Below are 47,484 nucleotides of genomic sequence, written 5' to 3' on the forward strand. Positions count from 1 at the left end.
ATCAACTCTCGATTCCAAAACTGAGTAATTATTTCTAGCAACTACTATAATATCCTTCCTAAGCGGCGCTAAGGCAAGCAGGACAGCACCAAATGTGCCGGGGAGGTTGACTATAGCCACCTGAATTTGAATCGTACTCACTGCCGATACAAACAAAGCCATACTCAGAAGCCCAATTAACATCACAACCCATAGATAGATTCGCCAGAGCACCATCTTCCTCACTTCGCCTTCGTCCACGTATCCGGTCTTCTGTTCAATATAATACACCGTATCTTTCCAGGATTCAGCCAAGTCACACAACATGGTTTTTGTTCAAATCCGGAGTTTGTAGACTTCCTGACGATACTGATCCTCTATGTCCTCATACCATGCGTGGATGTAGGAATCGATAGCGTCCCGGGTCGACCGAATCTTCCCACCGCTCTGTCGGTCGCCACGAAGGTACTTAATCAGGTCGCGCGGCCACTCCCGTTCGATCCTGAACCACGTCGTGAAGTAGTGTCGCCCGTAGTGGGACGACACGCCCCGGTAGCGTTTGTTCGGGCCGTATTCCGGCCTAAAGTACTTCTTCCAGACGTCGTTGATATTGTCCTGGTCCAATTTCTTCCCGCCCGACTTCGACAGGAACAGCCACGGACGCCCGTTGTCCGGGCGACACAAGAGGTACTGAAGCAGGACACGGCGTAGTTCGTCGTCTAGTGGTAGGACCCGCGGGCGCTTCGACTTGTTTCGCTTCCGGTCGTGTGGGATGTAGACGGCGTTTGGTCTACCTTTTATGACTGGGTGAGTCCCTAGGTCGTTATAGTGGTCTTGAACTTCGGAGTTGGTGATGTGGATTTCACTGAGTTTGATGTTCGACGCTTCTGATGCCCGTATTCCCAGCTTGATTTGGGTGACTATCAGCGCTCGGTCGCGAATATGCTTGACATCATCGCGGATGATATCCCGAAGCCCATCGACTGGGATTGGGCGTGGGTCCTTTGGGTCGTCACCGTTCAGATCAATTTTCCCCTTCGCGGCATCGAACGGGTTGAAATCTGTAGGATGGGGGAAGGCAGGCTCGTTTTGGAAATACTGAAACACTTGGCTGAGCGTTCTCAGTTTTGCTGAAACCGTGTCTTTTGCGTTGTTTCGGTCATCCAAGTAATGGGTAGCGAAGTCGATAACGTGGCGCGTCGTCGGGGCTGCTGGATGGCGATCATATTGTTCATTCATAAACTCGATCCACTGGTCGATCCGTCGTTTCTTCGTTTCTACTGTCCCGTCGGAGTAGTTTTGACTGTAGACCTGTTCTTCTAACCACAGATCAAACGGGTCTACCTCTAGATGCTTGAATTGGGTGTCGTACTCTGCTAATGGATCCGTTGTCCGTCCGAACGCTTCGGCAATGGTTTCATGCGTTCTCTGATTGTCTTTCATTTTCGATCTTCGTAACCAGGTTTATAATCAGTCTGCCAGTACCACGTTTCTCGGGTAACACCCTCAGCGTGTGCCGCTAATAAGACTGGATTGTAGACGTGAGGGTAATCGACATGATGTACCAGCCAGTTGAAGAACGTCTTCAGAGGCGACAGATGCTGGTAGTAAACCGTATTTAAAGTCCGCTCTGTGACCTTTACCGAGTATCCGCCATCTCTGATATGTGTTAAATATGCTTCAATATTGTCTGGATGTGGGAGAGCATGATGCCGTCCAATTTCCTCCCGCATGAATTTCTTGAAGCGATCACCACACGGGTACCACGAGTTCTTCTTTGTTGACTCAGCTAAATCGCCACGGGTCGCTAAATAGCGCTCCCATGTGTCGTTACCTTGGAATTCGGCCTCATAGCTCTTGAGCCGATAACGATCTGGGACATTATCAATTGAACTGTAGACTCCGAGCCAATACTCCACGTCCCGTTCTCCGGGCGCATCGTCAGATCGTTCCGGCCAGTCAGGGTAGCTATCCTTCCGTGGCATTATTCACGCTCTGTTTCAATCGGGTAATAGCCATTCTCGGTACGCTGAATCGTATCTCCTTCTAGGTCGTCTAAGTGGGATGTAACCCGCTGAGGTACCGTGTCAATGAGATGTTGGATAATTTCGTCGTACGTCGCTCCAGGATTGTTTTGGACATACCTCTTGATTATCTGCCGCTCTCCCTGATACACGATATCTTCTAGCTCCTGTATCCTTCCCCTAGTACGATCAAGTTCCGCTTTCAGCTCGTTACGCTGTTCTCGAACTTCCTGCTTCGTCGTGTCCGGATTAACCGTTGGCTCAAACTTTTTCAATCCAGCTTCAACCATTGACTCGATGAACTCTGACATCGACATCCCCAAATCGTCAGCTCGGTTCTGCCACCGTTGATATTGGTCTTCGGTGGGATATGTCGCAGTGTGACGGCTGTCACTCATTATTGGCCACCTGACGCAGTACTGTCATCATCTTACCTCCGTGTTCTGACCGCTATTGATGACAGGAACCGTTTCTTTCAGCGACTCCCCTTCATCATCAGCTGACGGTGAATTACTGTGGAGCCTGCTGGAGGCTGCCTCCAATACAGATCTGTCTGTTACTTTCTCTATATCAACCCGAAGTCGTAGTTTTCCCTCTCGGTTTGCGAGGTTGAACCCTCTCGCTTCATCAGCTAGTCGGATTAGTTCTCGAGAATGCGAATCCGATGGTTCGCGATCGAATATCTCTCGCTTCACCTTCTGAACGTTTGCCTGGTATTTCCCGTTGCTCGCCAAGGATCGACTTGCCAATACGACCTGAAGGCCATGGACCTTCTCTCCCCGTGTCAGATCATCGTACGGTTTTCGATCAATAGCAGGTGCATTAGGGTCAACTCCAAGTTTTCGTACAGTTGCCTCAGGGATGTATAGCTCCGAATTGTTTGGATGCTTGACAGCGTTTCGACGAGCCAGAACCTTCTCGGTATAGTCACGTATCGTTGGAGGGCTATCTCCAACGACACTGCGAATAGCATCTTCTAACTCAGATCTAGTGAACTGGTCACCGAGATGATTACAGATCGCGATCGTACGCTTCTGCCGAGTGTTCAGTTTGTCATCCTCTGACATCTCAGCTAGTAGAGACTCTGCGTCGTCAACAACACGGTTTAATTTATTTAGTAGCCGTTGAGGGCGATCCGCCATCCGATGTTGTCGGAGTGCTCGGGCTAAGACGAGCCCCAGTCGATCCTCAGTTGTTTGGTTCACGAACTCTGCGAAGTCATTTTTCACCTGAGCATCAACTCGATGAGATACTCTAGTTGTATCCTCATCCTCAGGACTGGTTGAGGCAATTTTTTTCTCGGGGCTGTCTTCAACTGTCCGACCCGCTGCACGGACAAGCCGATTAACCCTCTTCTCGATGGGTGCTAGCCCGTCAAGATCAGCCCACTCCCGCATGGCTTGTTCGACTTCTCGAGAGACGTACCGCTCATTATCCCCGTACTCACAGTAAACAAACTCAACAAATGACTCCCACTCTGCTGATGGGACGCGCCAATCAATTTTCGCACGGGACATCACGCCCACCACTCCAGACGATTATAGTCCCACCAGATTGGTGTGACTCGTTTCTCTATACTATGACTACTTACACCGATCTGGGGGCAGACAAGGGGAAGAAGTCGATCCTCCTTGATTGTCCACAGCTGGCTAGGTCGTCGGTATTCCCAATTAAACGCTCTAACTCGACTTATCTTCGAAATTTTGGTTTGGGTACCCCTCTGTTGCTCCCCATCCTTACAACAAAAACGAATCCAACTCTTCGCCAGAAGCATTACTTTCTCGCCTCCTCAGAAGAGCAAATCTGAAGATCTCCATCTTTGACGAAGATCTCTACGGCTTCAGCATTGCCAATTCCAACTCCAATCGCGTCTAATTCATCCGCGTTCAACCAGATGGCTACACCCAATGGATTTCCAGACGAGTCTTGAGTAACATTCGCAGTACGCTTTTGCGACGTTGAACACGTCAACTGGAGTCCATCGTTCTTATCGCTAATTCTTTGACTTTGCGAGTCTTTCGTCCGTTGGGGATTCAATTCCCCGCAGGTGGCGTCGTTCATGAGGTGGTCTCTGACGCCGCCGTATGGGAATCCGCTGCAACGGATTCCCTTCATCACTAACCAAGACTCTCAGTACTGACCGGCACCCGGCGGCGACTGTATATATACAGGCAAGCACTATAAATACAACGATCGGAATACATTACAGCGCTGATTCTATAGTACAGGATATGTTACCACGGAGATCTGGATCTTGGATGGTAATCTGGGATGATAGAATACTTGAGGTTTTGGCTAGAGAAGGCCCAAAAGCCCCAAAAGAACTATCAGAACGCGATTATATCCACAGTAGTCCATCAAATATCTCCCGACGACTTTCTCTTATGAGTGATCATGATCTTGTTGATCCAGTCGGGAACGGGGTCTACCAGATTACACGTGAAGGAAGGTTATATCTCGTTGGCGGATACGATACGGAAATCGATGAAAAAACGCGTGAGATAGAGGGTGAGGGGATCTACGGTAAAGATCTGGTAAAAATATACGTGGATGAATTGCAAGAGTCTCTTTTTTCGTTTCTTTGATAAATATTCAATATATGCGTAGAATATAGTTCTCAACACAGTTTCTTGACAGAGGTTCTATCTTGTTAACTCCACAGAAACCATGGAATAGACTCCCATCTCTGAGGCTACGACTCTCCAGGTAAGTAGTAGAAAGCAGCAGGATTGTAATCTTCACTCTGACTGTCTTCCTTGCTATCAAGGCGAGAAGATAGCAAGGCTCCAACACCGATTTTGCCCGACTTACCACGATCTTTAGTAAATGTCTAGGCCGAGCGAATAGCCTCCTGTGTTACAGCAAATTCGCGCTGGGGAACAAAGCCCAAATTAGCTGTTCGCTGTCTATCCTCAGAGAATCTCACAAAATGCTCTCGATTCTTATTCCCGCTAAATAGGTGCCCACTTTGACTCTGTTCTGTCGCGACAAGGACTCCTGATGGTAAGTCTTTGGAGAAACCTTTGTCATAGTCCGGAGGATCGGATTTCATTCGTTCCCAGATATTAACGGCCTTGCGAAAGGTCTCACGTATCTTCTCGCTGTTCCCCTTTCCGTGGACCACACATAGCGCATAGAGTTCTTCCGTATCGTCGATCAGCATATCTGGAGCAGGCTGCCCTACCGGGGTAAATGAGGGATATCTATCAGTATTCTGTCGCCAGTAGATATCTACTTGATCATCAGAAACCCAGCGGCTAATATCTGCCATGACCCTTTCTTTGCCCTGTAACTCATCAACGCCATCACAGAAATTGGCCAGTTCCTTTATATTGTCCATGATAACTGGTTGTATGTGGTCAAATTAAAATCTTTGTCTAATTTATAATCATATGCCAATTTCCTTGTTAGTGCTCATCGTATTCTAAGTTTCAGTAAATATATAGCTATCTGGCAAAAGAATTAAAATGTTTTAGACGCTTATGCCGTCTAAGATCATATGGAGACAAAGTTCATCGTCGTAGTGGATCTGGAGGGAACCGCATGACAAATAGTGAAGAAAATTCAGATCAGTTTATCGACCAATTCTCATCTGGTGTTTCTGTTGAGTCACACAATACAGATGGGAATAGCGAGAAACAGACTGATAATACGCCTACTAGCAGAAAAGAAACCGAAGATACCGATACGAATAGCCAAGATCAGGACAGAGATTTAGATAAATCCGATTCTATTGGCTCTGAAGAATCTATCAAGAACCGTGAGAGCGTTTTAATGTATCTTCCAAGTGACATCCGACGCGAACTCGACATCCAGTTTGACGAATTAAATGTAAAACACAAGCGCCAGCACGGTGAGGGACTTGAGAAGAATCGCGATTACTATCCAGCTGTGATTCAGGCAGGATTAACCGGCAAAGATCTAGAAGACATCTTGGACGTCTAGGATACAGTTCTATCGCCTACAACTGAATTTTGTCGTCACAGCTTGGATCCATTGTGACTGGATATGATCGATTTATTACTTAAACAGTGTAAAATATTTCTGGAAGGTCTGTAATCTGCTTTCTGAACCTCTGTAAATCAGCTGTTCAACTACGAAAACCGCCGAAATTCTGAGTAAAGGCTGTACGGACATCTATGGGGGTTATTTCGCTGTTTGAGGCCTAAAATCCGTAGATATCGGCAGATTAGACAACTCCGTAAAATCCAGAGTAAGTAATATAATAGAATAGAACAGGGAGTCTGAACGTCTGCGGGGAATTCCAAGCGGAGCGTATGATAATATCTTGATATACGATGGTATCTCGATTGCTGGTAAGGATCAGAACAAAGCATGGAGCGGGAACAGTCAGCGGTATCGGAGTTCTCTAACTCACGGCGAGTTTGCTTAGAGTGGTTTGGATTGGGTAGGTCGGCTCCAAGTCTCTTCAACATCTTATCTTGTTTTGCTGTCGCAGAACTCGATGGTCTTGGGAGGTGATGTCAAACGGGTCGCTTCAGTATGGCGTCGTGGCTCTGTCCAGTGTGGAAGTACATCTGTAGAACACATCACTCTCACCGATTCGAGAGTTGATGAGTGCCGGAGTCGTTTGCTAGTGGTGGTTGTGAGTTCAAGCCCAACTAGGGGGACTCAGAGTCGGTCTTATACCGTTCGATAACCCGTTCATACTCAGCCTCTCCTTGTTGGAAGAACTGTTCTGCAACCCGGAGAGCTCGTTCATCACCGTCTGCTGCTGCTTTAGTAACAACAGTCCAGCGCTCGTCAGAGGCAGTAAATCGGTAGGGTTGCTCGGTATGATCCACTAGTGCGTTTAAAACTATCATCGCCTCACAGGCTGACTCTTTGCCTCCATCTTCCACTTCAGTAGCTAGGAACTCCAAAACACGGCGAGAATGGAGTGTATCTGTCATTGCGGGTGCGGTCTCAACGAGTAGTTCAACTACGTCATCAAATGACGCAGTTGGTGGTGTATTCGCCAAAACGTCCGCGTACTGTCCAAGAGCGGTCGGAGGAGTATCTTCTATCGCTTCTAAGCGTCCAGTCCAGAATGCCATTATCCGTTCCCAGTACTGGTGTTCAGTCTCAGGCGACTTCGCGTTCGATAGTATATCAGAGAACGTATCAGCGAATACACGATCCGCGGAAGCTGGATCCTCTGCTGACAAGTCAGAAGGGTCAACAGCCAAAACAGACTGGATGAGATTATCGGTCAAATCGAGGCAGGATTCAGCGTAGGCACAGGCCAGGTGTGAACAAAGGGGTTCGAAGGCTCGCGCATCGTATGTTGCTTGGGTCGGGATCGATCCCGGAGCCCCGTAGAGCTTAGTCGATGACGATTCTGATTCATCGTCGGATTCCACATCAGCATTCGTATCCTGATTTTTGAGATCGTCTGTAACGGACCGCTTGTGGATATCTATGGCATGGTCATACTTCGATCGAAGCATTTCAAACAAGCTGGGACGGAGTTGCCGGGTTGTAAGGTATCCTTCCCAAACCGCGGTGAATCTCGAAAGCTCTTCTCTGCTCTCTCCCTCTGGAAGCAGCGTATCGAGGTTGGATGTGACGAACGACTCGTTCAACGCATACAGGGTCGTGAGTTGTTTTCCGATAGCAAACCGAACCGGACGAGCAGGATCCGTTCGAAGATCCACGAGGCGGTCCCAGAGATCTTGATGATTTTGGCTGTCTTCTTCTCCATGAAGGACTCGAAGAAAGTGTGAGGTAGCGACAACAGTCGTCGCTCGAACCCCATCAACGTACACAGCGCGTTCGTTTCCGATGGAACGGTTCCAAGATTCGGTTGATTCTTCGGGGTCTGGATCAGCAAGTAGCGCTGTAAGTACAGTCGCTAAGTCGGTTTGAAACTCAGCAACCGGTAGTGTACTGCGTTTGTGACCAACGATTGTTTGGAGGAGTTCTGCTACACTTTGGCGACTGTCTCGTGGCCATGTAGTTTCAAGCGAGTCGGAATCGCAAAACGCTACTAGGCCTTCAACGACTGGTTCCCAATTATGGATCGTCGTGTCTTCGTAATCTCTGTTGATAATGAGTGATTGAAGTGCTGCGACAAATCTGTCGACGAAGACTTCGTCTCCCGTCTCGACCAGTTTTGGGAATAACGGAAGGTGCGTGTTTGGAGAGTCACAAACCCGGTCGTAAACCTCCTCTTCAAGTCTATCCCGAGTCCCGGCGGTGAATGAATCTGGTTCTGTCTCAGGCTGGTATTGTCTGGCGTACTCAATACAGGCTGTAACGAACTCCTCAGCGTCAAGTTCGACAACGTCATGCGTCGCTTCGTCTTGCTCGTCTCCAATTGACACCGGGAGACGATAGCCAGAGCCTGGACTGTACTCGATGTGGCCGTGGCGATCAATCAGCTGTTCGACCGTAGATCGATAGGGGTCCTCGATTTGGTCTCGAACTTGGTAGAGTCGGCGGAGCTGCCAGCGCTCAACACGGGTGCGGACCTCGCGATCCAGTTCATCACCGGGTTCGATATCGGGGTGATCACTAATTCTCTCTCGGATCGCATCCTCGTCTGGGCCGTCCATAATTCGCTTCAGTAGTGTTGCCTGTTCGTCAGCAGATAATACTTCGAACCCTTCGCGGAGGAGCGTGATGAACTCGGTCGTAATTGTATCGTCATCGATGTTCGACGGTTCTGTCAAAACTTCACGGACTTCATGTTTGGACTCCTGAGGTACAGATGCGAGTACAGCCAGCGCGGTTCGCCTGAATACACCACCCTCCGTTCGGTACGCCTGAAGATATTCGCGTGCAGGTATCGGATCCGTTGTGAGGAGATGTGCGAGCGATGATTCTAATGCCCTGAGCAGAGCGACCTCAACACGGGTCGGATTTGCCACGATTAGTGCTGTCTGTCTCCGCATTGCCTGCTCGGGAGCTACATCACCAACGTAGTCTGTCGCTAAATAATCCAAACAGGTCCGTAAGTTCTCGTCTAAGATAGACACGAGAGACGAACCGCAGGTCTCGACCAGTTCCTCACCTCGCTCGTCGAATAGCGAATGTAGTGTCTGTGGCCTTATGCGGCTCCCAATAGTTACGCTGATACTAGTGTTGCCTGCGAGTTCCCGTTCCTCTGCTTCCTTCCCTGTCGGTTCAGTCAAAATCGTTATCAATTCTCGCGCAGCGTCGGCACAACCCATGGACAACAGTTCTTCGATCAAATTGCGTAGGTCTCGTCCTAGCCGGTGAACCGTATCAGATTCTACGGACGGAAGTTGCTCAACTAGGTAGTCTGTAAATTCAACGAGGTGTTGCTCGTTGAGTACTTCAGTCACCGAAAGGTATGCTCGAAGATGGCTTCGAGATGGTGGTTTGTCAACATTGACTGCCTCAATGAAGAGATCAGGGTTTTCATCAGCAAGCTCCGCGACGTAGTTAGCGGCGAACTGTCCGGAACTACTCAGTCGCTGTTTATCGACAAGATAGCGCACCCAGTCCGGTGAGGTAAGATCGCGGTAGAATTCACGGGCAAGTGCCCTATCTGTTTGGAGGGTATCGACAATGGCCGTGACTGTTTCTCTAGGTAAGCGGCTCGGGCCGAGATCGCGGGCTGACGCGGCAAGGACGTAGCGAGCGTAGAACCCGAGCGGTGAGTCTGATCCAAGGCCGTTGCGGATGAACGATGTACACCTAGCAGAGTCTTCGCTGTAAAACTGTAACAGCCAGTCGAAGACATCGGCAGCAATGCGTTCATCAACACCGTCTGCAAGGATATCCTCGACGCTCCAGCCCCGTTCATTGGCGTCCCGCGCATAGAAGTATGACTGGAGTTGGTCGTGTCGGAACTGATAGGTTCGTTTCCAATCTTCGGTAATCGTTCCACGGCTGATTAATCGTTGGTCACCTCGGTTTCGATCGTCGATCGTGAAGGTACTAGTACCATCTCGGAGCGAGGTTCTTGCGTGGGAAACTGCGCGCTCGACAGGACTGTCCTCCCAAGTTTGGGGGACAGCCCCATTTGTACGACTTCCCTCTCGATCTAGTGAGTCATGATAAGCGTTCCAAAGTGCGACTTGCGAGGAAATCGTATTTGTATCGAAATCATCCGCTGAGACATACACGTCTGCCAAGAGCGAGAGGTTCAGTAAGCTCTGGGATAACTCTATGACCTCCTGTGTCTGTTCACCTTCATCGATTCCGATGTTCGTGAGGAGTGACTGTACCTGTGACTCTGAAAGGGGCTCTAGCGTAACCTTCTGGAAGGTGTCAGCTTCTGCTAACCGTTCGTAAACTGGTTGCTCGAGGTCCCAGTGACGACAGGCACAAATGACTGTGAGCCCATCAACCTCAGCCAGATCCAGCAGGAGATTTCGAAAAACGGTCGCAACTGGCTCAGTTCGAACATTGTCAAGTTGATCAACTAGGAGCGTACACTGGTCGTACTGAGTGGCGAGTTCGCCGAATACGTCACGGAGACTTGTCTGTATGCCCATCGCCCCTTCTACAGCGGTGATCGAGTCGAATTGACCGAACTCCCGCGCATCAAGAAAGTAGACCGGGTTCTGTTCCGTACTTTCGTGGTAGCGTTCTGCCAAAACACCAGATTTCCCGACACCCGCAGGGCCCGTGACTAAGACGTTTTCTCCGGTATCAACAGCTGAGTTGATAGCGTCGACTCCTGGAAGATCAACCCGGGTTTCAGTCCCAGGAAGTTGATAGCTGGATGGTTCAGGAGCCAGCCGTTCACTCCACCGAGTAAGTGATTTTAGATCTTGGTGGTAGCGGTCGTGACGGTGCTGTATTTCTGCTGTGATAGTTTCTGCCAACGCGTTCGTCTCTTTCGTATACTCATAGAGAATACGCGACACGGCCTCTGGCTGTCCAGTCTCGATCAAATTTGACTCGACAGCTTGGAGAAACGAATCGAGTACAGCCCCGTAAGAGATATTTCTAGGTGTGTTGGCTTGTACTTTCAGGGCGTGTGTGAGTTCCGAACGAGCATCTGAAACGTCGATAGTGGCAAGGGCCTCTCCGTCAAGTTCGGCCCTAAATATATCAAGTAAATCTGCTTCGGTGATCCCGTCTATCTCAGAGGCTGTTGACTCAGCTGCATCCTCTACCGCTTGCCGGCAAGCACGCTCATCACGAAGTTGCTTCACGACTCCAGTCCCGGTATCATACGCTAGGGAAATGAGAACTTGCTCCGAGATCATTTGTATAAGTTTCCGGAGCATCGAACAAATAAGTTTGTTCGGTGTAGTTCACGATAGGCACAGCGATTTTAATTCTGTACTATAGTATAACAAATATTTAATAATACAATTATTGGAAAGTATCTACCTTATACATATGGAACTTGAAAATTGGGCAGTAGAGAAGCAAAAAGAAATGTGGGAATTTTGGAACGAAAATGAATCTGTTCGGAAAGCTTTCCCACTAGGTTTTGAAATGACAACCAGCCCAATTCCTGAGGATCCTAAGATCATAATTCTGGGAAGAAATCCTGGCTCGGGAGAAGAACCGCCACACTCACACATGAAGCGATTCTCCAAACCAGATGAACCCAACTTTGGATTCCCTGAGAAACATGACTACCTACCAGGAAACGCAAGTTACTCCGTTGCTACAGCAATTAGAAATTTTATTTTTAAGGGAAATGAAGATATGCTTAACAAGACAATAGAGACAAACAGAAACTTCCTGAGAACAAATGGAAGATCCGAGCATGAAAACGGTCTAAAAAAATTGACGGATGATTTGCGTGAAGAGTACAGAGATCTCTGCGTGGAGATTATCAAGGGTTTTATTGATAAAGGAGATCCTGACATAGTAGTATCTTTTACTGGCCACAAAGATAATCATACGTATCCCGTTAAGGAGATGAAAAAATTATACGGATACAATCTTGATATTGAACATCAGTATATCATTGAGCGTAAAAGTAACAATAAGAACGGTATCATACAAACCACAGAACACCGAATTACGCACGCCCGAATGGATTCGATGGATTTCCTCGGTTTGACTCCTCATCTAAACAATCCAGATATCCCGTCACCTGTAAGAGATCTAATAACATCTTTGATGCAGGAGCGAATACTCAATAGTTAGTTTTCATGTCAGTATTGTATACTAAATACGTCTCAATAAAAAGTACCAGTTACGGATAATCTAAACGGATAGATCGTTATATTTAGATCCAAATCTCTAAACGAGATCTCAATTATTGGCGTTGAAACCAATCAATCAGGCCTTTCGTCTGTTGTCGTCTAATTCGATATTCCTCACAGAACATATTCTGTGTATCCTTCTTTTACATCCGTAGTTTAGTTCCGGCATTTAGTTCTTCAAGAGTTATACTGGAGATTCGATCCGACGGTCTAAGAATTTTGATCTCGTCCGTATTTGTATCCCAAATGGTGACTGGACGTCGTATGGGATCGAAACTACGACTTTCATGAATTCCCGTGATTGTCTGGACGTAGTCCATTCCAGGACACGTGTATTGTGGTTTATTTCGGCTCTGCTCAAGATACCTATTTAGTGTCTCAATTGCGTAATTCTCCGGGTTCTGTAGGTGGGCATTATCAATATTACAGGGGGGATTTCTGTCTTCTAAATAACTTTGCATAGGACCCTTTGAGAGCTTGTTAATAGTCTTTCCAGCCGCCTCTCTGTTTTCGAATATCCACGTCGAATCTCCGGGACGTTCCGTGAACATCGCGTATTTTTTGGCGTACATCTCCAGATTATTGTGATCAGAGATGACTTCAATTTCTGCATCCATTTTTGTGTCATGATGAATTGGATGTTTTGCTATTCCGTGGATATCTGCTCGTGGATGGCCCGGCTGTCCTGGGTAGAGTTTCCACCGACATCCCGCTGCCTCAAGCCATGATAATGCCTGTTCAGTAGCGGTACGGTGGGGCAACGATTCGAGCGGGTCACCAATATGGCCTTTATTTGGATTAAAGGCAGAATTTGGAACGACGATTTGTTCAAGATAGTCACTAAAGAGTTCAGAACTGAGCCTGAGGAGGTATTTTGTTGGTGCCCAAGAGACTTTGCGCCTGAGAATGGTCTTTTCAGTAACACCATCGTCCTCCGAAATGTACTCAAGTGCAGGTGCGTAGTCTTCCTTCCACTCTTCGTCAGAGCAACCGAGTAACGACTGGAGAGATGGTGGTTTACTAGCACTTATGTGATAGTAGTCAGTCCCATGCTGGATTCCAATACCATTGTACCAAAGTGTGATTGCCCAGAGAATCGTAAGGCGCTCTTTCGTAATTGCATCAGAATTTACCCTTGGTGACGAAAACGAGGTATCCGGTGGTTTGATCTTTCCCATATTTCCCCTTCAACGCTAATACGCAATATATTTTGTGTGAATGTGGGATATAACGCAGATATATGCCATTTTGTTCTCTGATAATTATATACCTTACCAAGTCTTTCAAATTCTCGTTGGAATGACTTGGTAAGGTTAGGCACTGTTAGCTTCCAGGCTCAGGCGTAAATTCTGAAGCTAGATTTTATTTTGAGACAAGTGTGCTGAGAGGGACTCATTTTTATCTACCGAAGGTAGTGATGTGTGATTTAATAAGAAATTAAAATACAAGCCAATCCTGCCTGTACAGTCGCTCTAAACCGACAAAAAGCGGGGATAGATTTGTGACACGAATATAAAAGCTACAATCTATCCTACACAGAAATGGCACGGTTCTGGAGGAATCCCCCGGCGCTAGGACGCCGGAGGAACCGTGCTGCCAAGTCAATGACAGCAAGCCTAATTACCAGGGTCAGGAGTCATAACTCTGTCTCACAGAGTGGAGCTCCGAACAACGACCCACTGACTCACCATACCGTACAGTTCGTACACCTGCGTAGGGTCAACGATGCTCGATTCGACGACAGCTGGACGAAGACGCGACAATCACGTCGAAGAACGACGCCAGCAATGGGGGCGATCTGAATGGTCGCTTCGAGCGACGAGACGGCATCACTCGCCATCCCGATGGATCCTGAGATCGCGTTCAACGCGATTACAAATAGTCGACGTCGTCGCGTATTGTTGTCGCTGTCGCGCTCTCACGGTGAGGTCACTGCAAACGAACTCGCCGTCGAAATTGCGGCCATCGAGAACGCAATCGACCCTAGTCAAGTCGGTAGTGACGAACGAACCTCGATCTACATTGCGCTGACGCAAACACATCTTGAAACACTCGACGACGGCGGGGCTATCGATTACGATGACCGATCTAAGACGGTTACCGCGACAGAAGCTACCGAACCACTCGCCGAATACATCCGGCGGCTACAGACAGCCTGCTACAAACCCGAGCCGGAGGAAACCGCATGACTAGCAGCCAACAACGCGCGCTGGCGACGCTTCGAGACATCGACGCCAGCTTCCATCGATTGCTTGAGAGGGTCGCCAAGGACGACGCGACTGCGTCCCCTCCAGAGCCGATTGCCACGCTGCGGAGAGCCCGGTCACAGATTGACGCTACACTGTTCGCTCACCAGCGTCGAACAGAGGACACCACACTTCCGGCGTCTGGGTCGTGTGTTCTCCAGTGGGACCCACCCCAGACACCACCCCGCCGACTCGTTCTCGATCCCGACAGCGAGGGCGACAGCTGGACCCGGCGGGAACTCGAGTGGACTGGCTCTGGCTGGCGTGTCTGTGGTCGCGACACCATCGACGACGTCGCGATAAGTGCCCCAGCGGAACGACGCTACCCGAACCCGGTGAATCCACCGACGATCGACACGCTACTGGAATGGATTCGTGGCGGCTGGACGAATCCGGATCCAGAGGTACTCGTGTTCGATGCGACATCGCCGACCGAACAAGGTGTCCTCGTTGCCGTTGACGACGAACTGCGGTACCACGAGCGCGATGGCCACCGATGGTATACCGTTACTGAAGACGAACTGTATCATCACCTCCAACAGCAGGGTCAGCCGACGCTTCAGCCGCTCTCAGAGACGGCCCTTACTCGGCAGCACTTCACCCCTAGCCCGCTCAACAATGACGACTGGTGAGTCATCCCGCCCCGACGAGTACTACGAACAACTTCTTCCGCTCACGGCCACGGTCGAATCGGTGCGTGAGGCACTTGAGTCCGAGCAGGCACTCACCACCGAACAGCAGGTGACCGCTCAGCGGCTCCTGTTTGTGAGTCTCCGTCCGATCAAAGAGGCTCGCCGGATCCTCCCGGAGCCGGAATCAGAAATAGACACGCAGTATATTCGTACGGCTGATCCGTGGGATGAGTACGAAGATGCACTTGTCCACATCGAACGGCGTCTCGATCAGCTGCTACAATATAGCTACCACGGACACTCAGGGTCGTACCCTTCCAGCAACTCGCCGAAAGCGAAGTTCCAAACAGCACTCAAAGGAATCATGGCGCTCCGAGAGACCCTTCCATTAGTCTTACCTGAAGGGTCGATTTCCGTCGACATTCCTGACCACAGGCCCGACGTTGATACTGTAGCTGTCGACGGACGCGGCCATGGTGACGGACGATGGCTTGAATATCAGCTCCAACGCGCACTCACACGCTGGGGATATCAGGCTGAAACTCGCCAGACGCTCTTTGGGCTTGAAGTCGACGTCGTCGCTAGACGAAAATCAAAACAAGGCGAGCCAACAGACTGGATCGTTGGTCAGTGTAAAGACTGGACGAGTGATCCCGTGACACCGGCGACACTCTTCCGGCTCTGTACGGTTGCATTTGCCTGTCGCGCGATGCCAGTTCTGTGTCACACAACCGAGATGACATCTCGTACTGAAGATCTGGCTCGCCAATTTGAGGTTCGCGTGCTTGAGCTCAAAGATCTCGACCGTGGCGAACTCCCTGCTCCCCACGTAGCAAAACCAACGACTGAACTACAGGAGTGGGGGGCACAGTACCGTGCCCGTGACGATCGCGGGACGTTCCCACTAATGTTTCGTGGAGAGCCAGGTAAACACTTCAGCTATGTCCCCGGCTTCGCTCCCGTGGGAAGAGATGCTGACTACGAACCAATTGAGAACGAACGAGACGACGATTCGCATCCTGCTGCTGGGCACTAAATTCACAGGCGGCATTTATTCAAATGAATGATGTATTACTTGTTGAGGCTCTTGAAGCCTGACGTTTCTTAGTTGGAGTTGGTCAGTACAGGGAGATCGACTATCGACGTAGCTTCCAACTTCTCCAACCCTTATCAAAAGCGTCGTGTAGGGTGTAGAGGCTGAATCAGTCTTCCCTGTCTTTGATAATACCAAATATTTCTTCCGCGACCTCAGGGATATTGTCCTCATTAATTTTCTCTGCAACTTTATTTGCCAACGCGGGATTATGTGATTGAACGGTCTCTTTGTCAATCTCATACCACAACGGAAGTAACACCTTCTCAGGACCCATCTCCCGGGCTGTTAATCCTTCCAACTCACGCTTTGTCCAGTTCTTTCCAAAGAAGTTCTCTGATAGAATCACCACGCCATATCGCGTTTCCGATAAGCCCTCATCAATGGATTCGCGGAGGTTATCTCCGATTTCTAACTCAAATTCGTCAAACCATACTTCTACTCCACGTTGTGATAGTTCTTCAGCTAAAGGTCTCGCAACTTGACCTTTATCTTCGCTCGCGTGACTAATGAACACATCATATTCAGAGTCAGTTAATGACTCTTCCTCAGTTATGGTTGTCTCAGTTGAACTTCTGTTTGAACCACTCATTTCCTCGTATATTCGCCTCCCTGCTGGTTCTACTCTTGTAGCAACCCAAGTACTCCCGATAGCTTGCATTAATTCAATTTGTCCTTTTTTGTCCAGATACCAGATATTGCGCTCAATTTCCTCATCTGATAGATCAACATCTTCTCGTATATCTTCTGAATTCACATATTCTCCGGGGTTTTCGTCGTCAACATCTATGAGATATTCCAAGATCTCGAGATAGTTTTGATTATCAAGGAAACTTTGGTTTGATTCGCCATACTTCTCAATCCCATTTGCCCGTGCCGAGACCATCCCAAGAGAACCCATCGCACCTGTATGCTCTATAAGAAATTCCGAGTCCATATCCTGCATGACATGGTGCATTGTCTTGTGGTCTATATCGTCGTCAAGACGGTTCCTGACCTCGTCTCCAACCGAATCTCCTTCAAAGGTTCCAAACGGATTATCTTCCCATGTTTCATAGACTACCTCCAGAACAGTCTCTATTATTTCATTTCGCCTTGCCATATTGAGATGGCTGTAATCTGGAGATAAAATTTTGTTGGAGAGAGAGAATTATCTTTAGTAATCATAGGTTCCTGCTTATTTTACAGGGCTATCGAAACATCTCTTTGGACTAGTAGAACTTCTACGGTCGATACGCATTCTTCAGCGACCACAACTTCAGACAGGAATCTATCCGAAAATAAGGAGTTCAACGAAGCCAAATAACTCAGACACAGTCCACACATCGTAAACCTCCTTGTAATGATCCAAGGGGTCTCTCTGCTGAGAGAGTATTTGTACAGAGCTCACAGTAGATTTCATCGGTAACCCCGACTCCACTACCATATGCAACAGTTATTGTCTTGGAAGCATCTGCTCCCACGAGTTCAAACTCTATATCGCCTCGCTCATATTTTATTTCGGTGACGGTTATCGGAGTCACAACCACCTCAAGAGCATGTCGGTCACGAATCTCACGCTGCTTCTGCGGATAGCCCTGTTCTCGTCGTTGACGCAGTTTTGTGAGTTCAGATTCAATCTCTTCGAACTCTGATTTACACTCCCGGCGCTCTTTGAGGGATTCAACCCGTTTCCTTTGGTCGCTCTCGTTAATTGTCGCGTTCAACTCTTCAATCTGTGACTGGAGACGACTGAGCCTCTCTGCTAATTCCTTTTCGTGCTGTTGCTGTAGCTGACGATATTCTTCAAGTTCTGCATCAGCGGCCCGTGAAGCCTCACGGTGAATATCGTCGACTTCCGTTTGTATGTCCTCAACAAGAGGATCCCGACAAGAATCAACTAGCTGTTCTATTTGTTCCGGTTCAGTCTCGATCTCATGGGACGTAATTGTGGGGTTGCTCGGATTAGTTAGATTCAGAAATGTCCGGTCAAGTTTGGGAAGAATTTCTTTGGATCGAGTATCAACCACAATCCCGCGAAGAAACTCACGTTGATACTCGCTCACCGTTTCGATGCCCACCTGGAAGAGAACGGCAAGCGCCCGTCGGTCATAATAAGGAGAAAACTCAATATTGGATACAGAGATTTCGCTCTCGTAGAGCCAGTCAGGTACGATAATATCCGTGTTCGACGCGTTGATCGTTACACTCCCGAGAGGGGCGCGACTAGCGGCATCCTTGAGGACTTCTTGGAAGAACGAACTTTCCGGATGTAGTTGTGTGGAGTTCCCGTCGCTTTCTTCAACCGTATCACAAATGAGGGAGAGATTTCCTGTCGGTAGGCCGGTTTCGGCATCCTCTGGAATCTTCACCTCCCATTTGTTTCCCTGAATCTCAATCTGCGAACCGATTGAACGAAGATATCGTTCTGTGAATTCTTCTACTGCGGATTGTGTCACTGGAACAGCGGCATCAGTCATCTTCGGTCCCCAAATCGAAGCCCTCGAAGACACCGCTGTTGAACTCTTCCAGTTTTTCAGCTAGGTCGCGTTGCTCCTGAAGATCGACTGCCATCGCGTCGAAATCGTTCTCCAAATCGATTTCTGAATCGGCGTTGACCAATCGCTCGAAGATTTCGTCCTCGAAGCTCTTCCCAGACTCTTCCAACCTCGTGAGGATCTCGCTCAGTTCACCGACGCTCTGCTGGAAGAGATCGATCTTGTGATACAGCCGTTCAAGAACGTACTCTTCGACAGTATCTCTCAACGCCATATTGAACACGTAGACCTGCCGTTTCTGTCCAATCCGATGAATTCGACCGATACGCTGCTCGACGCGCATAGGATTCCAGGGAAGGTCCCAGTTCACGATGATATTACAGAACTGTGCGTTGCGTCCCTCCGACATTGCGTCGGTCGAAACGAGAATCCCGCCCTGTTCCTCGAAGTTCTCGATGATCTCCTCTTTCTCCTGACTAGAGTGGCCACCATGGAACGAGTGGACCGTGTAGCCCTCTGACGCCAGTCGTTCGGCTACGCGGCGTTGTGTGGCGCGGAACTGAGTGAAGACAATCACACGACCTTTCTCAACGTTATCCCGTGCCTCTTCTACGATATCGAGTAGGCGTTCTTGCTTTGTGACGGTGTCAACGTTATCGATCAGATCCAAGATTGACTCTAGCTCTTCCGTCTGTGTCAGTTCGGATTGGTCGTCAAGTCGTCCTCGGATCGTCGTCTCAAGCGCTTCGGGACTACTAACGACCTCCTTCTGGAGGAGCATCAACACCAGTTTCTGCCCTTGGTCCTGACTATAGGCCCCTTTGACGTAGTCGGATACGGCTTGGTAGAGTTCGCGTTCCGCTGGAGACGGGTCGAACTTTCGCGTGTCGATCCGTCGTTCGGTGAAATCCACGTCTGTGTCTTCGCGTCGGTTTCGAATCATCACCTTGTTCAACCGGTCCTGGAGCTCGTTACGGTTGACGAGGGTCTCTTGGTCACTATTGACGAAGTATTGGTGGAACACGTCACGTGTTCCGAACAGACCCGGGCGCAGTAGCGAGACGACGTTGTACAGGTCCGTCAGTTCGTTCTGGATCGGGGTCGCCGTCAGGAAGAACGCGTAATTGTACGAGAGGGAGTCGATCAGGTCGTACCGATCAGTTTCTTCATTCTTCACGTAGTGGGCTTCATCCAGAACCAGTACGTCCCAGTTGCGGGCGAGAACCGTCTGTCGGTATCTGTCGCTTTTGGCCGTGTCGATGCTGGCGATGATGTAGTCGTGACTGTCGAACCCGTTGAACTCGTCGTCGTAGTTACAGACAAACTCCAGTCCGAACTTCTCTCGGAGTTCTGCCTGCCACTGCTTGGCCAGTTGGGCGGGCGTCAAGATGAGGACAGAGTCATTCGTATCGCGGAAGTGCATCTCTTTGAGGATCATGCCGACCTCGATCGTCTTCCCGAGGCCAACCTCGTCGGCGAGCAACGCCTTGCCGTCCATCTCGAACAGGGCCCGGTACGCCGCATCGACTTGGTGTTCGAGCATCTTGACCGAATTCTTGTCCAGTTGCTTCAGTGAACGAAGTTCGGAGTCCGGCTGACCGGCTTGTAGACGAGCTGCTTGAACAGTGTGAAGGTGATCTTCACTTGTCTCACCAAGGTCTGCGTATAGAACATCGTCCGCTGACTCTTGGGTGACCTCGATATCCACGAGGTCAAAATCGCTCATATAGTTGGAGAGTTAGTTGACCGTCAAATATGTTGTGTAGCGATTATTTCTGTAGATAGGATTTTTGAAACTCTCAGCAGGTGGGAAATTCCGATCCAGTTCCGGTCAGTACAGAGTGGCGGGGTATCGCACAGAATGGTAGTTTCTGCGATTCCGTTAGAGTATGGGAGAGAATTTATGATCTGTCTCACCATTCAATCGAAGTTCAACCGGTATGGAACTGCCCGGTAGGGTTCTAAGTCTAGTCCCCACTTGGAAAATTCGACATCAGGGAACAAGTCGGGGAGTTCTAAGAAACATTCGGCGCAGATAGGATGGCCGACCCACGATTCCAAACCTGCCCGGCGAAATCTCTTTTTTCGATCTATCGTCTCTTCATCAAGATGTAGGTGAAGAGCTGTGAGGGCCCATGGATCGTGAACATCTTCAACAGCCTGTTTCTGCTGGCATTGCCAGCAAGGTTCACGCCCTGCCATATGGTGTTCACCCGTGAACTTCCCCTTACGGACAGCCTGAAAAAGTCCTTCTTTATATTGTTCTGGCGGCCTGTCAAGTTCCTCAGCGGCCTCTTCAACATTACAACCCCGGATAAAAGCCTCTTTATTGTCAGTCGGCACTAATGCTTGAATTGGGCAAGGTTCTCCCGTGATTTTACAGTACCATGTATCGGGCGTTGCAGTGGTCGGCGTTTGGCGTTCGACATTACCCGGTGTGAGTGTCCCATCAGGACAGTTGACTCTATTAGCAGAGCCAGTAAACTCATCAATCCATCGACGCCCGTATTGTTCAATCCAATCTCCAATTACGTACTCAATCGGGCTATCTGCGTCAATATCCCTAATATCAAACTTTGGGGGGCACGGCACTTGTCCTCTCCAATGTGGAGTGACTATGTTGCCATCCACCTCCACGAGAACTGATCCTTCAAAGTGCATTAGTTAGTTTAGATAGGAGTTCTATTATAAGTGACTTCTCCCCGTTTCTTCCATAGTGTTTATTTGCTTAGTGGCTGCCTGTATACGTAACAACAGATGTCGGAAGCAGGTTCCCTGTCTAAGACTCTCGATGACACGGTCACCCTCAGCCGTGAGCTTCGAGAGGACGGACAGATAGACGGGCAGGTGAAGCTCTACAACGTGGACGACGAGAACGAGTTTGAGTCCGACGCCGAGCTTTTCTTCGATCGCACGTTGATGACCCAGGGCCTCCGAGAGGCCCTGTCGATCCTTCGGGATTCCCTGACGGGCGATGACCCTCGTGGCACGCACATTCTCTACGGCCCCTACGGCAGTGGGAAGTCCCACCAGCTGGTGGCGCTGTACCACTGCTTCGACGATCCTGTCGCTGCGGGCTCGTGGGCTGCTGACGAGATCGAGGGGTTCGAATCAGCGCTTCCGGAGTCGGCAACACCGATCACGGTCGCCATGCAGAACGAGCAGTACGAGTACCTCTGGGAGCCGTTCTTCGAAGCGCTCGACGCCGACGCCGGAACGTACGAGTCCGGCGGCTACCCGGACATGCAGACGATTCAGGACGCCGTCGGCGACGACACTGTCGCGTTCTTCGTAGACGAACTTGAGGACTGGTTCGACACGTTACAGGGAGACCGCAAGAGCGCGAACAAGGCGTTCCTCCAGTCCCTGCTCGAATCGACGGCGCTGTCCGACCTAGATCTCTACACTATCGTCTCCGTTCTCCGCGAGGACTCCGAGGTCCACGATATTCTGAACCGCGAACAGGCGGTCGAGGTCAACATGAATAACCAGGTGGACAAGCGAGAGGTTCTCCACCACCGCCTGATCGAGGACACGGACGAATCAGCCGCCCGCGAGATCGTGAACGGATACTTCGACGCCTACGACCAGTCTGACCACGTCTCAATTCCCGACGGTCTCCTGTCGGAGATGCACGATCTGTACCCGTTCCATCCCGTGCTTCTTGACGCCCTTGAGACGCGGTACTACGCCGACGAGGGGAACCAGAACACGCGCGGGATGATCTACCTCTTCTCGAAGGTGCTCCTCGAAATGCAGGGCCAGACGGACCTGATTACCCACGGAGACATCGACGGGATCGAGTTCGAGGACGAACTCGCCAAGATCAACTACGAACGTCTGAACGCGGCGACCGGCGACATCAAGAGTCGAGTGGATGAGGACGACGTGCCCCACGGTCGTCGTATCCTCAACACCATTCTCCTCTACTCGCTGAAGCCGAGCGAAGGTGAGGGTGCCGAGGTCTCGGAGATCGTGATGGGCACGTACCAGACGGGCGATCTCGTCTCCGACATCGTGCTCAACCTCGAACGACTACACGGCGTCGCGTGGCACCTCCACAAGCTGAACGGGAAGTACGCGATCCGCGACCGGCAGAACCCGAACGCGCTCATCCGGAACGCTGCGGTCGATGTCTCCGAACGGTCGGCGAAGGCCGAGATCGCCGACTTCATCACCGACATTTTTGGGTCGAACGCGCACCCCGTCGGCTTCCGGACTGACGACATCCGGGACGTCCCGGACGACCGCGACATCAAGGTCGTCGTGAAGGACGACCAGTGGAGTCAGGAGGAGGTCGAGCGCGTCATCACGAACGACGGGCGCGGCCGCGAGTGGCGGAACACGCTCGTGTTCGTGCAGCCGTCCGGCGACAAGGCGATCGAGTCCGGAACGCGGTACATCGACAAGGCGCGGTACATCGAGGGTGCTCGCCAGGTGCTCGCCGACGAGTCGCTCGACGACGAGATCCGCGAGTCTATTCAGTCGATGAAGGACCAGGAAGAGAGCGAGCTCCGCGAAGAGCTACAGTTGCTCTACGGGGAGGTTCTGGACGGCGACAACCTTCTCCAAGAGTTCGACCTCGCGGCCCCGATGGACCTGGACGTCTACGTGCTGGATGGGCCGGAGCTCGATGCCTCGAACATCGCGGACTCCGCGGCGGCCGATCCGTTCGACCTACAGTCGCACGTGTGGCCCATCGTGACGGATCTACTGGAGCGTCGTGGCGAGATCTCGATCGAGGACGTGTACGAGCAGTTCCTCCGCGACCCGGAGCTTCCGATTCCTGGAAGCGCGAACGATGTTCTGAACGCGACGGTGGAAGCGCTCGACGGAAAGCCGGTGCTGGCTCGTGACTCCGGTGGCTTCCGTGACGATCTCTCCGGGAGTTCGCTGGACACCGTCCTGATCAGACAGGACGATGTGGACCTTTGGGGCGTGGACGACGTCGAACAGGAGCTCCGCCAGCGGTTCGGAAGCGGAACGACGGCGCTCGACATCGGAGACTTCGAGCTGGAACTGGTCGAAGACGGCGAGGTCTGGCTCGACGGCGACAGTCACGACGTCGTGATGCGTGCGATCGGGCGTCTGAACCGCGAGGACCAGTACGTGATCGTTCGAGGCAACGAAATCCTCGATAAGCCACAGTCGGATGCGACGCTCCGCGACGTCGGGAGCGCGACGACCGTCGGCGGGTCGTACCTCGCCGAGCGCATCGAGGAAGCCATCGAAGCGGAGGGGAACGCGAACGTCGAAACGATCATCGGTGAGATCCGCGCGGACGAAACCGTTTTCCTCTCACCGGACGAGACCGAGACGGCTGCCCGCGAGGCGGTCAACGAGTTCCTCATCGACGATTACGTCTTGGAAGCCGGCGGACGGTATCTGGACTCCCTCGGCGATCGGAACCCGATGACGGTGAAGATCGTCCCGACCGTGTCGGACCGCATTGGCGGGCAGATCCTGGATTACTTGGACGACCTCGATGCCGGAGACCAGTTCACCGTGAGTAAGGTCGCGGATCGCTTCGACAGTACCGTCACCGAAGATATGGTACAGACGTTCCTGCTACAGAACCTCGGACGCGAAGAGGACCCAGTGTACGTCGTTGGGCCGACGGGCTCCGAGAAGTCGTCCGATTGGGTTCCGGGGTATCCGTTCCGCATCCCCGACGTCGGGTCGGAGACGTGGCGGTTCGAGTACAAGGGTGACGACGTCGCTGACCTGCGAAAGAAATGGCGACGGGATAGCCAGGCCGGGACCGTGGAGTACGGCGACGTCACGTTCATGCTCCCGGACCGCGAGGGCGTCCCTGGAGCGCTTCAGGGAACCGCTGACGTCGAACGCTCGCAAGTGAGCCTAACACTCCGATCTGAGCAGGACTACACCAAGATCCAAGACCTGTTCGAGCGAATGCCCGATGAGGCGTCGAGTCTGAACGTCGAGATCAGCTTCCAAAAGTAGCGAAGTTCCCATCCTGTTCCGGTCGAATGGATTCGTGACCTCTGTAGGAGCCATACTAGACTTCAACCGTCGAAGCGATTCCCACGGCTCTGTTAAAATCCTCAACCACGTAGTTCGGAGGGCTCATGCTAAATACAGTGCCTAAGTCGTTCACAGCGCGTTATCATCCTTTATACAGCCTTTGCTGGATCACCCATCATCTGAACCACAGTACTCCGAAAACGTCCACCAAACTACTCCGACTGCTCCTTTACCCACTCCGTATACATTTTCTTTTTTTCTTCCGTCGCTCTCTGACCGATCTCTCTCGGAGTCGTGTCCTCTGGATGGTCTATGTGATTTTCAACTACCCATCCAACGTCAGTATACAACGAGACGATCTTTGTCCAGTCCGCCGTTGAGAGAATAAATGTTGGTACAGCATCTTCAGAGACTCCGTCAATCGCTAATTCTCCCTGCATATAAATTCCTTCTACAAACTCATTCTTGTCGTCCATTCTCTCAATTTCCTCCCGCATGAGCGGGCGGAGAGGGAGAAACTCCACCAAATCGTGCCGAATGTGGCAAATTGGGCAGGCCTCATTCAGATAGTCTAGCGGGTTATGGTTCGCCAGCTCTCGTTCTTTCTTTTTGATGTATGTCTCAAATGACTCAGACTCGGCCACCCGTTCTAAATCGTCTAGCATCCGGTCCTTGATCTTTTTCTGTTCCGATTCAGACACATCTCTGGACGTCACCTTCTCGGCTCGGTTCACGAGAAAGGTTCCCCAATCCGGACCAATCTCTTGTGGTGGGCCTATCTCACCGGTCTGTTCTATTTTGGTATCTTTGATTTCAGGGTCTTCTGGAGGCTGAATACAGGAGATACAGATGATTTGTGGGAATTTGAAATAGATAGCAGTCTGCTTTCCGAGTATTGGAGTCCCGTCAATTCCTCGATTGATATAGAACTCCCACTTGTCAGGTAGGTCCTCAGCGGTCTCGTCTGGAACTACATCGTTGAGAAAGAAAATATGGTGGCTGAATGGGTCCGAGCTAAGGCTAAGATTTCCGGTGAGTATCTCGCGCCAGATCTCTTCGGCGTCGTAGAAAGCGCTCCGATGATACGGCTCCATCCCGTCAACCTCTGACAGTTCTGAAACAATCAGCCGCCACGACACCGACATAACGAATTTCTGGAGCCATTCTTCGTACTCAAATGTGGCTTCGTATTTGTTTATATGTGGATAGAAGATGTTCGACGCAAACTCTCGTTCAAAATCGCTAAAGACCATCTCACAGTCTTCACAAAGCAACTCCTCGTGGTAATCTTGAATTCGAGTATCAGGGTCTTCGGTACCTCGTAAGAATCCCGTTGCACTCGTTTTTTTAATCCATCTGATGACGAACCTCGGAATGATGTGACTATTTAGTAGATCCGTCTCTCTCCGACACAATTTACACTCATCAGTCATGATATCACATAACTCCTGTTCGTCCTAAATTACACTTGCGAGCTTCTGGCTTAGGAGCTATACTAATTGAATGGGTTGATGTCCGCCAGTTAGGGCTGCTCATCTCTTAGAGGTGAGAATACGATATGTCGTAAATAAAACTACCACTCAGCACAAACTCCGCGAGCGCTCCCAATTACTGATTGACGACCAGACGAAATGCCCTGCCGGCTAACGGCGTTTATTTGATCCGTTCCAGCTCTTCACCACGCTGATGTATCCATCTCGTTCGTTCCCTAGGCGAGGTGAGTGCCGGACATGAAGACGATGGTTCCGAAGAAGTGACTCCCACCGGGAGGAATCTCGTTGAGGTCACGTCAGAGATCCTCGAACTGCTCTCTCTCACGGGTACTACCTCTGGTACGAAGGGATCTTTGGCCGTTCATTTTGACCGAATAGGTCACCCATTTCTTTCCGGTGGATTTGTTCCGCTATCTGTAGAATATGTTGTCGTGGAAGGGCGACTGACATAAGAACTCAGATGGACGGATCTCGGAAGTGTGGATGGGTGGCGACCTGCCGATGGAGAGTGTACACTTATAGGTCTCCCCCATATTTTCATCTACATACTGAATTATGTCTGAGCAATCCGGGTCATCGCAGGATCGGCACGAGCGGACGGAACTTCCGATTGAGCGGGGGTTCCCGATAGAATTGATTAACGATATTGGTGAGAAGGAAAGTCGGGCTAAGCAGTGGTATAGACCGGTCTATACGATGCATAAGTGGTGGGCTCGAAGACTGGGATGCGTATTCCGAGCTGTTTCCTTATACTCATTGCTCGATGACAGATCACAAATAGAGGTAATGGATCCTGATCAAGAAAATCAAACACTAGGAGAATTCTCTAGTTCAGTAGATGATATTAATTCATTAATAGATTCTGTATCTATTGATTCCCCGCATGAACTCTGGAAAATGTATACAAAAGATGTTACTATAGAGGATAAACGCGTATTAGACCCTTTCATGGGAGGTGGAACCTCTCTTGTTGAGGCTTCGAGGTTTGGGGCTGATGTGGTAGGTAATGATCTTAATCCCGTAGCTTGGTTCACTACAAAGAAAGAATTAGAGGCTGGACAGGCCGATGTGAAAAATCTACAAGATAAATTCAATTCTGTTCGTGAATCGGTGAAAGATGAGATATTCCAGTACTACCGAACTTCTTGTCCTACTGGTGATCATCAAGCTGATGTAATGTACTATATGTGGGCCAAAGAATTAGACTGCGTCTCCTGTGGCGAACCTGTTCCCTTATTCAACGATTTCAGGGTCGGAAAAGGGAGATATGAAGAGAAAGGCAAATACCATGTATACTGTCCCGAATGTGATTCTGTCATTCTGGTGGATGATTGGCGAGAAGAATGTACTTGTGAATGTGGATATAAATTCACGCCCGAAGAGGGGACCGTTTCTGATGGGAAATACTCTTGTAGATCCTGCGGGCAGCGTTACGGAATAGTTGACCGGATTCAGGAACGCGGCGATTTTGACAAGCGTCTCTATGCTGTTGAATACTACTGTCCAACTTGTGATGAAGAAGATCAAGAGCAGAGTGATATCAAATCATACAAAACCGCTACCAAACGGGACTACGAATTGTTTGAGGATGCGAAGGAAGAATGGCAGAAACGTGATGATTTGGATGACTACATTCCACAGGGTGATATTCCTGTAGGCATTAAGACCGATAGCTCTGCCTTTGAAGGTGGTATTGGTGGTGGGTTCAATGTCCTCAAGAAAGGGTATACTGAGTGGCAGGATATGTATAATGACCGTCAGCTACTCTGTCTAAGTTTATTATTGAAAGAAATTGATCAAGTTGAGGACAAAGATGCTCGTGAGTTTCTCCTGTTGGCCTTCTCTGAATCGTTGAATTACAACAATATGATGGTTGGTTATAATGCTGGGCGGAATCACTCCGTCAACTTATTTAATACAAATTCTTTTGATCCTCCACACAAACCTGTTGAGGGAAATCTGTGGGGGACAGAATACGGAATTGGGACGTTTGAATCCACTTGGGAGATGGTCATCCGCGGTTGCGAATATGCTCGGTCTCCCACTGAGAGATATATAAAATATCCCAACACCTCTGGCAAGCCAGATTTCCTAACTGATTCAACATTAGACAAGCCAGACACCGTAGAAACAGGCGAATTCAGCACGCCTGTTGGTGAGAATTTCTCACTCCGGTGTGGTGATATGAGGGATCTTGATTGTGATGAGAAATTTGATGCAGTTATTACTGATCCGCCGTATTACGATAATGTAATTTACTCGGAATTATCCAATTACTTTTATGTATGGCAAAAAATAGTACTCGATGACGAATATGAGGAATTCGAACCGGAACTTACTGATGGGAGTGCCAGTATCGTAGCAAATCCTGCGCAGAATAAAGGGGCGAAAGAATTTGAATCTGAAATTAAGCAAGGATTCTCTACAATAAAGCACCTTCTAAAAGATGACGGTGTCTTGACTTTCACGTACCATCATAGCGACTCTGAATCGTGGGGGGAGTTGTTAGAAGCCCTTTGTGACGTCGGATTCGAGGTAACCGCAACATATCCGATTAGTGCCGACCAATTGAAGTTTGGTAATAACGTGATTGGAAAGGCGGTTTCTTTTGATATTCTTGTGGTAGCACGTCCGACTGAAGAAACGACCCCTATAAGTTGGACTGCTCTGCGACGGGACATTTATCGGACTGCTCGTCTGACGAGACAAAAACTCGAAACGAATCGAGGACTTTCTCAGGGTGATATCGGTGTTATGGAAATGGGAGAATGTTTCCGAGAGTATTCGAAACATCACGGGAAGGTTCAGCGCCAGGGAGAGTTGATGTCTGCAAAAGAAGTGGTACAGAAGATATACGGGATAATTCAAGATGCGAGTGATGTTGGTGTGGAAGATGTGTTCATTGATTTACTTGATACTCCTTCACCGACATATGACGATGTGAATAAACTTTGTAGAGGTACCAACGCAAAACCGGAAGAACTCAAGCAGCTGTCCCTGTATAATACCGATGAAGGCTTTGAACTCGGCACGTGGGACAACGAGAAGCGTCAAGCGTACATTCAGGAGCGAATCAACGGTAACGGCGACGAACACCTCTCGAACCTCGATAAACTCCAGTTCCTCCGCTACCGCTACGAGAAGGGACAGGCTGTCCAGAACTACGTGGACAAGTGGGGGGTCGATGACGACCTCCGCGAACTCGCCGGGCGGCTCGCCGACGTGACCGGTGACGAGACCTACACACGCGTGCTCGGCGATCGGGATATCACGAGTTACTGAACTCCTCGACCCACGAGAATTCACGGATCATTCACGAGGGTTCCTCATTTTCCATGCGGTCCCGGTCTCGGACGCCATCGATACAAGGATAAATCCAAAACATCCCCGACGGTAGCAGGATGTATGTCTGATGATTCCCACCAAGATCGGATGCAACGATTTGAGGAGATCGCGCTCTCAGTCCGAAACAGGGACGCAGGGCGGTGCCGCCGTTGTGAGGAATCAGAAGGAGAGGTGCGACTAAGCGTCCATCATCTTGTTCCAGATTCCCGTGTGCCTGACAGCTACGATGCGCACCTTCCGGTGAACTTGGTTTCGTTATGTCGATCGTGCCACTCTGAACTTGAGTCTCGATCTCTAGACTCCCAACTCCGCATCCTTGATCTCGCGGATCGAGAGGAACTGATGCTTTCGGAGGCGGAGCGAAACGCGTTGAATACGCGACTAACCGAAGTTGGTCCGGATGAACTCACAGTGAAAGGCATCTCGAAGGTTGAGTCCATGGAGTTCCTCGAACAGGATTTCACTGACGACGATTCACAACGAGGACTCTCCGAATTCTGAACGAGACGCTACAGAATCTGGTCTACATTCAATGTGGTGGAGCATATCATGAGCAGCTCCGATTCAGCTCAACCGATGAATGACGGAACGATACGTTCTGATAAATACAGAGAGAATCGGGAGTAGTTCCTCGGAAGGGATTCTTATGTGTTCTCTGTGAATTGCGGGACTAGATGGTCGAACAATTATCGGCTAATCTGATGGAAGCGTTCATCTATGGTCTCATAGGAGCTTCAATCAGTGGCCTGATTTTCGAGAGCGGTGATCGATACACGAAGACAGCGTGGTCCGGGAATCAGTTTGCGGGGAAGATCGAAGCTCTCCCGTTCTTCCTTACCACGTTCTTTCTCGGGCTGTTCATCAAGTATGGCGAAGGCCTAATCGGAGCTGAAGTCTCAGCTATTACTCAGAACTTCGTCGCCGGGCAGCGAATTGGTCTCATCCTAATCGCCGGCATGATCGCGTTCAATGCCTCGATCGACAATTTCCGATACGCGGATCCGAAATCACTGATGGTGATGGGAGTGGGAGGACTACTGTTCTTCCGACCAGACCTGATCTATATCGTGGTGTGATCCATCTCAATTAGGATTGCCGGATGATCGGGAGACAGCATCCCGTTTTTTATCCTGTGAAACTGTGAATCAACTAATGGCTGGCCCTGGACGCATCCCCGGACGCTACAATCTCGTCATCGAAGATGCGTACGATACCTTCGATCACCGGATGCCGATCGAGGAGTTCATAGAGCGCCTTCGGAACGACGACGTCCCTTCGGAAGTCTCCGTAGTTGGACTCGAAGGAGCGCTCTCCGACGACGATCTTCGTGCCGAACTCACGGACGCGATGGATCGACGTGCGAATGACTTGGAGTACCAGAACCCGACGGTTCAGTTCGTCGTCGAGGGATCGTTCCATCGGCAGGGGAAAACGTACGACCTCCGCTACGACGATGAACTTCACTCCCTACAGAACGTGTTCGGGCCACAGCTGGAACGGAAAGAGGGCGGAGACTGGCTCGTCTCGCCCTTTTGAAACCTACAGGAGCTTCAACGGCCCCTCTTTCTCGACTTCCCCGGTGTCGCGCTTGAGGAAATATAGGTCGATCCAGTCTCGGCCACCTTCTTCGTAGAATACGGGGAGGCAGGTCCACGTGTACTCGTTACGCCTTCCACACCGAGTCTCGATTTGGTCTCGCGTCCAGCCTCCTTCCTGCTCCAGATGGTACCGGTTCCGAACGTTGTACGAGTACTCGTCCGCGGCGGCCTTCACGACCTTGAGCGAGAAGTCCTGAGGGTTCTGGAAGGCGAAGGGACCGTTCACGTCAGCGGCTTCGCTCAGGTCACTCTCGTCCACCCCATCCAGACAGAGTTCGTTCTCCGCGATGGCGCGGAAGGGCTCAAGCTCGGGATGTATCTCTTCGAGAACACTGTGGAGATACTCGTGGACGACCTCGTCGTACTTTTCCAAGGAGAAGTCGCCCGTGGGGGAGACAATCTCCAGCTCCGCCCCCGTCTGTGTCACGCGTCGGCGTCGCGGTTCGAGCAACGGACAGAGGAATGCGAGCCTGTCGGCGTGAAGGAGGTAGGCATAGCTGAACAGCCGCGACCGTGACGGCGACTCTTTGACCGGATCGTGTCCTTCCGCGTAGTATTTCGAGTCGAGGACGGCGATCGTATCCTCACCCTCCTGTAGCGCGTGGTCGGGCTCGTGGTAGATCTGGTTCTCTCCCTCAAACGGATTGACCGATGGCGACCGAGCGGGTGTGACGTTGGCGACCGAGTCGAAGTGGTCGTACGATTTGATGTAATTGAGCTCGCGCTCGATCACCACCTGGGAGTACTGTTCGAACAGCGACTCCATGTTCAGCACGTAGTCCACGACCAGCTCTCGAGGACCATCCTTGAGCTGCTGGCCGAGCGAAGACGACAACACCGCCTTTGCGACGTCGAACGCCTTTCGGTAGTACTGCCGTTGCTTTGGCAGGTCACCAAGGGTGATGCGTCGAAACTCGTCGATACGGCTCAGTCCGCTGTCAACGCCCATTCCCTCCAGTCGTTCGACTTCCCGGTGGACTTCCGAGAAGATGCGGTCGTACCCGGGGTGCTCGTACTCCGACGCGTTTTGTCGGAACAGCCGGAGCAGCGTCTTCCCTGCGTAGTGGAGCAGTGAGTTCGCGGCGTTGTCGTACTCCGTCTCGTTCCGGATCCAGTTCGGTTCGATGGTTCCCCGGGCGTGATTCAGGAGGGTCTGTTCGACATCGATCTCTCCCCGCCCTTCGAGGCTGTTGGTCCGTCGGAGAATCAAATCTCGGATGTACCCGTTGCGCTGGATCGTCTCGAGTCCTTCCAAGTAGTTAATCGCCATCACGACCAGCACATCGTCAAGTTCGATGTCGTCTGAGAGGAAGTCCTGAAGCGGGATCCCGTGGTAGTCGATCGACCGGTTCTGGTCGTACACCGCAAGGAGCATGTCGAAGATCGGCCCCCAGTCGATCTTCGGAGAGATCGTCACCTTCGACGACGGAGTGAGACTGACTGCCCCGACGATATCAGTCGCAGAGACGTGAATGACATTCCCATCGTCGCCCTCTACAGTCACCGTGATGACGTCGTACTGCTGATCGGAGTCGAGAGCATCCTGGCGCTTCGTGAACACGCCTGGACTCTCCTGTGTGAAGGATGCGCGACGAAGCTGATCAGTGATGGACGACGGACAACCCTCTATCCGGATCTCTCCCCGTTCGGGGACATCGAACGTATCCCGCCCGTACTGATAGACTTCGTCGATACTGCTCATTACTCGTAGGAACCCATCTGGCGACGCTCCTGTTCGAGCTCACGTTCGGCGAGCTCAGCCGCCGGGGAGAGGTCGAATTCCTCGAACTCGTCGTTCAGCGCCCGATAGTGTTCTGCGATGCGCTCCACCTGCGGGAACGCCGCGGAGTTCAACAGTCGGGGGACGATGTAGGTCCGGAACGCTTGTCCGACGGAATCGGTCTGATCGTACTCGTACTCCCCGTCGTCTCGGCAGGCGACGCCGACGAAGACGGCGACGTCGCGGTAGTGCATCGGACCGAACCGCATGATTGCCCCCTGTGCCGTGGACTCGTTGCCGTGGTTGATCCCTTCGTAGTCCCGTTCGAAGAGACGTAGCAGCTCCGTGTCGTCGATGTCAGTCTGTCCGGTGATGTGCGTGTCGAGCCAGTCTTTGAACAGCTGCCGCCGTTTGTCCTCCTCGTACTCGTCCAGCTCGATCATGGCGAACCGGCGAGTAATTGCGTTGTCGAGCTCGTTCACCGTCCGATCCGACATGTTCATCGTACAGATGAGGTTTACCCGCTCGTCGAGCTCGATGGTCTCCCCTTCATCTGTCTCGAAGATCGTCTGGTGTGGGTTCTCGATCGCAGTGTAGAGCGGCCCGAAGATCTTCGAGATATCGGCCCGAGTGATCTCGTCTAAGATAACCCCGTATTCGACATCGAATCGGCGAGCGCGCTGGACTCCTTCTGAGACACATCCAAGTTTGGTCCGATAACTGAGCGATTCCCCGGTGTAGTCAGGACTGATCCCACCGATGATATCCGAAGGCGTCCACGAGGGCGTCGCGGTATGGAGAGAGTATCCGATACCTGTTTCTCGGGCTAGCTGCTTCGCAAACGTCGTCTTCCCGGTTCCGGTCGGCCCGTAGAGTACGACAGGCTTCCCCGCTTCGAGCGCGACTTTAGCGTTCCGCATGACATCTTCGGGGACAAGGATATCCTTGGGGGTCTCGTCTCCACGGAGACTTACGAGACGCTTCAGTCGATCCGAAGCGAGGCGTGATTCTAGAACTGCCTGTCGAACGCTACCAAGACCACGCTTGCCGTCATGAGCGATATCAAGTTGTTGATCGTCAATGAGGTATTCGAGAACATCTTCGCTTGCGGCATTCCCGATCGCTTCCACAACGTCGGCTTCTACACGCCGAAGAATATTGATCTCCTCTTCAGCCTCCTCCAGCGTATACGTGTCGTCCGACGAATTACTCATCTTTATCAAAAGGTCGGCGAGTGACTATAAATCTCCCTGACTAGTTATTCTGACGCGATTACGTTCAATGGAGTAAATTTTCATTGAAAACTTGGTAGGTTACTTAACACAGGGTTGAACCACTCCAACGCTAGGCGAAAGACAATAGACAATAATGGCTGGTTGACATACGACTATGGTGCGTTCCCGAGAGGATATTTATCCGTGTGATGGACCAAGCCAAGGTATGTGCGAATCGGCGTCTCCACGCGCCTCTGTCTCGCTATCTGAGCCGACTGACATTCCTACAGTCCTGAGTCGGGCTGGAATCGATTACGTCAGTGTTCATGACCAGCGACTCCTAGCTATCTATCGCACCGGCATCTTCAATGTGGTAACTGAGCCGGAGTCGGTATCGAATGTACACACACTCCAGATCGAATGCTGGGAAGCACCACTTCCGTCTCGTGACGATGAGAGGTCACCACAGGAGATTCTCGAGGACTTTGTGGCCGTGTTTGATGGTGGCGATAAATCCTGAAGTGGCCTATGGGTACTTCGATCAAAACGACGGTAATCCGCTGAAAGCGCTAGAAACAAGTCATCTGACACAAGTTAAAACAACACGCGATTTATGGAACTTTCTGATACGCTCCATACACTGTATACTGCGACTGTTGAGCAAGAGGGCGGAACCTACCAGATTACCGTGCCAGAACGTGAGATAGCAACCGGGACACTCACTGAGGGTGAAACATACCGTGTTGCGCTCATTTCGACGTCGGCGTCGGATACCGAAGCCACGGACACGACTGAGATCACTCAGTCAGCTGAATACGCTGATCACCAGCAACAATACGACGGACCGCCTGTTGAGGAAGGTGAACAGCGAGACGTTGAAATCGAGAATCTCGGTGACCAAGGTGACGGGATCGCGAAAGTCGAGCACGGCTACGTCGTGATCGTTCCCGAAACGAGTGTTGGAGACCGCGTCACCGTCGAGATGCAACAGGTGCGCGAAAACGTTGCGTTCGCGGATGTCGTCGATCGCAACCCGCGCCGGGAATTCTAGACCTGCTGATTGGACACGGAAGGATAGTATTGTAATTTTCTGTCGAAATACACTATCGTCCCTATCCAACCCCTACAAGTGTATTCTATGGGGGGGTATTACACTTATTCGATTCTGTTGAAGTACTTAGAACCTGATAGACAGACCGTACTCTATTCAGGTCATTCGAAAAGGCCCTCATTGCTCTGTTAAAATCCTCAATCGGTGATGTGTTCTTGGAGACGTGCTGAATACAGAGCGCATATCTTGGATTGGGAGAACATGATGAGAGAGCCGGTCACTCGTCGAGTTCAGGTTCATCAAATGAGTTCAACATCGAGTCGTCATCCGCTTCCTCAAACAGTTCCTCCAACGATTCACACAGCAGGTTGACCACAGTCGTGGCTATATCACGGAGTTCCTCTTTATTCTCCCGTTCAGCGACGTACCACCACTCATGAGCGACCGTGTTCCTCCAACCAGCCATGTCCAAGAGGATGTCCCGCTCACGTTGGTCAACCACGCCGAGCAGATGAGCCAGTTGAATTCTGTTACGGTGACCAAGATTTGCGATGAATCTCTCTTCAGCACCGTAGAGTTCTCGCTCATTCATCCCCTCAAGCTTATCGACGATATTCACAGTCAGCAGCCTCTCGTAGAACGTGCTTTGCCGGATAACCGCCGACGCATAGTGGCCATCCTCAATTAGAGACTGCTGTTCTTCCGCTTCTCGGCCAAGAAGATAGGCAGAAGAGTACTCCTCTTCTCCGGCTGCACCGGCTAGTAGAATTATGATGCTGTCTACAAGCTCCTGCCGGTCCTCTTTTGAGAAATCGAGGTCGATGTCATCTAATGTTGCCATTCCATCGCATACACCTAGTTCTCCCCAGTAAAGACATTCTATTGAATCTTCAGAGGATCAGAGGTGAGAGGAGGAAGGTTGTAATTCTTTACTGGAACTCGGTGTCGATGCCCGAGGTACGCTTCCGAGCGAACTGGATCGCCCAGATCACGCCAAGAACAGCAGTAGCGTACATGGCCGTGATGTCACCTGAATATGATTCCCGGCTTCGAGAGCCGAGTACTGGTGAGATCAAGTCGTTCATGGACGCTACAGCTATCTCGGGTACCTCTGTATACTGAACTCTGACGAGAAGTAGGACCTCGATGGACCAGACCAACGTTTCGCGTATGAGTCTTCACTGAGTAGAGGAATCGTTCGCAGAAACATACTCCAGTCTATTCTACTTGAGTAGGTATGGAACTGGTTTGTCATGCTGACTACAGCCTCTGTATCTCGCACGGTGATCCCCGATAGCGCGTAGCGAGCGCGTGGTCGGCGCGTCAGAGAACGCCGACATGCGCGGGCCATCGGAGGCCGACCCCTACGAGGTCGACGTGGACGAGCGGCGGGTCGTCTCAGCGTACTGCTGTACGTGCGGGAAGACGGCGGGGCTGCTCTTAGAGGTCGGCGACGACTCGCCGTGGGAACACGACGAGAAGCACGCGAGCCATATGGTCGACTACTGGATGGAAATGTCAGCGTAGACAAGACACTGTAGGAAGCCGCGCCGGAGTAGCATCCGCTCTTAACCTTTTATTTAAGAGGCTTTTTGTACAATCTTGCTTAGAGCGACTCCAACATCGTCTCTCGTTTGTATATGTAGAGCTTCTGAGAGGGGACTTTGTGAACTAGTTCTCAAGACCAATTCAAATGTTACATATTCATTGGTTTCAGTGGTGCTCTCCATATCACTGTGATTGCTTAATGCGTGTGAGAATACAAGTATACCCGGAACAATCAATATAGCTCCGATTACGAACCCGATAGCGGAACTAAGGGCGGCTATCCATCCAATGCCTCCCAATATCAGGACTGCGGAAATTGCGAATACACCACTTGCGTCAGTCCCGGTCGTTTCCGTTCTTGTTTCTACATTTTTGCTCGACTCTACTGACTCAATATGTTCTAACCCAATATCCATAAAGTGGCCTTCCCCTTGAGAAAGAATCAGTCTGTCGTCTGTTATAATGAAATCAGCGTAGTAGCTATTTTCGCTTTTCTTTACTTTCCCATACCATTCTAGTCTTGAAATTTCATCTTCAAGAAGAAGATCCTCATTGCTGGTATCTGTAGGGACCTGTTCTTTTGACACATTATCTTACCTCTCGTGTTCATATATAGGACTGGTGTCTGGCAGATATCGCAGATGAACAGCGGTACACAACCTAGCGAAGTATTGTTACTGTTTTCAAGTAAGGAAGCTATCTCATTATCTCTACCCCCGCGAGTTTTTTTTTGACCGGCCGCCGTGACTCCGGTATGTCCAATACCAGAACTTCAACAAAGCAACCTATCCGATGTGTGGGGACAGCACGACCGAGGTCGAGATCGATTGCAATGCCCGGAGTGACGCCCGACTGTGCGGGCGGTAGTGGTGATCATTGCGTATGAGTATTGGCGGTGAACGTGGATTATGAATTCGCAACAGGCTGTCATAGCTGCGGAAGCACGAGAAGAAATAGCCTTTTGGCCGCTTGCTGCGGGGGGCTACCTTTATGTACAAACTGAATCGCTGCTTGTTTTCACTATAATTCTTTTAACAATAGTTCCCGCTGCTGGATCATATCTAGCTTTGAAACAGCTACGCGAAATCGTTACTTCTCGGCTAAACCAATCAACAGGCTGGAACCGAACGAATCCTAGAGAGGATTCCGACCAAATAGAGAGGATTGTAGATGAACTTGAGGATGCTGGCCTCAAATCAAGTACGTTGCTCTTCGGCTTGAACGGGATTTTTGGGATAGTTCTTTACGTTAAGTTATCACATCGAATCTTCGTGGCTGGTAGTCCAGATCTAATAGCTATGGGATTATTTCTCATTCCATTGGTTCCGATAGGTGTAGCAGTCACACCATTATTCAGATAACAGGTTACAGATGCCGAATGTATCCGGCTCAGTGACGTATTGATGTGCGAACGACCGGATAGTTGGCGTACAGAATACGGGGGTTATCTGAACACCACAATTAGAACTAACTTCAGGCCTAACTATAGGCCTATACAGAGATGGCGAAAACAAGAGTCAGTCAGGGTGCCAACGGACAGTACAAAGTAACGGTTCCGAAGGGCCTCGCCGAGGCGATGGATCTTGACGGGAAACGGCTCGACTGGAAGGTCAAATCAGGAAGCTCGCTGGAGGTGACGGTAGTCGATGAGTGAGGCGCTCGCGTGGATCCGGAAATCAAAGGGAGAGGAATTGGATGTCGGCCTCGAAGAGCAGCGGGAGCTGGTTCGAGCACTTGCCGACGATATCGTCGACGACGTGGAGGTCCTCGACCTCGGTGTTCACACTGGATTCTCGACGATGACGCGCGACGATCCGGCAGGGCTACTTGACCAGAACGACCGTGTTCAGGATCGTGTATCCGAGCTCGAAGCGGGTAGGTACACGCATCTCGTCGCGTGGGATGATCGTCGGATCTGCCGCGACGGGTACTTCTCGGTGATACAGTACGCGGCTAAGCAAGGCGACGCCGAGATCGTCTACGTCGGCGATGTCAACGAGGACGATCTCACGTTTGATCTGAAGCGGCGCATCGAGCGCGATACCAAAGAGGAGGAGATTGAGAAGTCACGACGAGCGATCGAGCGTCGGAAAGAGCAGGGATACGATCACGGTCGCCCGCGATTCGGGATGGCCTACGACGATTCTGGAGAATATCAGGTACCTGGTGAGGAATTTGATACGGTTTTAGAGATATTTCGGCTCGACAACTCCGGGAAGAGCCGACGTGAAATAGCTGATGAGGTCAGCGTCGCTATTTCAACGGTTCAAAACGTCATCCAGCGGCGCGAGTGGTATATCAAGCGCAAACAGATGGCTGAGACGTAGTCTATTTGTGTAGGGTCCTGTGAGAACAGGCATAAGATCAGGGAGTCAGGTTTATAAATTGCGCATCAGCGAGGTCTAGCGAGGTCGTCTAATCAATATTCTTCACTCGTTTCTCAAGAGTCGTCCGATACCCCTTGTCCTTCCAGAATTCTTGGGCAGGAACATTGTTAGATTCGACGGCAAGAGTAATTTGATCAGCATCAACCTCATTCTTGCCCAATTTTCAACACGCTCCACAAGTTGACTACCGTATCCTTGATCTCTATGTGGTTCTGATATGTACAGAGCCTCAATGTAGACAATCACATCTGATACGAATAAGTCATTCCCGTCAGTTCGCCTCGCAGCTATAAATCCTTCTGTAGAGTCGTCAAAGCAAGCAAATAGAACATTGTTGTCACCTTGTTTTCATTCGTTTAGCGTACTCCGAATAACAGAGCGGTAGCCATCGTCTATCGATTTTATTGTCAAATATTGATCCAGCTCCTCAATCATCTCAGTCCAAAGTCTACGAACATCCTCGATACTGTCTCCTGGTTCAATTTCTATGATATCCATATGATGTTCTAACCACTACTGCCTAATTAACAACACTCGTAGATTATCCCCAATAGTAATATAATTTGATGAAAAATAGTTTCTATCGGACAAAGCAACTGCCATAGTAAGCCCATTTCGAGCGAATTCGCCTCATCAATGAGAGCGCCAACTTCGTCGTTTTCATCAGGCTGACTGAGGCAGACTCACTTCCCGACTCTCTCGTCGTAGTCGGCAGGTCGCGTAGTAATACTAACTGGTTATCACTACGGAAACCACCCAAGACCGCACTCATAGAGATATCTTAGAGGATCGATCACGGCTGGTAATTAGGCGAGTACTGGATGAAGCTACTCAAGACGAGTGATCGTCTCATTGCCTGATTCCTCTACCTCAATTAGCCCGTCATCATCTAAATCTGAAAGCAGATCTTGAAGCCATTCCTGTCCGTAATCGCCGTCTGGTGTATAGTCCACGCGAATTTTGTGTCCAAGGGTATCGAGACTCATCTCGTCGTGGTTACTGAGAACCCGAACAATACGACCACGGAACTGCCGCCGACTTCCTTCGAAACTCGGCTGTGTGGGCACATCGGGCGCGGTGAAGTCGCCAGTCTGGTAAGCATGACACCACTCGCGCCATGGACAACCCGCTTCGTCACAGCGGGGCTTCTTCCCACAGGCGACACCACCAAGTTCCATGATTGCGTTGTTCCAGACGCGGGATTCTCCGGGCGGCATAAGAGCGCTCGCAACGGTTTCGTAGTCTGGTTCATCAGCATCATGTATCTCCGAAAATGCCCGATACAGCACCCGCTTCACGTTGGTATCGACGACGGCGTCGCCGTTGTTGAACGCGAACGACGCCACCGCGTTGGCGGTGTAGGGTCCGACGCCCATCAGCTCGCTCAGTCCGTCTGGGTCCTCGGGAAACGTCCCGTCGTGGTCGTCCTCGACCTGTCCGGCCGCCTCGTGGAGGTACTTCGCGCGGTTGTTGTACCCCAGCGAGTGGTCGGACCAGAAGGCGACCACGTCGGCTCGATCGGCGGCGGCTAGGTCGGCGGTCGTCGGCCACTCGTCGAGGAAGTCCTCCCACGCGGGGACGACCCGGTCGAGCTGGGTCTGCTGGCTCATCACCTCGCTGACGAGGATCTCGTAAGGGTCCTCTGTGTGGCGCCACGGGAACGCGCGGTGGTCGGCCTCGTACCAGTCGACGAGCGCGTCGCGGACCGCGTCGCGGTCGGCGGGGAGCTCCGGCGCGTCCTCGGGACCACCCTCGCCGCTAGCGCCTCCGCCCTCGCTGCCGCCGCTCTCGCCCTCGGCGCGGTCGCCCGCACCGTCCGAGTCGGTCATATCCCCGGTCCGGGCGGCGGCGGTTTATCGGTGCTGGTCCCCGTCGGTGCGGGCCGGCGCCATCGTCCGCGGGTCGCGGTCGGGGCCGGGGTACTCCCCGCCGACCGCGTCCGGATACAGCTTCGCCGGGTCGAACACCGTCGCGAACGCGCGCGACTCCCGGACGCTCACGGGGAGTCTGTCGCGTAGCCCGGCCGCTGCCCCCGGCCCGGTCAGCGAGGGGTCGAGGCTTATCACCTGCATCGCGCCGCCGCGGTAGGCGGACGCCAGCGCGGGATGATCGCCCGAGGGCTGCGTGACCGGTTCGCGCCACGCCTCGACCGCGTCGCGCCAGTCTGCCGCTAGCTCCGGCTCCGCGAGGGACGCGATCACCGCCTCGGCGTCGTCGAGGAGTGGGTCGCTGGCGACGAGCGTCGTCCACGCGTGCGACCGGAGCGCGTCGAGCGCCTCACGGGCGTCGCCGCCGAGGAGGAGATCAGCCGCGAGCGCGTCCGCACCGGCGACGACGCGGGCTGGGCTGGGATCGAGGGGGTCGGTCACCTCGTTCCCCTCACCGCCGGAGTCGCCGTCGCCCCCGGAATCGCCACCGTTCCCGTCCGCCGTCGAGCGCACGGCGTCGAGCGCTCGTCGCACGTCCGCCTCGTCGAGGTCGCCGCCGAGCGCGGCCGCGCGCTCGAACAGGTCGCCGAAGGTCATGCCCGCCGGTCGTCGCCGCGGGCGTATCGTCCTTGCGGCCGGACGGAGAGGCCGAACGTTATTGGCCGCCGCGTCGAAGTCCGCCGCGTGACCGATCGCTCCTCCGACGATCCGACCGTTGCCGTCCCGCAGGTCCCGGTCGAGGACCTCGCTGTCGACGCGAACGCGGACCGACTTCGAGATCGGGCCGCCGACCTGCCGAGCGGCGTCGACCTCGCCGTGTTTCCCGAGTACGCGCTCACGGGGTTCGTGGCCGACGAACGGCTCCGGGAGGCCGCGCTGTCCCGGGACGTGGCGCGCGCACGGCTCGAATCCGTCGCCGAGACCGCCGGCTCGGCCGTGGTCGCGGGGTACGCCGAACGAGACGGCGACGCCGTATACAACGCGACCGCGTACGTCCCGCCGGGAGGGTCCTCCGAGGACGGCGGCGGAGAGTTCTCCGCCTACCGCAAGCGACACCTGTGGGACGACGAGGCGGAGTGGGTCGAGCCCGGCGGCGACCGCGTGATCGTCGAGACGCCCGCCGGACCGACCGGACTGCTGACCTGCTACGACCTCAACTTCGTCGCGGAGAGCGCGTGGTTCGCTGAGCGCGCGGTCGACGCCCTCGTCGTCGTCGGCGCGTGGCCCGCCGACCACGTCGCGAACTGGCGGCTCCTCGTCCGAGCGCGCGCGCTCGACGGGGTCAGGTGGACCGTCGGCGCGGGGCGCACGGGAACCGCGGGCGGCGCGCGTCCGGCGGAGGCGGCGACCTACGCGGGCAACTCTCTCGTCGTCCGCCCCGACGGCGCGGTCGCCGCCGAGCTCGGCCGGGAACCGGCGACGCTGACCGCGACCCTCGACCGAGACACGCTCTCCGCGCAGCGCGATCTGGTGGGGGCTGTCGACGACATCTGAAACTATTCTTTCCAGTTTCGAAAAAGTAGTTTTCTCAGTAGGAACTATTAAGTAGGTCGCGCGCGTATGTATAGTTGAAATGAGCACCCAGAAGCAGTCACGTCAGCGATACGGCGACGTTCACGAGAGCGAAGCGCTCCGCGTCCCCGAGGAGAAGGCAGAACAGCTCGTCGACGCGCTCAACAGCGACCTCGCGGCGACGTACGTCCTCTACCACCAGGTCAAGAAGCACCACTGGCTCGTCGAGGGCGCCGAGTTCCTCGGCATCCACGAGTACCTCGGCGAAGTCGCGGAGGACCTCGAAGAGGGCGCCGACGTCCTCGCGGAGCGCGCGCAGGCGCTCGGCGGCGTGCCGCTCTCGGGCGGCGCGAACTACGAGGAGCACGCACCGGTGACCCCCGAGGACGCCGACGCCTACGACATCCGGACGTCGCTGGAGCACGACCTCGAGATGTTCGGCGACATCACCGAGCAGCTCCGCGAGCACATCCAGCTCGCCAACAACCTCGGCGACTACAACACCGAAGAGCAGCTCCGTGACATCCTCGAAGACGTCGAGGAACACGGCCACCACCTCGAGCACTACCTCGAAGACGACACGCTCGTCACGAGCGAGACGCTCGAGTAGACCGGCCCCGGCGGACTGCTTCCGGCACGTCCCGACGTTCGATTTTCCGCTTTTTCGCGATACGTAGCGGCCGCGCAGTCGACCGCGTCACCGATTGTACTTCCGATCGCCTCGCCGATCAGTCGAGGTCCGGGGCCCGCTCGCCCGCGGGGACGACGACCTCCAGCCAGTTCTCTTCCGGCGGCAGCGGACAGGAGAACGTCTCGGTGTACGCGCAGAAGGGGTTGTACGCGAGGTTAAAATCGATCGTGACCGCGTCGCCGTCGGCGAGCTCGCGCTCGGGTGCCAGCTCCATGTACCGACCCTGGTGGTACGTCTGCTGGCCGGTCGTCTTGTCGCGGAAGGGGACGAAGACGGCGCCGTCGTCGCCCTCCTGGCGGTAGCCCGCGAGCGTGTGCTCCGTCCCGTTAATCTCGAGCGCGAAGGTGACGATCCGGAGGTACCGGACCGGGTTGCTCGCGGTCGTCTCCATCTCGACCGGATCGGGGCCGTCGTGGACGGTGACGGTCGCCTCGACGCGGTAGTCCGGGTTCGGGGGAAAGTAGTCGAGCCCGTCGAACTCGTCCCGGTGTTCCGGGGGGATCGGCGACTGCGGGTGGTCGTCGAAGAACTCGTCCTTCTCCCGGCGGTTCGCGCGGAGCCGCTCGGCGTAGTCCTCGCTCATGCCCGGTCCGACGAGCGCCGGCGGTTTCAGGCTCGCGGTTCCGGCGCCGGTGTCTCTACCGCCGAAGCGGTCGCGACGCCGTCACAGCGCTTGGAGGTCGGCCAGACAGTCGTCGAGGTCGCGGTTCGACGTGGCCAACGACACGCCGTCGACCCGGGCGAGGTCGGCGGCGTGGTCCCAGAGGTCGCCGTCCTCGATCCCGTGGAGCACGACGGCGTTCGGCGTCGGGCTCACGACCCGCAGCGCGACGAGCGGCGACTCGCCGCGCGTCACCCGGGTGAACACGAGCGCGCGGTTCGTCGACTGGCCGTACAGCCGGTAGAACTCCTCGCTGGAGAGCCGCGTGATCGCCTGGATCGAGTCGATGACGGTGTGGCCGTTCACGTGGTCGTGGTCGCCGCGGACGACCTCCGTCGCGCCCATCGCGTCGTAGAAGTCCGCCAGGGGGACCGCCGTCGAGTACTCGCGGAGGTCGTGGACGATGTCGCTCTCGAACCCGGCCGAGAGCACCCGAGCGTGCTGTCGGAGGCGGCCGCCGCCGCGGCGCTCGTCGATGTCGAGGAGTCCTTCGACGGTCCGCCGGACGACGCCGATCCCGGGGCTCTCGCGCCGGCCGCTCTCGTAGTCGGAGACGACCGACGAGGAGACGCCGAGCTGGTCGGCCAGCTCCGTCTGCGAGACGTCGAAGTCGGTCCGCCACTTCCGGAGCGTCGCGCCCGGGTCGTCGCTCAGCGTTATCTCGCCGGCGATCCGGCGGGAGAGCTCCTCGCGTGCGTCGCTCATGGCCTGAACGGACGACCGAACGCCGCAAAAGGGTACCGTTCGTCGCGCGTCGAAACCGACCGGAGCCCGGCCTGGTCGAGGACGCGGCCGCGGCTCACTCTAAGTACAGCGAGTAGACGATGACCGCGAACCCGATCGCCGTGAGGAGGCCGTCGACGGCGATGCCGACCGCGAGGTCGGCGCCGATAATCTGGTGGGAGACGCCGCCCAACAGTGCCCCGACGGTGACGATGCCGAAGCCGACGCCGAGTTCGCGCAGCGACCGGTCGCCGGTCCGGTCGTACGCGCGGAGCGCGTAGTAGGTGATACTGCCACCGAGCACTAGGATGGCGGTCTTTGCGACGATGATCGTCAGGTCGATGTAGGGAGTCATGTTTCCTCTCGTAGCTCCGACCACAGGTCGGCCAGTCGCTCGTCTCGGGTCCGCTCCGGCCGAGAGAACTCCACGTCGAACTCGCGGCTGCCCGCGTCGCCCTCGTCGCCGTCGCCGACCGAGACGGTGACGGCGTCGAACGACACCGAGTACCGCGTCGTGTGCTGTCCGTCCCGCCGGATGTCGGTCGACTCCGACAGCAGGGAGGCGTCGGTGAGCATCTCCAGTTTCCGGTAGGTCGTCGACAGGGGGATGTCGCACTCCTCGGAGAGTTCGCTCGCGGTCTTCGGCTCGGTGAGCGCCGCGACGATCCGACGGGCCGCGTCGTCGGCCAGCGCGTCGAGCACCTCGTCGACCGACGGCGGCTCCGGCTCTCGCGACGGGTCCCGCACCATGCGTGACGGTTCGGCCCCCGGGACTTAAACCATTGAATTTCCGCCGAGGCGGCGGGGCTCGCGGCCGCCACTCCTCCCTCTTTTGTGTGGCGCCGCCGTACGGCGATACCATGGACACGTGGAAGCGTCGAGTCGGCGGGTACATCGCGTTCGTGGCCGTCGTGCTCGTCTCCACCACCGTTTCCTACCGGTGGGGGATGCGGGTGTACGAGAACGACCCGCGCACCCTGATCGAGTCGTTCCAATTCGCGATCGAGATGTTCACGACGACCGGGTTCGGTGGCGACGCCTCGTCGTGGCAGACCCAGGAGATGCACGCGTTCATCGCCGTGATGGACCTGGTCGGCATGGTGCTTCTCATCGGGGCGCTGCCGGTCGTCGCCACGCCGCTCCTCGAGTCCGCGTTCTCGACGACCGTCCCCCGGTCGCTGGACGCGGACCTGAGCGGCCACGTCGTGGTCGCCTCCGACACCACGCGCTCCGACGCGCTCCTGGACGAGTTCGACTCGGAGGGGGTCACCTACGTCGTCGTCGAACCCGACCCGGACCGGGCGCTGGCGCTGTACGAGGCGGGTCACATGGTGATCCGCGCCGACCCGGAGACGACGGCGGGGCTCGAGAGCGCCCGCCTCGGCGACGCCCGCGCCCTCGTCACCGACCTCTCGGACCGGGTCGACGCGAGCATTGTCCTCGCCGCGAAGGAACTCTCGACCGACGTCCGCGCGATAAGCGTCGTCGAGGACCCGAGCCGAGAGCGGTACCACCGGCTCGCCGGCGCCGACGAGGTGCTCTCCCCGCGGTCGCTGCTCGGCGAGAGTCTCGCCTCGAAGGTGACGACGGCGGTGCGGACCGACCTCGACGAGGCGGTCGCGGTCGGCGACCTGCGGATCGCGGAGGTGTCGATCCACCACGGGAGCGGCCTCGCCGGATCGACGCTCGCCGGGAGTCGGATCGGCGAGCGCACCGGCGTCGACGTGATCGGTGCGTGGTTCAACGGCGCGTTCGAGGCGGCGCCGCCGCCGGACGCGACGCTGTCTGCGGGGACAGTTCTGCTCGTCTCCGGGACCGAGGGACAGGTGGAGCGGCTCGTGGACCTGACGAACTCGGCAGCCCGCCGGTTCGGCGCGGGCGAGACGGTCGTCATCGGACACGGGCAGGTCGGGAAGACCGTCGCGAACGCGCTCGAATCGGCCGACCTGCCGGTGACGGTCGTCGACCGCGACGGCGCCGAGGCGATCGACGTGGTCGGGGACGCGACGGAGCCGGACACGCTGCGGGACGCCGGCGTCGCGGACGCGCGGACGGTCGTCCTCGCGCTCCCCGACGACACGACGGCCGAGTTCGCGACGCTCGTGGTGCGCGACCTGGCGCCGAACGTGGAGCTGCTCGCGCGGGTCGAGGACGCCGAGAGCGTGCCGAAGATGCACCGCGCCGGGGCCGACTACGTGCTCTCGCTCTCGACGGTGACCGGGCGGATGTCGGCGTCGGCCGTGCTCGCGGACCGGGACGTGCTCTCGCTGGACACCCACGTCGAGGTCGTCAGGACCGAGGCGTCCGCGCTGGTCGGCCGGACGGTCGGACAGGCCGCCGTCCGCGAGACCACCGGCTGTACCGTCATCGCGATCGAGCGGGGCGACGAGCTCGTCACCGACGTGGGCCCGGAGACGCGGGTCGAGCGGGGCGACGAGCTCGTCGTCGTCGGCACCGACGAGGGAGTCCGCGCGTTCGAGCGCGCGTTCGCGTAGAGCCGGGTCGGTTCGCCCGCTCGGCTCGCGGCGCTGACTCGGCCCGCGCCGCGGATTCGAGCGGGCTCGCGCCGCTGCTCCCGCTCGCGCCGCCGGTCTCGGCGCGACGAGTCGAACGGTTCAAGTATTCGCTGGCTGTTCGTATCCGTATGAAAGACCAGGGACGCTCCACGCGCAAGCGGACCGGCGGCCGACTCAAGCACGCCTCGAACAAGAAGCGCCACCAGCTCGGCCGCGAGCCCGCCGAGACGACCGTCGGCGAGACCCGACTCCAGTACATCGACTCCCGCGGCACGGAGAAGAAGGTCCGCGCCCTCTCGACGAACGTCGCGCAGGTCGCCGACGACGGCGAGGTCAGCGAGGCCGAGATCGAGAACGTCGTCGACAACCCCGCGAACGTCAACTACGCCCGCCGGAACATCGTCACGAAGGGCGCCGTCATCGAGACATCCGCCGGCCGCGCACGCGTCACCTCCCGCCCCGGCCAGACCGGCCAGGTCAACGCGGTCCTGCTCGACTGATACTCACGGACATAAA

Annotated in this window: 44 protein-coding genes and 2 pseudogenes; 21 read left to right on the top strand and 25 right to left on the bottom strand. The window is 53.7% G+C overall.

The window, feature by feature from the left end; translation table 11 throughout:
* The 5 genes from Z052_RS00845 to Z052_RS19535 form a co-directional block, all read right to left on the bottom strand.
* On the bottom strand, nucleotides 1–240 hold a 240-nt coding region (locus Z052_RS00845; RefSeq protein WP_144049941.1), incomplete at its 3' end, for a hypothetical protein.
* Nucleotides 241–315: 75 nt separating this feature from the next.
* On the bottom strand, nucleotides 316–1,422 hold the full coding sequence (locus tag Z052_RS00850) for a site-specific integrase (protein WP_099288522.1): 1,107 nt from the start codon (nucleotides 1,420–1,422) through the stop codon (nucleotides 316–318).
* Entirely contained in the window at nucleotides 1,419–1,964 is a 546-nt protein-coding gene (locus Z052_RS00855) for a hypothetical protein (RefSeq protein ID WP_099288524.1), read from the bottom strand. The genes Z052_RS00850 and Z052_RS00855 overlap by 4 nt, the downstream gene beginning before the upstream one ends.
* Nucleotides 1,964–2,314 (bottom strand): hypothetical protein, encoded by a 351-nt coding sequence (locus Z052_RS00860; RefSeq protein ID WP_241897864.1) that lies wholly within the window; start codon nucleotides 2,312–2,314, stop codon nucleotides 1,964–1,966. The genes Z052_RS00855 and Z052_RS00860 overlap by 1 nt, the downstream gene beginning before the upstream one ends.
* A gap of 114 nt (nucleotides 2,315–2,428) precedes the next feature.
* Complete coding sequence (locus Z052_RS19535; RefSeq protein WP_144049942.1) at nucleotides 2,429–3,520, bottom strand: hypothetical protein; 1,092 nt, start codon at nucleotides 3,518–3,520, stop codon at nucleotides 2,429–2,431.
* A 741-nt stretch (nucleotides 3,521–4,261) separates the two neighbouring features.
* Between Z052_RS19535 and Z052_RS19540 the strand changes: the two genes are divergently transcribed.
* Nucleotides 4,262–4,588 (top strand): helix-turn-helix transcriptional regulator, encoded by a 327-nt coding sequence (locus Z052_RS19540; RefSeq protein WP_144049943.1) that lies wholly within the window; start codon nucleotides 4,262–4,264, stop codon nucleotides 4,586–4,588.
* Nucleotides 4,589–4,833: 245 nt separating this feature from the next.
* Here the strand turns inward: Z052_RS19540 and Z052_RS19545 are convergent, their stop codons facing one another.
* A complete protein-coding gene (locus tag Z052_RS19545; RefSeq protein WP_144049944.1) occupies nucleotides 4,834–5,343 on the bottom strand; it encodes a hypothetical protein in 510 nt (169 codons plus the stop codon).
* Between the two features lie 203 nt (nucleotides 5,344–5,546).
* Between Z052_RS19545 and Z052_RS20360 the strand changes: the two genes are divergently transcribed.
* Complete coding sequence (locus tag Z052_RS20360) at nucleotides 5,547–5,948, top strand: hypothetical protein (RefSeq protein WP_199058208.1); 402 nt, start codon at nucleotides 5,547–5,549, stop codon at nucleotides 5,946–5,948.
* 677 nt (nucleotides 5,949–6,625) lie between these two features.
* Here the strand turns inward: Z052_RS20360 and Z052_RS19550 are convergent.
* The gene (locus Z052_RS19550; protein ID WP_144049945.1) at nucleotides 6,626–11,191 is read right to left on the bottom strand and encodes an ATP-binding protein; all 4,566 of its coding nucleotides are present in this window, start codon (nucleotides 11,189–11,191) and stop codon (nucleotides 6,626–6,628) included.
* A 136-nt stretch (nucleotides 11,192–11,327) separates the two neighbouring features.
* Here Z052_RS19550 and Z052_RS19555 point away from each other — a divergent pair, with 136 nt between their 5' ends.
* On the top strand, nucleotides 11,328–12,089 hold the full coding sequence (locus tag Z052_RS19555; RefSeq protein ID WP_144049946.1) for a hypothetical protein: 762 nt from the start codon (nucleotides 11,328–11,330) through the stop codon (nucleotides 12,087–12,089).
* 202 nt (nucleotides 12,090–12,291) lie between these two features.
* Here Z052_RS19555 and Z052_RS19560 read toward each other — a convergent pair whose 3' ends face one another.
* Nucleotides 12,292–13,326 carry a hypothetical protein gene (locus tag Z052_RS19560; RefSeq protein WP_144049947.1) on the bottom strand — a complete coding sequence of 345 codons (1,035 nt, stop codon included), beginning with the start codon at nucleotides 13,324–13,326 and terminating at the stop codon, nucleotides 12,292–12,294.
* 624 nt (nucleotides 13,327–13,950) lie between these two features.
* On the opposite strand from Z052_RS19560, the gene Z052_RS00890 reads away from it, so the two are divergent.
* From Z052_RS00890 to Z052_RS20365, 3 genes are read left to right on the top strand one after another with little or no spacing between them, the layout of a single operon-like run.
* Entirely contained in the window at nucleotides 13,951–14,337 is a 387-nt protein-coding gene (locus Z052_RS00890; protein ID WP_241897865.1) for a hypothetical protein, read from the top strand.
* Nucleotides 14,334–15,026 carry a hypothetical protein gene (locus Z052_RS00895; protein ID WP_099288538.1) on the top strand — a complete coding sequence of 231 codons (693 nt, stop codon included), beginning with the start codon at nucleotides 14,334–14,336 and terminating at the stop codon, nucleotides 15,024–15,026. Before Z052_RS00890 ends, Z052_RS00895 begins: the two co-directional genes overlap by 4 nt.
* On the top strand, nucleotides 15,013–16,062 hold the full coding sequence (locus Z052_RS20365; RefSeq protein ID WP_199058210.1) for a hypothetical protein: 1,050 nt from the start codon (nucleotides 15,013–15,015) through the stop codon (nucleotides 16,060–16,062). Before Z052_RS00895 ends, Z052_RS20365 begins: the two co-directional genes overlap by 14 nt.
* Nucleotides 16,063–16,228: 166 nt before the next feature.
* On the opposite strand, the gene Z052_RS00905 is transcribed toward Z052_RS20365, so the two are convergent.
* From Z052_RS00905 to Z052_RS19565, 4 genes are all read right to left on the bottom strand, one after another.
* Nucleotides 16,229–17,221, bottom strand: coding sequence for a toll/interleukin-1 receptor domain-containing protein (locus tag Z052_RS00905; protein ID WP_099288540.1), 993 nt, complete (start codon nucleotides 17,219–17,221; stop codon nucleotides 16,229–16,231).
* A gap of 205 nt (nucleotides 17,222–17,426) precedes the next feature.
* Entirely contained in the window at nucleotides 17,427–18,578 is a 1,152-nt protein-coding gene (locus Z052_RS00910) for a hypothetical protein (protein ID WP_099288542.1), read from the bottom strand.
* Nucleotides 18,571–20,322 (bottom strand): DEAD/DEAH box helicase, encoded by a 1,752-nt coding sequence (locus Z052_RS00915; RefSeq protein WP_099288544.1) that lies wholly within the window; start codon nucleotides 20,320–20,322, stop codon nucleotides 18,571–18,573. The genes Z052_RS00910 and Z052_RS00915 overlap by 8 nt, the downstream gene beginning before the upstream one ends.
* Nucleotides 20,323–20,516: 194 nt before the next feature.
* Complete coding sequence (locus Z052_RS19565; protein WP_144049948.1) at nucleotides 20,517–21,257, bottom strand: hypothetical protein; 741 nt, start codon at nucleotides 21,255–21,257, stop codon at nucleotides 20,517–20,519.
* Between the two features lie 96 nt (nucleotides 21,258–21,353).
* On the opposite strand from Z052_RS19565, the gene Z052_RS00925 reads away from it, so the two are divergent.
* A complete protein-coding gene (locus Z052_RS00925; protein ID WP_099288548.1) occupies nucleotides 21,354–24,560 on the top strand; it encodes a DUF499 domain-containing protein in 3,207 nt (1,068 codons plus the stop codon).
* A 233-nt stretch (nucleotides 24,561–24,793) separates the two neighbouring features.
* Here Z052_RS00925 and Z052_RS00930 read toward each other — a convergent pair whose 3' ends face one another.
* Nucleotides 24,794–25,834, bottom strand: a complete 1,041-nt coding sequence (locus Z052_RS00930) for a hypothetical protein (protein WP_099288550.1) — start codon at nucleotides 25,832–25,834, stop codon at nucleotides 24,794–24,796.
* A gap of 795 nt (nucleotides 25,835–26,629) precedes the next feature.
* Here Z052_RS00930 and Z052_RS00935 point away from each other — a divergent pair.
* The 5 genes and pseudogenes from Z052_RS00935 to Z052_RS00950 all read left to right on the top strand — a co-directional run bounded on the left by Z052_RS00935 (nucleotide 26,630) and on the right by Z052_RS00950 (nucleotide 30,955).
* On the top strand, nucleotides 26,630–29,356 hold the full coding sequence (locus Z052_RS00935; protein WP_099288552.1) for a DUF1156 domain-containing protein: 2,727 nt from the start codon (nucleotides 26,630–26,632) through the stop codon (nucleotides 29,354–29,356).
* Between the two features lie 150 nt (nucleotides 29,357–29,506).
* Nucleotides 29,507–29,695, top strand: a pseudogene (locus Z052_RS21325) (HNH endonuclease); the annotation flags it as partial.
* Nucleotides 29,696–29,761: 66 nt separating this feature from the next.
* The gene (locus Z052_RS20810; protein ID WP_241897867.1) at nucleotides 29,762–29,920 is read left to right on the top strand and encodes a hypothetical protein; all 159 of its coding nucleotides are present in this window, start codon (nucleotides 29,762–29,764) and stop codon (nucleotides 29,918–29,920) included.
* 173 nt (nucleotides 29,921–30,093) lie between these two features.
* Nucleotides 30,094–30,495 (top strand): hypothetical protein, encoded by a 402-nt coding sequence (locus Z052_RS00945; RefSeq protein ID WP_241897868.1) that lies wholly within the window; start codon nucleotides 30,094–30,096, stop codon nucleotides 30,493–30,495.
* A 76-nt stretch (nucleotides 30,496–30,571) separates the two neighbouring features.
* Complete coding sequence (locus Z052_RS00950; protein WP_099288556.1) at nucleotides 30,572–30,955, top strand: hypothetical protein; 384 nt, start codon at nucleotides 30,572–30,574, stop codon at nucleotides 30,953–30,955.
* A gap of 3 nt (nucleotides 30,956–30,958) precedes the next feature.
* On the opposite strand, the gene Z052_RS00955 is transcribed toward Z052_RS00950, so the two are convergent.
* Both Z052_RS00955 and Z052_RS00960 read right to left on the bottom strand, forming a co-directional pair.
* Nucleotides 30,959–32,719, bottom strand: a complete 1,761-nt coding sequence (locus Z052_RS00955) for a restriction endonuclease (RefSeq protein WP_099288558.1) — start codon at nucleotides 32,717–32,719, stop codon at nucleotides 30,959–30,961.
* Nucleotides 32,719–33,951 carry an AAA family ATPase gene (locus tag Z052_RS00960; protein ID WP_099288560.1) on the bottom strand — a complete coding sequence of 411 codons (1,233 nt, stop codon included), beginning with the start codon at nucleotides 33,949–33,951 and terminating at the stop codon, nucleotides 32,719–32,721. The genes Z052_RS00955 and Z052_RS00960 overlap by 1 nt, the downstream gene beginning before the upstream one ends.
* Nucleotides 33,952–34,564: 613 nt before the next feature.
* On the opposite strand from Z052_RS00960, the gene Z052_RS00965 reads away from it, so the two are divergent.
* A complete protein-coding gene (locus Z052_RS00965; RefSeq protein ID WP_099288562.1) occupies nucleotides 34,565–35,002 on the top strand; it encodes a TRAM domain-containing protein in 438 nt (145 codons plus the stop codon).
* Nucleotides 35,003–35,279: 277 nt separating this feature from the next.
* Here Z052_RS00965 and Z052_RS00970 read toward each other — a convergent pair whose 3' ends face one another.
* Nucleotides 35,280–35,843, bottom strand: a complete 564-nt coding sequence (locus Z052_RS00970) for a hypothetical protein (protein WP_099288563.1) — start codon at nucleotides 35,841–35,843, stop codon at nucleotides 35,280–35,282.
* 88 nt (nucleotides 35,844–35,931) lie between these two features.
* Entirely contained in the window at nucleotides 35,932–36,087 is a 156-nt protein-coding gene (locus Z052_RS20705; protein ID WP_206746940.1) for a hypothetical protein, read from the bottom strand.
* A gap of 226 nt (nucleotides 36,088–36,313) precedes the next feature.
* Between Z052_RS20705 and Z052_RS00980 the strand changes: the two genes are divergently transcribed.
* Nucleotides 36,314–36,529: a hypothetical protein gene (locus Z052_RS00980; RefSeq protein ID WP_321166865.1), complete on the top strand. Its 216-nt coding sequence runs from the start codon at nucleotides 36,314–36,316 to the stop codon at nucleotides 36,527–36,529.
* Between the two features lie 53 nt (nucleotides 36,530–36,582).
* On the opposite strand, the gene Z052_RS19570 is transcribed toward Z052_RS00980, so the two are convergent.
* A complete protein-coding gene (locus Z052_RS19570; protein WP_144049949.1) occupies nucleotides 36,583–37,137 on the bottom strand; it encodes a hypothetical protein in 555 nt (184 codons plus the stop codon).
* Between the two features lie 321 nt (nucleotides 37,138–37,458).
* Between Z052_RS19570 and Z052_RS19575 the strand changes: the two genes are divergently transcribed.
* The 3 genes from Z052_RS19575 to Z052_RS00985 all read left to right on the top strand — a co-directional run bounded on the left by Z052_RS19575 (nucleotide 37,459) and on the right by Z052_RS00985 (nucleotide 38,877).
* Nucleotides 37,459–37,911 carry a hypothetical protein gene (locus Z052_RS19575; RefSeq protein WP_144049950.1) on the top strand — a complete coding sequence of 151 codons (453 nt, stop codon included), beginning with the start codon at nucleotides 37,459–37,461 and terminating at the stop codon, nucleotides 37,909–37,911.
* Nucleotides 37,912–38,051: 140 nt separating this feature from the next.
* The gene (locus tag Z052_RS20370) at nucleotides 38,052–38,204 is read left to right on the top strand and encodes a hypothetical protein (RefSeq protein ID WP_007998983.1); all 153 of its coding nucleotides are present in this window, start codon (nucleotides 38,052–38,054) and stop codon (nucleotides 38,202–38,204) included.
* Nucleotides 38,197–38,877: a recombinase family protein gene (locus Z052_RS00985; RefSeq protein WP_099288566.1), complete on the top strand. Its 681-nt coding sequence runs from the start codon at nucleotides 38,197–38,199 to the stop codon at nucleotides 38,875–38,877. The genes Z052_RS20370 and Z052_RS00985 overlap by 8 nt, the downstream gene beginning before the upstream one ends.
* Before the next feature lie 102 nt (nucleotides 38,878–38,979).
* On the opposite strand, the pseudogene Z052_RS21330 reads toward Z052_RS00985, so the two are convergent.
* The 3 genes and pseudogenes from Z052_RS21330 to Z052_RS01000 all read right to left on the bottom strand — a co-directional run.
* Nucleotides 38,980–39,255, bottom strand: a pseudogene (locus tag Z052_RS21330) (GNAT family N-acetyltransferase); the annotation flags it as partial.
* A gap of 509 nt (nucleotides 39,256–39,764) precedes the next feature.
* Nucleotides 39,765–40,766 carry an A/G-specific adenine glycosylase gene (locus Z052_RS00995; RefSeq protein WP_099288568.1) on the bottom strand — a complete coding sequence of 334 codons (1,002 nt, stop codon included), beginning with the start codon at nucleotides 40,764–40,766 and terminating at the stop codon, nucleotides 39,765–39,767.
* A gap of 24 nt (nucleotides 40,767–40,790) precedes the next feature.
* Nucleotides 40,791–41,462: a hypothetical protein gene (locus tag Z052_RS01000; RefSeq protein ID WP_094495498.1), complete on the bottom strand. Its 672-nt coding sequence runs from the start codon at nucleotides 41,460–41,462 to the stop codon at nucleotides 40,791–40,793.
* 87 nt (nucleotides 41,463–41,549) lie between these two features.
* Here Z052_RS01000 and Z052_RS01005 point away from each other — a divergent pair, with 87 nt between their 5' ends.
* Together Z052_RS01005 and dpsA are read left to right on the top strand one after the other, a co-directional pair.
* Nucleotides 41,550–42,359 carry a carbon-nitrogen hydrolase family protein gene (locus Z052_RS01005; protein WP_089308183.1) on the top strand — a complete coding sequence of 270 codons (810 nt, stop codon included), beginning with the start codon at nucleotides 41,550–41,552 and terminating at the stop codon, nucleotides 42,357–42,359.
* A gap of 79 nt (nucleotides 42,360–42,438) precedes the next feature.
* Nucleotides 42,439–42,987: a DNA starvation/stationary phase protection protein DpsA gene (dpsA, locus tag Z052_RS01010; RefSeq protein ID WP_086215623.1), complete on the top strand. Its 549-nt coding sequence runs from the start codon at nucleotides 42,439–42,441 to the stop codon at nucleotides 42,985–42,987.
* Between the two features lie 118 nt (nucleotides 42,988–43,105).
* Here the strand turns inward: dpsA and Z052_RS01015 are convergent, their stop codons facing one another.
* From Z052_RS01015 to Z052_RS01030, 4 genes are all read right to left on the bottom strand, one after another.
* A complete protein-coding gene (locus Z052_RS01015; RefSeq protein WP_094521080.1) occupies nucleotides 43,106–43,651 on the bottom strand; it encodes a DUF1684 domain-containing protein in 546 nt (181 codons plus the stop codon).
* Nucleotides 43,652–43,732: 81 nt separating this feature from the next.
* The gene (locus Z052_RS01020) at nucleotides 43,733–44,434 is read right to left on the bottom strand and encodes a helix-turn-helix domain-containing protein (protein WP_049931690.1); all 702 of its coding nucleotides are present in this window, start codon (nucleotides 44,432–44,434) and stop codon (nucleotides 43,733–43,735) included.
* Between the two features lie 94 nt (nucleotides 44,435–44,528).
* Nucleotides 44,529–44,807 (bottom strand): hypothetical protein, encoded by a 279-nt coding sequence (locus Z052_RS01025; RefSeq protein ID WP_049931688.1) that lies wholly within the window; start codon nucleotides 44,805–44,807, stop codon nucleotides 44,529–44,531.
* The gene (locus Z052_RS01030; protein WP_049931686.1) at nucleotides 44,804–45,202 is read right to left on the bottom strand and encodes a helix-turn-helix domain-containing protein; all 399 of its coding nucleotides are present in this window, start codon (nucleotides 45,200–45,202) and stop codon (nucleotides 44,804–44,806) included. The genes Z052_RS01025 and Z052_RS01030 overlap by 4 nt, the downstream gene beginning before the upstream one ends.
* A gap of 110 nt (nucleotides 45,203–45,312) precedes the next feature.
* On the opposite strand from Z052_RS01030, the gene Z052_RS01035 reads away from it, so the two are divergent.
* Both Z052_RS01035 and Z052_RS01040 read left to right on the top strand, forming a co-directional pair.
* The gene (locus Z052_RS01035) at nucleotides 45,313–46,947 is read left to right on the top strand and encodes a TrkA family potassium uptake protein (protein WP_049931685.1); all 1,635 of its coding nucleotides are present in this window, start codon (nucleotides 45,313–45,315) and stop codon (nucleotides 46,945–46,947) included.
* Between the two features lie 149 nt (nucleotides 46,948–47,096).
* Complete coding sequence (locus Z052_RS01040) at nucleotides 47,097–47,468, top strand: 30S ribosomal protein S8e (protein WP_049931684.1); 372 nt, start codon at nucleotides 47,097–47,099, stop codon at nucleotides 47,466–47,468.
* The last annotated feature ends 16 nt before the right edge of the window (nucleotides 47,469–47,484 follow it).

The organism is Halorubrum sp. C191, assembly GCF_002727095.1.
In the GTDB taxonomy this organism is placed as follows: domain Archaea; phylum Halobacteriota; class Halobacteria; order Halobacteriales; family Haloferacaceae; genus Halorubrum; species Halorubrum ezzemoulense.

Bases quoted from the DNA above. Each gene is read 5' to 3' on its own strand.
- Z052_RS20810 (WP_241897867.1), top strand. From the start codon at position 29,762: ATGCTTTCGGAGGCGGAGCGAAACGCGTTGAATACGCGACTAACCGAA.
- Z052_RS00910 (WP_099288542.1), bottom strand. From the start codon at position 18,578: ATGACTGATGCCGCTGTTCCAGTGACACAATCCGCAGTAGAAGAATTC.
- Z052_RS19550 (WP_144049945.1), bottom strand. From the start codon at position 11,191: ATGATCTCGGAGCAAGTTCTCATTTCCCTAGCGTATGATACCGGGACT.
- Z052_RS00905 (WP_099288540.1), bottom strand. From the start codon at position 17,221: ATGGCAAGGCGAAATGAAATAATAGAGACTGTTCTGGAGGTAGTCTAT.
- Z052_RS01030 (WP_049931686.1), bottom strand. From the start codon at position 45,202: ATGGTGCGGGACCCGTCGCGAGAGCCGGAGCCGCCGTCGGTCGACGAG.
- Z052_RS00970 (WP_099288563.1), bottom strand. From the start codon at position 35,843: ATGGCAACATTAGATGACATCGACCTCGATTTCTCAAAAGAGGACCGG.
- Z052_RS19535 (WP_144049942.1), bottom strand. From the start codon at position 3,520: ATGTCCCGTGCGAAAATTGATTGGCGCGTCCCATCAGCAGAGTGGGAG.
- Z052_RS00965 (WP_099288562.1), top strand. From the start codon at position 34,565: ATGGAACTTTCTGATACGCTCCATACACTGTATACTGCGACTGTTGAG.
- Z052_RS19555 (WP_144049946.1), top strand. From the start codon at position 11,328: ATGGAACTTGAAAATTGGGCAGTAGAGAAGCAAAAAGAAATGTGGGAA.
- Z052_RS01020 (WP_049931690.1), bottom strand. From the start codon at position 44,434: ATGAGCGACGCACGCGAGGAGCTCTCCCGCCGGATCGCCGGCGAGATA.
- Z052_RS01000 (WP_094495498.1), bottom strand. From the start codon at position 41,462: ATGACCTTCGGCGACCTGTTCGAGCGCGCGGCCGCGCTCGGCGGCGAC.
- Z052_RS20370 (WP_007998983.1), top strand. From the start codon at position 38,052: ATGGCGAAAACAAGAGTCAGTCAGGGTGCCAACGGACAGTACAAAGTA.
- Z052_RS19575 (WP_144049950.1), top strand. From the start codon at position 37,459: ATGAATTCGCAACAGGCTGTCATAGCTGCGGAAGCACGAGAAGAAATA.
- Z052_RS01025 (WP_049931688.1), bottom strand. From the start codon at position 44,807: ATGACTCCCTACATCGACCTGACGATCATCGTCGCAAAGACCGCCATC.
- Z052_RS20705 (WP_206746940.1), bottom strand. From the start codon at position 36,087: ATGAACGACTTGATCTCACCAGTACTCGGCTCTCGAAGCCGGGAATCA.
- Z052_RS00985 (WP_099288566.1), top strand. From the start codon at position 38,197: ATGAGTGAGGCGCTCGCGTGGATCCGGAAATCAAAGGGAGAGGAATTG.
- Z052_RS01040 (WP_049931684.1), top strand. From the start codon at position 47,097: ATGAAAGACCAGGGACGCTCCACGCGCAAGCGGACCGGCGGCCGACTC.
- Z052_RS19560 (WP_144049947.1), bottom strand. From the start codon at position 13,326: ATGGGAAAGATCAAACCACCGGATACCTCGTTTTCGTCACCAAGGGTA.
- Z052_RS20365 (WP_199058210.1), top strand. From the start codon at position 15,013: ATGACGACTGGTGAGTCATCCCGCCCCGACGAGTACTACGAACAACTT.
- Z052_RS00925 (WP_099288548.1), top strand. From the start codon at position 21,354: ATGTCGGAAGCAGGTTCCCTGTCTAAGACTCTCGATGACACGGTCACC.
- Z052_RS00950 (WP_099288556.1), top strand. From the start codon at position 30,572: ATGGCTGGCCCTGGACGCATCCCCGGACGCTACAATCTCGTCATCGAA.
- Z052_RS00855 (WP_099288524.1), bottom strand. From the start codon at position 1,964: ATGCCACGGAAGGATAGCTACCCTGACTGGCCGGAACGATCTGACGAT.
- Z052_RS00960 (WP_099288560.1), bottom strand. From the start codon at position 33,951: ATGAGTAATTCGTCGGACGACACGTATACGCTGGAGGAGGCTGAAGAG.
- Z052_RS00915 (WP_099288544.1), bottom strand. From the start codon at position 20,322: ATGAGCGATTTTGACCTCGTGGATATCGAGGTCACCCAAGAGTCAGCG.
- Z052_RS19565 (WP_144049948.1), bottom strand. From the start codon at position 21,257: ATGCACTTTGAAGGATCAGTTCTCGTGGAGGTGGATGGCAACATAGTC.
- Z052_RS00860 (WP_241897864.1), bottom strand. From the start codon at position 2,314: ATGTCAGAGTTCATCGAGTCAATGGTTGAAGCTGGATTGAAAAAGTTT.
- Z052_RS00955 (WP_099288558.1), bottom strand. From the start codon at position 32,719: ATGAGCAGTATCGACGAAGTCTATCAGTACGGGCGGGATACGTTCGAT.
- Z052_RS19540 (WP_144049943.1), top strand. From the start codon at position 4,262: ATGGTAATCTGGGATGATAGAATACTTGAGGTTTTGGCTAGAGAAGGC.
- Z052_RS19545 (WP_144049944.1), bottom strand. From the start codon at position 5,343: ATGGACAATATAAAGGAACTGGCCAATTTCTGTGATGGCGTTGATGAG.
- dpsA (WP_086215623.1), top strand. From the start codon at position 42,439: ATGAGCACCCAGAAGCAGTCACGTCAGCGATACGGCGACGTTCACGAG.
- Z052_RS00895 (WP_099288538.1), top strand. From the start codon at position 14,334: ATGACTAGCAGCCAACAACGCGCGCTGGCGACGCTTCGAGACATCGAC.
- Z052_RS01035 (WP_049931685.1), top strand. From the start codon at position 45,313: ATGGACACGTGGAAGCGTCGAGTCGGCGGGTACATCGCGTTCGTGGCC.
- Z052_RS00945 (WP_241897868.1), top strand. From the start codon at position 30,094: ATGGTCGAACAATTATCGGCTAATCTGATGGAAGCGTTCATCTATGGT.
- Z052_RS00935 (WP_099288552.1), top strand. From the start codon at position 26,630: ATGTCTGAGCAATCCGGGTCATCGCAGGATCGGCACGAGCGGACGGAA.
- Z052_RS00890 (WP_241897865.1), top strand. From the start codon at position 13,951: ATGGTCGCTTCGAGCGACGAGACGGCATCACTCGCCATCCCGATGGAT.
- Z052_RS20360 (WP_199058208.1), top strand. From the start codon at position 5,547: ATGACAAATAGTGAAGAAAATTCAGATCAGTTTATCGACCAATTCTCA.
- Z052_RS00995 (WP_099288568.1), bottom strand. From the start codon at position 40,766: ATGACCGACTCGGACGGTGCGGGCGACCGCGCCGAGGGCGAGAGCGGC.
- Z052_RS00930 (WP_099288550.1), bottom strand. From the start codon at position 25,834: ATGGTCTTTAGCGATTTTGAACGAGAGTTTGCGTCGAACATCTTCTAT.
- Z052_RS00850 (WP_099288522.1), bottom strand. From the start codon at position 1,422: ATGAAAGACAATCAGAGAACGCATGAAACCATTGCCGAAGCGTTCGGA.
- Z052_RS01015 (WP_094521080.1), bottom strand. From the start codon at position 43,651: ATGAGCGAGGACTACGCCGAGCGGCTCCGCGCGAACCGCCGGGAGAAG.